Source organism: Microbacterium aurum (assembly GCF_016907815.1).
Classification (GTDB): Bacteria; Actinomycetota; Actinomycetes; order Actinomycetales; family Microbacteriaceae; genus Microbacterium; species Microbacterium aurum.
In genome coordinates this window covers 2820200-2876628 of record NZ_JAFBCQ010000001.1, presented here as the reverse complement: position 1 = coordinate 2876628, position 56429 = coordinate 2820200, and the positions used below count along the sequence as shown (strand labels likewise).

Sequence of the window (56429 nt, the reverse complement as noted above, 5' to 3'; positions counted from 1 at the left end):
GTCACGGCGTGGCGGATCATCGCGGCGCACACGATCGACACGAAGATCGCCGAGCTCATCGACTCGAAGCAGTCCCTCGCCGCGCGGGCACTGGACGGCGAGCAGGTCGACCCGACCTCGAGCGACTCGGTCCAGCTCTCGGCGCTCATGCACCTGCTGCGTCAGGCGCTGGGCGGCAGCTGACGCCGCACCGCCGGCTCCCGCCGCGACACCGGACCGGTCGTCCTTTTGGACGGCCGGTCCGGTGGCATGTGGCGCCTCCGCGGCGATAGTGTCGACTGTGGCAGTGACGCCGGACGACCACCTGAACCGAAGGACCTCTCCATGAAGATCGGCATCCTCACCAGCGGCGGCGACTGCCCCGGACTGAACGCCGTCATCCGCGGTGTCGTGCTGAAGGGCACCACGAAGTACAACATCGAGTTCGTCGGCATCCGCGATGGCTGGCGCGGCGTCGTGGACGGTGACTTCTTCCCGCTCACGCGTCACGAGGTCAAGGGCCTGTCTAAGGTCGGCGGCACGATCCTCGGCACGAGCCGCACCAACCCGTACGAGGGTCCGCGCGGTGGCGCCGAGAACATCGCCAAGACGCTCTACGGTCACCACATCGACGGCATCATCGCGATCGGCGGCGAGGGGACCCTCGCCGCGGCGAACCGCCTGTGGGGCGACGGCATCAACGTCATGGGCGTGCCGAAGACGATCGACAACGACCTGCGCGCGACGGACTACTCCTTCGGCTTCGACACCGCCGTCAACATCGCCACCGAGGCCATGGACCGGCTGCGCACGACCGGCGACTCGCATCAGCGCTGCATGGTCGCCGAGGTCATGGGCCGCCACGTCGGGTGGATCGCACTGCACTCGGGCATCGCCGCCGGCGCGCACGTCATCTGCATCCCGGAGGTGCCGATGTCGCTCGAGGAGATCACGGCGCAGGTGCAGCGTGCGCACGACCGTGGCCGCGCGCCGCTGGTCGTCGTGTCGGAGGGCTTCACCCTCAAGGGCATGGACGAGGCGTACAGCGACAAGGGGCTGGACGCGTTCAACCGTCCGCGCCTGGGCGGCATCGGCGAGGTGCTGGCGCCCGAGATCGAGCGGCTGACCGGCATCGAGACGCGCTCGACCGTGCTCGGCCACATCCAGCGCGGCGGCTCGCCGTCGGCGTTCGACCGCGTGCTGGCGACCCGGCTGGGACTGCACGCCGCCGACGTCGTCGCCGAGGAGGCGTGGGGCCAGATGGTCTCCATGAAGGGCACCGACATCGTGCGGGTCTCCTTCGAGGAGGCCCTCGGCGAGCTCAACTCGGTGCCGCTGTACCGCTACGAAGAGGCCGCAGCCCTCTTCGGCTGACCGATGGCGGATGCCGCGGCATCCGCCCCTCCTCGCGCGTCCGCATCACCGACACAGGAAATCTCACCGAGACAGGATGTGTCATCGATCACACGTCCTGCGTCGGTGATTTCTCCTGTCTCCGTGACGCGGGCCTGGCGCGGTGGGGTGGAGCGCCGGCGCGATCATCGCCCTCTCCCCAGACGGCCTTCTCGTGGATCTGTCCACAGATCGGCCGTTGCAGGGGCCGGATGCCGGGGCGCACGGCCAGTCTGGGGACGTGACATCACCCGAACAGCTCGCTCAGTGGCTCCGCCAGCACGATGCGGTCGCGCACACCACGGCGCTGCGCGCGGCGGGGTTCACGACCCACGCGATCCGCTCGGCGGTCGCCGCCGGTGTCGCGGACTGGGTGCGGCGGTCGTGGCTGGCGCTTCCGGACGCGCCCGCGCCGGTGCGCGCGGCCGTCGCGGCCGGTGGCCGGCTGACGTGTCTCAGCGAGGCGAGCCTCTCGGGCCTGTGGACGCCCGCCCACGAAGAGACACACGTGGCGGTGGATGCGACGGCGTCGCGGGTCTGTCGCCCGGGTCTGCGCCTGCACTGGAGCCGCCCGGTCGTCCCCGTCGGGGCGACCGCCGTGCGCGAGCCGCTCGTGAACACGCTCGCTCATGTCGCCGCGTGCGTCCCGGTCGCCGAAGCGTTGAGCGTGTGGGAGTCCGCGCTGCGCAAGCAGCGCATCTCTGCGGCGGAGGTCGCGCGCGTGCAGTGGCACGGCGCTGCGGCGCGATCCATCGCCGCCCACGCCTCGTTGCTGTCCGACTCCGGCCTCGAGACCGTCTTCGTCGGCCTGATGAGCTCCATCGGCGTCGTCGTGCGGCAGCAGGTCTGGGTCGACGGGCGGCCCATCGACGCCATCATCGGCGACCTCCTGGCGGTGCAGATCGACGGGTTCACGCATCACCAAGCCGCCGATCGGCGGCGGGACCTGCGCGCGGACGCGCGGCTCGTGCTGCGCGGCTACACCGTGCTGCGCTTCGACTACTACCAGATCCTCTTCTGCCCCGACGAGGTCATCGCAACGATCCGGATGGCGATGGCGCAGGGCCTCCACCTCGCGCCGGCGCACCGCTGACCGCGTCCGAACGCCGACGCCTCGGCATCCGGGGTTGCCCTCCCGCGTCCCGCGCATCACCGACACAGGAAATCTCACCGAGACAGGCCATGCCATCGATCACACGTCCTGCCTCGGCGATTTCTCCTGTCTCCGTGACTTGACGTGACGTGACGTGACGTGACGTGACGCAGCGCGGCGCAGGATGCCGCGGGTCAGCCCTCGGCGAGGCCCAGCACGTCCAGCAGCCAGGCGAGTTCGAAGGCGCGCTGGTGCCACGCGTTGTAGCGACCGCTGACGCCGCCGTGTCCGGCGGCCATCTCGCACTTCAGCAGCGCGTCCGCACCGACCTCGCGCAGCCGGGCGACCCACTTGGCGGGTTCGACGTAGTACACCCGCGTGTCGTTGAGCGAGGTGACGGCGAGGATGCGGGGATAGCGCACCCCTTCTCGCACGTTCTCGTACGGCGAGTATGACTTCATGTACGCGTACACCTCGGCATCGTGCAGGGGGTCGCCCCACTCGTCCCACTCGATGACCGTGAGCGGCAGCGACGGGTCGAGGATCGTGGTCAGCGCGTCGACGAACGGCACGTCGGCGAGGATCCCGGCGAACAGCTCCGGGGCGAGGTTCGCGACCGCGCCCATCAGCAGGCCGCCGGCCGATCCGCCCTCGGCGACCAGCAGCGACGGCGTCGTGACGCCCGCATCGACGAGGTGCTGCGCGACCGCGACGAAGTCGGTGAACGTGTTGCGCTTGTGCTGCAGCTTGCCGTCCTCGTACCACTGCCGGCCGAGCTCGCCGCCGCCGCGCACGTGCGCGATCGCGAACACGACGCCCCGGTCGAGCAGCGACAGGCGCGCGACGGAGAACCCGGGCTCGATCGAGTGCTCGTACGACCCGTAGCCGTACAGGTGGACGGGGTGGGCGGCGCCGTCGCCGGGGTCACCGAACGAGCGTTTCCACACCAGCGAGACGGGCACGCGCGTGCCGTCGGATGCCGTGGCCCACTCCCGGCGCTGCGCGTAGTCGGCGGGGTCGTAGCCGCCGAGCACGGGCTGGCGCTTGCGCAGCAGGAACTCGCCGGTCGCGACGACGTAGTCGTACACCGTCCCGGGGGTGATGAACGAGCCGTACCCGAGCCGCACCACCGGCGGCGCCCATTCCGGATTGCCGGAGGCGCCGGCGGTGTACAGGTCCTCGTCGAACGCGAGCTCGTCGACGCGGCCGCTCGCGTAGTCGAGGATGCCCATGCGCGCGAGTCCCTCGCGCCGATACGACACCACCGCCCAGTCGCGGAACGCAGAGACGTCGAGGAGACGCCGGCCGGGCTCGTGCGCCAGCACGACCTCGCGCGCGCCGCCCGGGTCGGCCGCCGCCACCCGCACGAGCTCGAAGTCCAGTGCGCCCTCGTTGTGCAGCACGTAGAGCACGTCCTCGCCCCCGACGACGGCGTGCGTCGCGGAGTACTCCACGCCCTCGCGGCGCGGCCAGATCGAGCGCGGCTCGGCACGCAGGTCGGATGCCGGGACGAGATACTCCTCGGTCGTGATCGAGGACCCCACCTCGATGACCAGGTACTTCTCGCTGCGCGTGAACCCCGCTCCCACCCAGAACCGGTCGTCGGGCTCATGGAACAGGCGCACGTCGGCGTCGGCATCCGTGCCCACCTCGTGCAGCCACACGGTGTCGGGGCGCCACGCCTCGTCGACGGTCGTGTAGACGACGTAGCGGCCGTCGGGGGAGAAGCACGCGCCGGACGAGGTGTTCTCGACGGTGTCGGGGAGGTCTGCGCCGGTGGCGAGGTCGCGGATGCGGAGGGTGTAGCGCTCGTCGCCCTCGACATCGACGCCGTAGAGCAGTCTGCCGCCGTCGGTGGAGACGTCGAAGCTGCCGAGCGAGAAGAACTCGTGGCCGGCGGCCTCGGTGTTGCCGTCCAGCAGCACGACCTCGCCGGCGACCGGTTCGCCGGGGGTGAGGACGGGCGGGGTCCAGTCGTCGGGCGAGGCCAGCGGCGCCCGGCAGTGGATGCCGTACTGCTGGCCCTCGACGGTGCGGCCGTAGTACCACCAGTCGCCCTGGCGCGTCGGCACCGACAGGTCGGTCTCGAGCGTGCGGGAGCGGATCTCGCCGAAAATGCGCTCCCGGAGCCCGGCGAGGTGCGCCGTGCGCTGAGCAGTGTAGGCGTTCTCCGCCTCCAGGTGCGCGACGACGTCGGCATCCTCTTTCGCACGCAGCCACTCGTACCGGTCGACGACCTCGTCGCCGTGGTGGGTGCGGGTGATGGGGCGGGCGGGGGCGACGGGCGGGGCGGGCGTGCTCACGCGTCCACGGTAACCGACGGCTCTGCCCGCCCGGGCGGTTCTGCGAACACCGGCGGATGTGCGAGGATTTTCCTCGTCCGGTTGCCGGAACATGAACCCACGGTGAACTGTTCGTTCGCGCCGCCGATCGCATCGGCTCCCTTCCCTGGAAATCCCGACGAAAGCGAACTGTGGAAACCGCTGCCCTCATCGTCGTGCTGGTCATCGCGCTGGCATTGTTCTTCGACTTCACCAACGGGTTCCACGACACCGCGAACGCGATGGCGACGCCGATCGCGACCGGCGCCCTCAAGCCCAAGGTCGCCGTCCTGCTCGCAGCGAGCCTCAACCTCGTCGGCGCGTTCCTGTCGACGGAGGTCTCCAAGACCATCTCGCACGGCATCATCCGCGAAGAGCAGATCACGCCGTTGGACTTCCTGCCGATCATCTTCGCCGGGCTCATCGGCGCGATCACCTGGAACATGCTGACGTGGCTGCTGGGCCTGCCCTCCAGTTCGTCGCACGCCCTGTTCGGCGGCCTCATCGGTGCGACCCTGGTCGGCGCGAGCCTGCAGGCGATCGACTTCGGCATGGTACTGAGCAAGGTCGTGCTGCCGGCGCTCATCGCCCCGTTCACGGCCGGCGTCATCGCGTTCCTCGTGACCCGCCTGGCGTATGCCGTCACGCGCCGCTACGACAGCAAACCCGACGGACGCGACGGCTTCCGCTGGGGCCAGATCTTCACGTCGAGCCTCGTCGCGCTCGCGCACGGGACCAACGACGCGCAGAAGACGATGGGCGTCATCACGCTCGCGCTGATCATGGCGGGTTGGCAGGACAGCGACCACTCCGACCCGCAGACCTGGGTCATCTTCGCCTGCGCATTCACGATCGCGCTCGGCACCTACATGGGCGGCTGGCGCATCATCCGCACGCTCGGCAAGGGCCTCACCGACGTCAAGCCCGCGCAGGGCTTCTCGGCCGAGACCTCCACCGCGGCGACGATCCTCGCCTCCAGTGCCCTCGGCTTCGCGCTGTCCACGACGCAGGTCGCGTCCGGCTCGGTCATCGGCTCGGGTCTCGGGCGGCGCGGGTCGAAGGTGCGCTGGCGCACCGTCGGGCGCATCGCCGTCGGCTGGGTGCTGACCCTCCCGGCATCCGCGGCCGTGGGAGCCGCCGCTGCCCTGCTGGTCGTGTGGTTCGGAAACTGGGGGATCGCCGTCGACGCCGTGCTGGCGGTGGCGATCATCGTGGGCCTGTTCTGGCGGTCGCGCCGCAACCAGGTGGACTCCTCGAACGCGATGAGCGAGGTCGCCGACTCGGGACTGGCCGTCAAGGTGCCGCGCAAGGCGCCCCCCACGCGCCGGCAGCGCGCGATCCTCCGGGAGGAGGCGCGGCTGAAGGCCGAGGTGAAGGCGAAGGAGAAGGCGGAGCGCAAGGCGAAGGCGAAGACCGACGCGAAACAGGCCGCCGATGACCGCCGCGCCGCCGACAAGCAGCGCGCGGACGCGCAGAAGGCGCAGAAGGCGCAGAAGGCCGCGAAGAAGGAGGACCGGTGATGGACATCACGATCGACTGGTTCGCCTTCGTGCAGGTGTTCGCCGCCGCGCTCGTGGGCGCGCTCCTCGTCGTCGGGTTCTACGCCGTCGGACTGCGTCTGCTCGTCCGTGCCGGCCGTGCGCCGGTCGTGGCCCCGGCGGAGTTCACCGACGCGATCACGGTCATCACCGAGAAGGAAGCGCAGCGGGCCGCGAAGGCCGCGGCGAAGGCCGCGAAGAAGAGCCCGCTGACCGAGGGCCAGAAGCGGCTCGCGCTGGTCGGGGCATACGGGTCGTTCGGCCTGTGCGCGCTCGCGGTGCTCGGTGGCCTTGTCCTCATCGTCGTCGGGCACTGAGCGGCGGCGTCGGCGCCACCATCGGCCGCACGACGAGCGGCCTCGGCCGACCCCGCGACCGGGCGTCGGCGCCCCGGCCTAGGCTGGGGCCATGCAGTTCGGACGGCACGCACCCGCCCAGCGCGTCATCGTGCACATCAGCGACACGCACCTGCTGGCGGGTAACCGCCCGCTGGGCGGCCGGTACGACACCGCGGGCAACCTGACCGCGACCCTCGCCGCCGTCGAGCGCACCGGCATCCGTCCCGACGCCATCGTGTTCACGGGCGATCTGACCGACCTCGGCGAGCCCGACGCCTACGCGGCGCTGCGCGCCGAGGTCGAGCCGTTCACGGCCCGGCTGGGCGCCCCCGTGGTCTGGGTGGCGGGCAACCACGACGAGCGCCCAGCGCTGCGCGAGGGGCTGCTCGACGCCGCGCCGAGTTCAGAACCGGTCACCGGCGTCTGGGATCTCGGCGGCCTGCGCCTCGTGGCGTTGGATTCCACGGTCCCCGGCTGGCATCACGGCGATCTCGACGCCGCGCAGCTGGACTGGCTGCGGGGCGTGCTGGCGACCCCGGCGCCGCTCGGCACCATCCTCGCCCTGCACCACCCGCCGCTGACGAGCCACATCCCGTTCTTCGACATCCTCGAGCTGCAGCATCAGGACGAGCTGGCCGCCGCGATCGCCGGCAGCGACGTGCGGGCGATCCTCGCCGGCCACCTCCACTACTCCACGTCGGGCACCTTCCACGGCATCCCGGTCAGCGTCGCCTCGGCGACCTGCTACACGATGAACCTGCAGCGGCCGCCGCAGGAGGTGAACGGGATGGATGCCGGGCAGTCCTTCCAGCTCGTCCACGTCTACGACGACACCATCACCCACGCCGTCGTGCCGGTGGGGGAGGCCGAGACGGCGGACGTCTTCTCTGCGGAGTGGACCCGTCGCATGGCGGCGCTGAGCCCCGCGGAGCGGCTCGAGGCGTTCTCCCGGAAGCGGTGACGCCGCGGCGAGGTCAAGCCGGCCGGCTGTACGCGGTGCACACCGCGGCGGTGGGGGCGGCGCGTTAGGCTCGGAGCACATCCACCCGAGGCGACGACCCACAAGGACTGCACTCATGGCACTGGACGCGACGACGCGCACCGAGACCGACTCCCTGGGATCGATGGAGATCCCCGCCGACGCCTACTGGGGCATCCACACCGCGCGGGCGCTGGAGAACTTTCCGATCTCGATGCGGCCGATCTCCGTCTACCGCGACCTCGTCAACGGGCTCGCGATGGTCAAGCAGGCCTCGGCGCGCGCGAACCTCGAGATCGGCGTGCTCGATGCCGAGCGCGCCGACCTCATCGACCGTGCCGCGCAGCGCGTCATCGACGGCGAGTTCCACGATCAGTTCGTCGTCGGCGTCGTGCAGGGTGGGGCCGGCACCTCGACGAACATGAACGCGAACGAGGTCATCACCAACATCGCGCTGGAACTCGCCGGCCGCCCCAAGGGCGACTACGCCTACCTCTCGCCCATCGACCATACCAACCGCTCCCAGTCGACCAACGACGTCTACCCGACCGCCGTCAAGGTAGGCCTGAGTCTCGACCTCATGACGCTGCTGGAGGAGCTCGATCTGCTGCGGCAGTCGTTCCTGGCCAAGGCGGTGGAGTTCCACGACGTGCTCAAGATCGGCCGCACGCAGCTGCAGGATGCCGTCCCGATGACCCTCGGGCAGGAGTTCCACGGCTTCGCGACGACGCTCGGATACGACCACCAGCGCCTCACCGAGAACGCCTCGCTGCTGTACGAGATCAACATGGGCGCGACGGCCATCGGCACCGGCATCACGACGCACGCCGGCTACGCCCCGGCGGTGCTGCGCCACCTCCGGGAGATCACGGGCCTCGACCTCGCGACCGCCGACGACCTCGTCGAGGCGACGAGCGACACCGGCTCGTTCATGTCGTTCTCGGCGTCGCTCAAGCGCAACGCCATCAAGCTCTCGAAGATCTGCAACGACCTGCGCCTGCTCTCCAGCGGCCCGCAGGCGGGCCTCGGCGAGATCAACCTGCCCGCGCAGCAGGCGGGGTCCTCGATCATGCCCGGCAAGGTCAACCCCGTCATCCCGGAGGTCGTCAACCAGGTCGCGTTCTCGGTCGCCGGCGCCGACCTCACCGTCACGATGGCCGTCGAGGGCGGCCAGCTGCAGCTGAACGCCTTCGAGCCGATCATCGCGCACTCGATCTTCCAGTCGATCACGTGGATGCGCCGGGCCATGCGAACTCTCCGGGTCAACTGCGTCGACGGGATCACCGCAAACCGCGAGCGGCTCGGCGCGATGGTGGGCTCGTCGGTCGGGGTCGTCACGGCGCTCACCCCGTTCATCGGCTACGCGGCGTCGGCGGCGCTCGCCAAGACGGCGCTGCTGACCCACCGCAACGTCGGCGACCTCGTCGTCGAGGCGGGGCTCATGACTCGGGAAGAGGTCGACAAGCAGCTCTCGCCGGCGCGGCTGTCGGGCCTGGAGACCATCACCCAGGCGATCCCGGTCGTCCAGCCGGCCGAGAGCATCGTCGAGGCCGGCTGAGGGGCGGCTCTGCCCACGCGCGGTGCGGATGATGCGCGCGCGCCGCTCCGTCCGTTAGCGTGTCGTCAGCCGGTATGTGCCGGATCGACACAGGAGGCCCCCATGAGCGACCCCAACAGCCCGACCCCCGCACCCGGAAACCAGCCCCCGGCTCCGCAGCCGGCGTACGGCGAGTACGCACCGCCGGCTCCGCCCGCCGCCGACAGCGCCCCGGCCTACGCCGCACCGGCCTACCAGGCGGCACCGGCCTACAACGCCGGTCCCGCGGCGAACGGCTCGTACCCCGGCAAGACCCTCGGCATCGTGGCGCTCGTGCTGGCCATCGTGCCGGTCGGCCTGCAGCTGGTCGGGCTGATCCTCGGCATCGTGGCGCTCGTGCAGAGCCGCAAGGCCGGACAGAAGAACGGCATGGCGCTCGCTGCGATCATCGTCAGCAGCGTGCTGCTCGTTCTGACGATCATCGGCATCATCCTCGCGGTCGCCCTCTTCAACGCCGCGGGCGGCGCCGACCTCGTCAACCAGGTCAACGCGTGCCTCAACGACCCCACGGGCAACGTGGTCGTCAACGGCATCACGATCACGTGCGAGGAGATCCTGGAGCAGTCCGGCCGCTGACCTTCGCCACCCTCCTCCACCGAGCATCGATGGGGGGAAGGGGGGAGGCGTCAGCCGAGAATGCGGCAGTGGGTCGTGAGCTCGCCGATCCCGTCGATGCCGACCGTCACGGTCGAGCGGTCGCGGAGGAAGATCTGCGGGTCGCGCGAGTAGCCGGCCCCGCCGGGGCTGCCCGTCGAGATGAGGGTGCCCGGCAGCAGCGTCGCGGAGCGCGACAGGTGCGCGATGAGGGTGGACACCGGACGGATCATCTGGCCGGTCGACGCGTCCTGCACGACCTGCCCGTCGACGACGGCCCAGATGTGCAGATCCTGCGGGTCGGGGATCTCGTCGGCGGTGACGATGAACGGGCCGTTGGGCGTGAACCCGTCGAACGACTTGCACCGCGACCACTGCGCCTCGGAGAACTGGATGTCGCGCGCCGTGATGTCGTTGACGACGGTGTAGCCCCACACGTGCGACAGCGCATCGGCCTCGGCGACGTCCTTCGCCGGCCGACCGATGATGACGCCGAGCTCGGCTTCGTAGTCGACCGACTCGCTGAGCGTGCGCGGCCACGTCGTCGTCTGCTCGTGGGCGGACAGCGAGTTCGGCCACAGCACGAAGACGGTGGGCGCGGTGTCGGCCTTCAGGCCCAATTCGCTGGAGTGCGCCGCGTAGTTCAGGCCGATGGCGAGCACCACGGGGGGAGCGGGGACCGCCGGACCGAAGGTGAGACCCTCCAGCGCGATGCCCGGCGCGTCCGCGGATGCCGCGGCCACGCGCGCGCGGGCATCGTCGCCGCCCGCGATCAGCTGCGGCAGGTCGTGCGGTGCGCCGTCGTAGAGGCCCGCAACCGCGACGGCGCCGCGCGGGGTCACCACGACCAGCTGCGGATGCGACGATCCGGGCAGGACGACGTGGGCCAGGCGCATCGTCCCAGGCTACCGTGGCCGTCGGATCCCGGATGCGGCGCAATAGGCTTTCGACCGTGAGCTACCCGTCGCCGCTGGCGCACCGCCCCCAGGTCCCGCCTCAGCCCGTCGCCCCCGCCCCCGTCTCGCCGCCGGTGCTCCCGATGCCCGCACGCGCCGGGCGATCGGTGCCCGTATGGGCCTACGCGATCCTGGCGGTGCTCCTCGTCGCGCTCGCCGCCTACATCCTGACCTTCCTCGGCGTCGTCGCGCCGGTGGTCGGGATGGTGCTGGCGCTGCTGCCGCTGACCGGGGTGCTCCTGGCGGTGCGGATCGCCGACCGTTGGGAGCCGGAGCCGACCGGGCTCGTCGTGTTCGCGCTCGCCTGGGGCGCGGTGGCCGCCGTCGTGATCGCGCTGGCCGTCGACATCGGTCTCGGCTTCCTCGTGCCCGACGACGGCTCCGCCGCCCGGGCGGCGTTCTCGTCGGTGATCCAGGCTCCGCTGGTCGAGGAGTTCGCGAAGGGACTCGGCGTCTTCATCGTCTTCGCCGCCGCACGGCGCACCTTCGACGGCCCTGTCGACGGCATCGTCTACGGCGCGCTCGTCGGCGCGGGCTTCGCCTTCACCGAGAACATCCTCTACTTCTCGACGAGCCTCATCGAGGGCGGCGTGGCCGAGACGACCTTCACGTTCTTCCTCCGCGGCATCCTGTCCCCGTTCGCGCACGTCATGTTCACCGCCGTGACGGGGTATGTGCTGGGCCGGGTGGCGCGTCGCGGCACCCCGACGCGCGCCGCGGTGGGACCGTGGATCGGCGGCATGCTGGGTGCGGCCGTGCTGCACGCGCTGTGGAACGGCTCGGCCATGTTCGCCGACTTCTTCGCGCTGTACGCCACCTTGCAGGTGCCCCTGTTCGCGGGGTTCGTCGGCGGTTTCATCGCCCTCCGCCGCGAGGAGGCGCGGCTGACCCGGGAGCGCCTCGGCGAGTACGCCGCCGCGGGCTGGTTCTCGCCGATGGAGGTCGACATTCTCGCCACCCCCGCGGGGCGACGGCGGGCGCTGCAGTGGGCGGCCGGCCTCCCCGGGGATCGCCGGCGCATCATGCGCGGGTTCATCGCCGAGGCGACGAGTCTCGCGGCGGCGCGCCAGCGCGCCCTCACCGGGCGCGACCCGGCGGCGGCCGCCGACGAGCAGGTGTTCCTGACGCGGGCGGTCGCGGCCCGCGCCGCCCTGCTCGCACCGGCCTCTTGACGCCCGCGGGGGTCGCCGCGACAATGGGGGCAGGCCAACTCAGCGCCCGGGAGACACGCAGGCATCGCCGCGGCACCGGGCGCTGAGTCTTGTCCGGCACGGTCCGGCACCGGCCGGGGCGCGCGCCGCGGGCATCCGTGCTTGGATGGATGCCATGAGTGAAGAGCGCACCAAGCCCGAGTTCGACGCCCCCTCCGGCCCCGCGCCGGCCGACCTCGTCATCCGCGACATCATCGTCGGCGACGGTGACGAGGCGAAGCCCGGTGACACCGTCACCGTGCACTACGCCGGCGTCGAGTACGACTCCGGCGAGGAGTTCGACTCCTCGTGGGGCCGCGGCGAGTCCATTCAGTTCCCGCTGCGCGGTCTCATCCAGGGCTGGCAGGACGGCATCCCGGGGATGAAGGTCGGCGGTCGCCGTGAGCTCGTCATCCCGCCGCACCTGGCTTACGGCCCCGCCGGCGGCCACTTCCTGGGTGGCAAGACCCTCATCTTCATCATCGATCTGCTGAAGGTCGGCTGAACGTTCAGAAGATTTTTATATTCGTGGGAATAGATGGTCTGCGGGGGTGTTTCACCCCTGCAGACCATCTTCCGTTTCGAAGGGCATGACATGACCGACACCACGACCACCACGATCGACATCCCCGGCTACAAGGCCGGCACCTGGGTGCTCGACCCCGCGCACAGCGAGGTGACCTTCTCCGTCCGCCACATGATGATCTCCAAGGTGCGCGGCGTCTTCGGCGTCAAGAGCGCCACCATCGAGGCCGGCGAGAACCCGCTCGACACGAAGGTGACCGCCTCCGTCGACGTCGCCTCGGTCGACACGAAGGACGAGGGCCGCGACGCCCACCTCCGCTCCGCCGACTTCTTCGACGCCGAGCAGTACCCGACGCTCGACTTCGTCTCCACGGGTGTCCGCTACGAAGGCGGCGACTTCCTCGTCGACGGCGACCTGACGATCCGCGGCATCACCAAGCCCGTCACCTTCGAGGTCGAGTTCGGCGGCTTCGGCACCGACCCGTGGGGCAACTACAAGGCGGGCGCGACGGCGAAGACCGTCATCAACCGCGAGGACTTCGGCCTCACCTGGAACGCGGCGCTCGAGACCGGCGGCGTGCTCGTCGGCAAGGACGTCACCATCACGCTGGACCTGCAGGGCTCGATCCAGGCCTGACCTGTGCTCGGGGATCCGCCTGCGGACCCCGACGCACCCTGAACGACGACGGGGCGGATGCTGCGGCATCCGCCCCGTCGCCTCATTACGGCACGGGATGCTCGGCGTCGTAGGCCCGGAAACGCGGGCTCAGGCGCACGAGCACCGCGACGAGCGCGATGATCAGCATCCCGCCTAGGAGCGGCGGGAACCACAGCGCCGTGAACGTCGCGAGCGTCCCGGCGTACAGCGCCCCGAGGCGCGGACCGCCGGTGACGACGACGATGAAGATGCCCTGCAGCCGCCCGCGGATGGCGTCGGGCACGGCGGCCTGCACCATTGTGTTGCGGAAGATCGAGCTCACGTTGTCGGCGGCACCGGCGAGCGCAAGCGCGAGGGCCGCGACGACGATGATGACGACGTTCGGGTGCCCCTCGTCCACTGTCTCGGGGGCGAACGCGCCGAGGGCGCCGGCCAGCAGGGCGAGTCCGAACAGGCCGATCGCGACGCCGTAGACGATGATCGCCCGCTCGATGCCGATTCCCTGGCGCCGCACTCGCCCGAACGGGCCGGAGAAGACGCTGCAGACGAACGCGCCCGCGGCGATCGCCGCCGTCAGCACACCCGTCGTGATGGCGCCGCCGCCGAGGAGCACGGCGCCGATCGCGGGGAACAGCGCGATCGGCTGCCCGAAGGTCATCGCGATGATGTCGAGGATGAACTGCAGCCGGATGTTCGCCGCGCGCCGCAGGAACCGCCATCCGTCGCGGAGCGACTCGAGGCCGGGTCGCACCATGGTGCCCTCGGGACGGATCGCCGGCAGCGACCAGAGGCCGAGGAAGTTCGCGAGCATGAGCGCGACGTCGATCGAGTACGTCCACGCGTAGCCGGTGAGGGCGACGAGCACGCCGGCCAGGGCGGGCCCGCCCATCACCATGATGCCCATCGTGATGCCGTTGAGCGCCGACGCCGCCGGCAGCAGCTCGCGGGGGAGCAGCCGGGGCACGATCGCCTGCCGGGTCGCCGAGACGATGGAGTTGGCGGCGGAGTTGACGACGCTCAGCGCGTACAGCCACGCGACCGTCTCGAGGCCTCCCCACGCCAGGACGGCCAGCAGGAACGTCGAGACCCAGGTGACGGATGCCGCGATCAGCGCGACCCGGCGCCGGTCGAAGGCATCCGCAAGCATCCCGCCGTACAGTCCCGCGATCACCATGGGCACGAGCCCGGCGACGGCGATCATCGACACCGCGAACGTCGACCCGGTCAGCTCGTACATGTGCAGCATGACCGCGACGATGGTCAGCTGCCCGCCGAGCCCGGCGAGCGTCGACCCGACCCACATGCGCGCGAAGGCGGGGCTCGCCGTGAACGGCCGCAGGTCGATGAAGCTGTCGCGGCGCAGGCGGGGCATCGTCCGAGCCTAGGAGACTGGTAGACTCTTCAGGTTGCCGTTGGATCGGCCGCGGATAAAGAGAGCCCACGCATCAGGCGTCGGGCGCCGCGCAACAAGGAGAGAGGGGATCACCTATGGCACTGGAAGCAGACGTCAAGAAGGCGATCATCGAAGAGTACGCGACGCACCCCGGTGACACCGGATCCCCCGAGGTGCAGGTCGCGATGCTGACGCAGCGCATCAAGGACCTCACCGAGCATCTCAAGGAGCACAAGCACGACCACCACTCGCGTCGTGGGCTGTTCCTGCTCGTCGGTCAGCGTCGTCGCCTGCTGGGTTACCTGCAGGACATCGACATCAACCGTTACCGCTCGCTCATCGAGCGTCTCGGTCTGCGCCGCTAAGCATCGCACGAGCGTTCAATCGCGCAGAACATTCTTGAGAAGGCCGCCCACGGTGTGGGCGGCCTTCGTCGTTCGCGCGACGGCTTCGCGAGACGGGACATTCGTGTCGAGACGGCATGCGCCGCACCCCGTCTCGACACAGATCTCCCGTCTCGGCGCGCAGGCCGGCGGATGCCAGGGCTATGCGCGGGCGGCGAGCAGGTCGGCGTGCCAGCGCGCGGCGACGTCGGGGTGGGCGCGCAGCCGGGACTTCAACGCGTTCTCGCCGTAGCGCGCGTGGATCGGGTTCGTGGGATCCTGCGTCACGCCGCGCGCCTGCGCGGCGAGTTCGGCCGGCAGCTCGATGAGCGGCAGCGTCGCGTCCAGGGCGGGGTTGAAGAAGTACGGCACCGAGATCCGATCGTCCGGATGCCGCGGTGAGATCACCCGGTGATTGGTCGCCACGAGGTACCCGCCGGTCGCATACTCGAGCATCTCGCCGATGTTGACGACGAAGGCTCCCGGCACGGGCGGGGCATCCACCCATACCCCGTCACGCTGCACCTGCAGCCCGCCCTTGCCGGGCTCGACCCACAGCAGCGTCAGCACGCCGGAGTCCTTGTGCGCTCCGACCCCCTGCGCGGGCTCGGGGGCGTCGGTGCCGGGGTAGCGGACGATCTTCAGCAGGGTCGACGGCTCGCCGAAGTGCTCCTCGAAGTAGGTCTCCGGCGCGCCGAGGGCGAGCGCCCAGGCGCGCAGGAGCTTCCGGGCGACGCCGGCGAGGTGCTCCTGCCACTGCGCCGTGACCTCGCGCAGCTCGGGGAGAGATTCCGGCCACAGGTTCGGGCCGATGAGGCGGGCGTACTCCGGCGCGTCCGGATCGTCGACCGCCGTGCGCTCGGGCCCGATGTCGATCTGCTCGCGCCAGTCGACCTTTCCCTGCGTCCGCTCGCCGCCGATACGGGTGTACCCGCGGAAGTGCGGGCTGTTGACGTTCTCGATGGCGAGCTTGTCGGCCTCGGGCAGGTCGAAGAACGCGCGCGCGGTGCGGTGCAGGCGTACCTCGAGCTCCGGCGGGATCCCGGTGCCGGTCAGGTAGAAGAAGCCGACGTCGTGGGTCGCGGCGCGCAGCGCCGCGCGAAAGCGCGCGGCGTCGTCCGCGTCGCCGTCCAGGAGTGAGAGGTCGAGGACGGGAAGGTTCAGGTCGCTCATGCGATGAGAGTAGGCGGATGCCGCGGCATCCGCCCCTGTGTTGCGCCGGGTTACCGGGGTCGGCGCGAGCCGGTCGGGTCGGAGCGGTGCCCCTCGCGGCCGGCGAGGGCCGGATCGGCGAACAGCCACGCGGGGCGCGGTTCGATGAGCGGACGGAAGACGGTGCGCACCGGCTTCGTGGCCAGCGCCAGTGCGATGACGACCGAGAGGACCACCACCGCCGGCAGCCACAGCCAGGTCGGTTCGGCGTTGCGGAGAATCCCGGTCTCGCGGAACGGGTACAGCACGAACGAGTGCAGCAGGTAGACGTACATCGTGTACTGGCCGAAATGGGTCCACCAGTACGTGCCGCGGGGGATGAGGGCGAAGAACGCCACGCTCAGCACGAGCGCGATCGCCATGAGCGCGAGTCGCAGCGCCCCCGACCACCACGGTCCGCCGAGCGTGGCGTAGTCCTCGTCGTAGAACAGCCACTCCCGCAGGTTCACGGCGCGCCAGGCGTCCACGAAGTACCAGGCGACGAAGCCGGAGACGGCGAAGAGGGCGACCGCGCCCACCCGCACCCACAGCCGCCGTCGCTGCAGCAGCCGGAACCGGGCGACGATGTCGTGGTGGGCGAGCCACCACCCCAGCGTGAAGAACGGGAGCAGTCCGAGAGTGCGCGACAGCGAGAGCGTCGAGTCGATGTTCGGCCAGTAGCCGACGGCGAGCGAGATGGCGACCGTCCACACGAGCGGCCACCGCAGCAGCGCGAGGTAGGGGAGGACGAGGCGGAAGAGGGCGAGGGCGAGGAGGAACCACAGCGTCCACGACGGCTGGGTGAGGTTGGGGTTCGCCTGGCCCTCCACGAGCCACTTCGTCAGCGTCCAGAGCGTCTCGAAGATGACGTACGGCGCCACGATGTCGGTGAGGACGCGCGCCATCTGCCGTCGGCTCGGGGAGTCGGACTTCGAGAAGTAGCCGGAGATGATCGCCAACGCCGGCATGTGGAACGCGTAGACGAGCAGGTACAGTCCGAGCGCGATGTCGCTGTCGTACGTCAAACGCTGCACCGCGTGGCCGAGGACGACGAGCACGATGCACGCGAAGCGGGCGTTGTCCCACAGCGGCACGCGACGCCGGGGCGCGCGGACGGCGCCGGTCTGCGGGGCGGAGGGCGTCGTCGTCATGTCGCTGGCCACCCTACCCGCCCCCGTCGGCCGGTCGGGAATAGCCTGGACGCAGGCGCGTTGCACCAGATACATTCATTCGCATGTATTGGATGCCGCGGCATCCGCGAAGGGAAGAGGGACCGTGAACGAGACCACCACCGGTGCGGCTGCCCCGCAGATGCAGTTCGGCATCTTCACCGTCAGCGACATCACCCAGGATCCGACGACGGGCCACACCCCCAGCGAGGCCGAGCGCATCCGCGCGACCGTCGAGATCGCGAAGCACGCCGAAGAAGTCGGCCTGGACGTCTTCGCCCTCGGCGAGCACCACAACCCGCCGTTCTGGTCGTCGTCCCCGACGACGACGCTCGCGTACATCGCCGCGCAGACCGAGCGCCTCATCGTCTCGACGGCGACGACGCTCATCACGACCAACGACCCGGTGAAGATCGCCGAGGACTACGCCATGCTGCAGCACCTCTCCGGCGGCCGCATGGACCTCATGCTCGGCCGCGGGAACACCGGCCCGGTCTATCCGTGGTTCGGCAAGGACATCCGCCAGGGCCTGCCGCTGTCGATCGAGAACTACGCGCTGCTGCACAAGCTCTGGCACGAGGACGTCGTGGACTGGGAGGGCACGTTCCGCACGCCGCTGCAAGGCTTCACCGCAACGCCGCGGCCGCTCGACGGGGTGGCGCCGTTCGTCTGGCACGGTTCGATCCGCACGCCCGAGATCGCCGAGCAGGCCGCCTACTACGGCGACGGGTTCTTCGCGAACAACATCTTCTGGCCGGCCGAGCACTACCAGCGCCTCATCGGCCTGTACCGCCAGCGCTGGGAGCACTACGGCCACGGCACGCCCGAGACGGCGATCGTGGGCCTCGGCGGCCAGGCGTTCATGGCGCGCAATTCGCAGGATGCCGTGGCGCAGTTCCGCCCGTACTTCGACAACGCGCCCGTGTACGGCCACGGACCGAGCCTGGAGGACTTCAGCGAGATGACGCCGCTGACCGTGGGGTCGCCCCAGCAGGTCATCGACCGCTACGCCGGCATGCGCGAGCTGTTCGGCGACTACCAGCGGCAGCTGTTCCTCATGGACCACGCGGGGCTTCCGCTGAAGACGGTGCTCGAGCAGCTCGACTTCCTCGGCGGCGAGGTCGTGCCGGTGCTGCGCCGCGAGTTCGCGAAGGACCGTCCGGCCGCCGTGCCGGATGCTCCGACGCACGCGGCTCTCGTGAAGGCCGCCTATGGCGACGGCCCGGCTCGGCAGGCGACGCCGCGGGCGAACCGCGGCGACAACCTCAGCGGCCCGTCGCCCTACCAGGACCAGCCGGCGCCCGCCGGTTCGGCCTTCGGCGCCGCAGCGACGGGCGGTGCACGGTGACCGCCCGGCGCATCGCCGTCGTCTCGGCGGGCCTGTCCAACCCCTCGTCGACGCGCATGCTCGCCGACCGCCTCGCGGCGGCCACGGTGGCCGCCCTGCGACAGGTTCAGGGACCAGACGGCCAGCCCATCCAGGCCACCGTCGACACGGTCGAGCTGCGCGCCCTCGCGCACGACATCACGAACAACCTGCTGACCGGCTTCGCGCCGCCCGCGCTGGAGTCGGCGATCAACACCGTCGTCTCCGCAGACGGCGTCATCGTGGTCACGCCGATTTTCTCGACGAGCTACTCGGGACTGTTCAAGTCATTCATCGACGTGCTCGATCCCGACGCCCTGTCCGGGATGCCGGTGCTCATCGGTGCGAACGCCGGCACGGCGCGGCACTCGCTGGCGATCGACTACGCGATCCGCCCGCTGTTCGCGTACCTGCACGCCGAGCCGGTCTCGACGGGTGTGTTCGCGGCATCCAGCGACTGGGGTGCCGCCGCCGACGACGTCGCGCCGCTGTCGGCCCGCGTCGAGCGCGGCGCACGCGAGTTCGCGGCGGCCATCGCCCGCCGGCCGGCGGCGCAGAACGCCGACCCGCTCAGCCCGGAGAACTATCTCGACAGCTTCACCCGGCTGCTGAACGCGCCGAAGGACGGCCACCTGCTGGGGGGCCTCGCCGGGGAGTAGTCAGCGCGCCGCGAGCCGGCCGGCGCGCACGAGGCTCGCGAAGGCCGCGAAGGGCGCCGCCGCCAGATCGGCGGGGGTGCCCTCGGCCTCCGGGTGCCACTGCACCGCGATGATCGGCAGGCTCTCGTGCTCGACGGCCTCGACGACGCCGTCCGGCGCGACCGCTGTCGCGACGAGCCCGGTCCCGAGCGCGCGGATCGCCTGATGGTGACCCGACGCGACCGGGATCTCGTCGGCATCCATCTCGTCGCGCAGCCGTGAACCGGCGGCGACGGCGACGGGGTGCCACGTCCACTCCAGCTCGCCGCACCCGTCGGTTCCCGGCGTGTGCCGCACCGCGCCCGGGGCGAGGTCTTCGATGAGGGTGCCGCCGAGCGCCACGTTGAGCACCTGCAGTCCGCGGCAGACGCCGAGGACCGGCAGGCCGCGCTCGATCGCGGCGGCGAGGATGCCGAGGTCGAGCTCGTCCTGCGCAGCGTTGACGTCGTAGCAAGGCGCGGACGGGTCGCCGCCGTAGCGAGCCGGGTCGACGTCGCCGCCGCCGGGCAGCACCAGGCCGTCGAAGCCGGAGAGGTCGGTGTCCCGCACCACCACGACGTCCAGGCCCTCGGCGCGCACGAGCGCCGCCACATCGTCGAAGATCGCGTTCGCCAGGCCCACGCGGGCGTCGGCCCCGTCGGCGTCGGAGAGGCGGGCGGGCATGGCGATGCGTGACGTCATGACTCCATTCTGGCGCCGCGCACCGGTCACCCGCGCACGGGCGGCGAGGATGCGGTCGACGACGATCCCGAGCGCCAGCGCCACGACGACCGAGACCACCACGGCGAGCGCGGGGGCGTCGGGCAGGAGCGCCGCGACCGCCGCGCCCACCACCGCCTGGTAGACGCCCCACGCGGTCGCCGCGCCCGCCGCGACCGCCAGGTAGCGCACCGCGCCGACACCCGTCGCGCCGGCGGTGAGATTGACCGCGAGCCGTGCGAAGGGCACGAACCTCGCGGTGAAGACGACCGCCGCGGTGCTGCGGTCCAGGCGCCCGCGCGCCCAGGCGACGGCCCGGCGCACCCTGTCGGTGCGCATCCATCGCCAGCGCTCGACGCCGACACGGCGGCCCACCAGGAAGCACAGGGCGTCGCCGGTGAGCGCCGCCGCCGACGCCACGACGATGACCGCGGCCAGCGGCGGCGCCCCCACCGACACCGACAGGGCCCCGAGGGCGCTCACCGCGACCTCGCCGGGGACGACGACCAGCAGCGCGTCGAGCAGGACGAGGGCGAACAGCGCCGGCAGCAGCCATCCGCTGTGCCCGAGTCCGGCCAGCAGGTCAGCGCTCACCGCTCCGTCCTACCGCGGTCCCGTGAACGGCACGCGAACAGCCGACATGCGCTCGGCGTCGCCCCAGACGACGGCGGGCTTGCCCGAAGGTGACGTGACATCGGGCATCGCGTGAACACTCTCTCCGGCGCCGGGTCGGACGGGCCACGACCGGGCGATGCCCGCCACTGTGGAGACGTGAGAGTCGCGATCGTCGCAGAGACATTCCTGCCCCACATGAACGGAGTCACCGGCTCCGTCCTCCAGGTGTCGTCGTGCCTGCAGCGTGCCGGCCACGACGTGCTCGTCATCGCCCCCGCACCCCGGCGCGGGGGCGACCGCTCCACCCCCGTGGCCACCGAGCGCATCGCGTCGCTCCCGCTGCCGAGCTACCCGGCCGTGCGGCTGGCCGCTCCCCACAGCGCGACCCTCGCGCGGCGACTGCGCGCCTTCGGCCCCGACGTCGTGCACCTGGCCTCGCCCTTCCTCCTCGGCTGGCAGGCGCAGGTCGCGGCCGACGACCTGCGCCTGCCGACCGTCGCGGTCTACCAGACCGACGTCGCCGCCTACGCCCGTCGCTACGGTCTGCCACGGGCGATGGCGCTCGCCGAACGGCACGTCACCCGGCTGCACCGGCGCGCCACCCTCACGCTCGCCCCGTCGGCCGCCTCGCTCGCACAGCTGGAGGATCTCGGGGTGGATCGGGTCTCGCTCTGGGGGCGCGGCGTCGACCTCGAGCGCTTCGCCCCTGCCCGGCGCAGCGAGAGGTGGCGGGCAGACGTGGGCGGCGGCCGGACCATCGTCGGATACGTCGGCCGTCTCGCGCCCGAAAAGCAGGTCGCGGATCTCGCCGCGCTGGCGGGACTCCCCGGCATCCGCCTCGTGATCGTCGGCGACGGTCCCGACCGTGCGATGCTGCAGCGGCGCCTGCCGGATGCCGTGTTCCTCGGGCACCTGACGGGCGACGCCCTCGCCGAGGCGGTCGCCGGATTCGACGTGTTCGTGCACCCTGGCGAGAGCGAGACCTTCGGCCAGACGATCCAGGAGGCGATGGCCAGCGCCGTGCCCGTGGTCGCCACGGGGCGCGGCGGCCCGGTCGACCTCGTGCGCAGCAGCGTCGACGGCTGGCTGTACCGCCCCGGCGACCTCGGCGACCTCCGGGCGCGGGTCGCCGATCTCGTGGGCGACCCCTCGAAGCGGCGCGCCTTCGGCGCGGCGGCCCGCGAGAGCGTCGCACCTCGCGCGTGGGCGACGCTCAGCGACGCGCTCGTCGGGCACTACGCGCGCGCGGCGCGCCTGCGCACCCTCGACGACGCGCGACGCGCGCGGGTGCACCCGCTGCCCTCGCCCCGCCCCGTGCCCGCGGAGACGGCCCCGCGCACGCCGAGCTGGCGGCGCTATGTCGCGCTCGGCGACTCGATCACCGAGGGACTGTGCGACGCCTCGCGCATGCCCGCAGGGGAGTATCGCGGGTGGGCGGACCGGCTGGCGCAGCTGCTCGCGCTATCGGGGCGGGAGGGGCCGTTTCGCTACGCCAACCTCGCGGTGCGCAGCCGCACCGTCGCGCAGCTCATCGACGAGCAGCTGCCCGCGGCGCACCGGCTCCGCCCCGATCTGGTGTCGGTGCTCATCGGCGCGAACGACCTGGTGGGCGCTCGGGCGGACGTCCCGGCGCTCGCCGCCGCGGTCGGCGGCGCGGTGGCGAGCCTGCGTGCGGCGGGGTGCGATGTCCTGCTCGTCACCCCGTTCCTGCCCGATCGCCGCACGGCGGCGATCTTCGCGCAGCGCTTCGCCCGGTTCAACGCCGAGCTCCGGAGGATCGCCGCGCGTACCGGTGCGATCCTCCTCGACCTCGAAGCGCACCCCGACCTGGGGGCGCCGCTGCTGTGGGCAGACGACAGAGTGCATCTGCGCTCGGCGGGCCACCGCTTCGTCGCGTACCGAGCGGCCGATGTGCTCGGGGTGCCGGATGCCGCGGCACTCGCGGGCCTCGACGAGGCGCTGCACGCCGACGACGAGCCCGCGCCGGCGGGTACCTGGTTGCGACGGGATGCGTTGCCGTGGCTGTGGCGGCGGCTGCGGGGTCGGACGGCCGGAGACGGTCGGTCGGCCAAGCACGAGGGCTACATCGTGATCCCCCGTCCCGGCACGCGGGACCGGGCGCAGCAGGGCTGAGCGCGTCGGCGGACGCGCCGGATCAGCCGCGGCCGCCGGCGGCGTGGACGGCGTCCGCCGCCCGCACGAGCGCGAGATGCGACAGCGCCTGCGGCGTGTTGCCGGCCTGCCGGCGCCCTGCCACGTCGTACTCCTCCGAGAACATGCCCACGTCGTTCGCCAGGGCGCAGACCCGGTCGACCATCGCCCGGGCATCGGCGACGCGCCCCGACCGGGCGTACTGCTCCGCCAGCCACAGCGAGCATGCGAGGGACGGGTTCTCGTCACCACCCAGACCGTCCACGCCGGTGTCGGTGCGGTACCGGTGCACGAGGCTGTCGACGACGAGGGTGCGCTCGATCTCGGCGACCGTCGCCAGCATCCGCGGGTCGTCGGGCGCACAGAATCCGACGGCGGGCAGCAGCAGCAGGGAGGCGTCGACCTCGGTCGAGCCGTAGAACTGCGTGAACCATCCGCCGGGGGGCGACGCCGCGCGCGTCGATCTCCGCGCGCGTGCGATCGCGTATCCGCTCCCATTCTTCGACGGGGCCCGCCAGGCCGTGCTCGCGGACCGCGCGGACGCCGCGGTCGAAGGCCGCCCAGACGAGCGCCCGCGAGTGCGTGAACATGTGCGGCTCGCCGCGGATCTCCCAGATGCCGCGGTCGGGTTCGTCGAACCGCGCCGTCGCGTGGCCGAGGAGCGCACGCTCCAGCGGCCACGAGAAGGCCGACTCCGCCAGTCCCGCGTCGTGTGCAGGGCCACGAGCACCTCGCCGATGACATCGGCCTGGTACTGCAGGGCGGCGCCGTTGCCGATCCGCACCGGCGCGCTGCCCCGGTACCCGGGGAGCGACTCCAGCTCGCGCTCCAGCAGGTCGCGCTCGCCGCCGATGCCGTAGACGATCTGCATCTGGCTCGGGTCGCCCGCGATGGCCCGCAGCAGCCACGACCGCCAGTGGCCGGCGGCCTGCAGGATGCCGTGGGCCACGAGGGCCTCGAGCGTCAGCGCTGCGTCGCGCAACCACACGAACCGATAGTCCCAGTTGCGTTCACCGCCGAACTGCTCCGGCAGCGAGGTGGTCGCGGCGGCGATGATGCCGCCCGTGTCGCGATGGGTGAGCGCCCGCAGGATCAGCAGCGACCGCACCACTTCGGCGCGGTGGACCTCGCGCACGTCGATACGGTCGGCCCACTCCGTCCACCACGTGCGGGTGCGGTCGAGGGCGGCCGCGACGTCCAGGCGCCGCGGCGGCTCGCGGTGGGACGGATGCCACGTCAGCACGGTGTCGTGCACCTCCCCGGCGGCGACCGTCACCTGAGCGCGGTGGGAATGGTCCTCGGGCTCGAACTTCGCCCCGCGCAGCACGAGGCTGTCGGGCCCGGCGATCGCGACGAGTTCGGGCTCGGCGCGCGTGCCGCGCTGCCGCACCCAGGGCAGGGCGCGGGCATAGTCCGGCCGCATCCGCAGCCGGTGGGTGAAGGCGACCGAGCCCGACACTCCGACCAGCCGCCGCACGAGGTCGATGCGCTCGACGACCGCGACCGTGTGGGGAGCGATCGTGAGGGCGTCGTGAACCTCCGCGACGCCGCCCGGGGTCGTCCAGCGGGTGACGAGCGTGAAGGTGTCGCCGTCGTAGTGGCGCTCCGCGACGGCATCCGGCTCGTCGGGGCGCAGCTGCCAGCTGCCGTGCGCGTCGTCGCCGAGCAGCGCGCCGAAGACCGACGCGGAGTCGTATCGCGGCAGGCACAGCCAGTCGATCGCGCCGTCGCGGGAGACCAGGGCCGCGGTGCGGCAGTTGCTCAGCAGCGCGTAGTCTGCGATCTCAGAGGGCATCGATGCGATTCTCGCAGGCGCCCCCACGCGGCCCGGCAGGCTCGCGGGTTAGTGTGGCGTTCATGTCGGACGAGACGGTGTTCGTGATCATCGGCGCGAGCGGCGACCTCGCCTCGCGCCTGCTGCTGCCGGCGCTCGGCGAACTGCTGGTCGCCCAGCCCGAACGGCGCGTGCACCTCGTCGGAACCGGTCGCAGCGAGAGTTCCGACGCGCAGTGGCGGAAGACCGTCCGGCGCGCGTTCGGGACGGCGGATGCCGAGAGCGCGCTCACCGGGTCGATCGTCTCGACCCCCTACATCCGCGCCGACGCATCGACCGCGAGCGGCCTGCGGACGATCCTGCACGCGCTGCCGGAGGTGGACGACGGCCGCGTCGTGCTGTACTTCGCCGTGCCGCCGCAGGTCGCGGCATCCGCCTGCCGGGCCCTGAAGCCGAAGGACCTGCCGCCGGGCACGATCCTGGCTCTCGAGAAGCCGTTCGGCGACGAGGAGGCCAGCGCGCGCGAGCTCAACGAGGTGCTGCGCGCGCTCGTGCCCGAGCGTCAGGTGTTCCGGGTCGACCACTTCCTCGGCCGGTCCACGGTGCTGAACCTGCTGGGCGTGCGCTTCGCGAACCGTTTCGTGGAACCGGCGTGGTCGGCCGAGCACATCGCCGCGATCACCGTCCGCTTCGACGAATCGCTGGGGCTCGAGGGACGCGCCGGGTACTACGACCGGGCGGGCGCACTCGTCGACATGATCCAGAGCCACCTGCTGCAGGTGCTCGCGATCCTCACGATGACGCCCCCGGCGACGCTCGGCGACGCCGATGTGCGCGATGCGACGGCCGCCGCGCTGCGGGCCACGCACGTGTGGGAGGACAACGCGGTGCGCTTCTCCCATCGCGCCCGTTACACCGCCGGCACGATCGACGGCCGCGACCTGCCGGACTACGCCGCCGAGCCGGGCGTCGACCCGTCGCGACAGACCGAGACGCTCGCGCAGGCGACGTTCGAGGTGCGCACCGACCGCTGGGCCGGGGTGCCGATCACGCTCCGCTCCGGCAAGGCGATCGGCGACGCCGTGACCGAGATCGTCGTGCGCTTCCGACCGGTCCGCCACCTGCCGGCGGGCTTCACCGGCGCCGAGGAACCCGCCGTGCTCCGCTTCTCGCTCGGCCCCGACCGGCTGTCGCTGTCGATCAACGTCAACGGGGGATCGGATCCCTTCGCCCTGCACCGCGCGACGCTCGAGGCGGAGCTGGGCGTCGGGGCGCAGCGCGCGTACGTCGATGTGCTCGCGGCCCTGCTGGACGGCGACCCCACGCTGTCGGTCCGCGGCGACGCCGCCGAGGAGTGCTGGCGCATCCTGCAGCCCATCCGCGACGCCTGGGCGCGCGGCGACGTGCCACTGGAGGAGTACCCGGCCGGTTCGGCAGGCCCGGCGGATTGGGATCCGGACCGCTAGGTTCAGCCGCTCTTGCGGCGGAACTCGCGCTTGGTGACGGCGCCGTGGGTGCCGTGGATCGCCGAGTCGCCGTCCAGGTGCGCCTCGCCGACGCGCTGCTGCGCGTTCTTCTTCTCGAGCGCCTCCTTGAACTTGCGCTTCATCTCGTCGGATGCCGTGGTGTCGTCGGTGCTCATGATCACCACCATACGCACGCCCCGCGCGTGCTGCATATGGTCGCCTGATAGGCTGGTGCAGGATGCCGTGGATTCTCCGCGGAATCTGGAGCAGGCCGGCAGGAAGCTGGTCGCTTGTGGTGGGTTCCTCTCTCGCAGAGTGACTTTCGACTGGTGACCAGCGCTGACGATCTCCGCGATACTGTCGCGCGTCTGGATCTGCCTGTTCCTGCTCCTTCGCACGATCTCGCGGTCGAAACGCGCCCGCGAGTCTAAACAAAGAAGGAGAGACCTCTTGGAAGGTCCTGAAATCACCGCCGCCGAAGCCGTCCTCGACAACGGCCGCTTCGGCACCCGCACGATCCGGTTCGAGACCGGACGACTCGCGCAGCAGGCACAGGGCGCCGTCGCCGCGTATCTCGACGAGGAGACGATGCTCCTCTCGGCCACCAGCGCCGGCAAGCACCCGCGCGAAGGCTTCGACTTCTTCCCGCTGACCGTCGACGTCGAGGAGCGCTCCTACGCCGCCGGCAAGATCCCCGGCTCGTTCTTCCGCCGCGAGGGCCGTCCCTCCACCGAGGCGATCCTCGTCTGCCGCCTCATCGACCGCCCGCTGCGTCCGTCGTTCGTCGACGGCCTCCGCAACGAGGTCCAGATCGTCGTGACCGTCCTGTCCATCGCCCCCGGCGAGTTCTACGACGCGCTCGCGATCAACGCGGCATCCCTCTCGACGCAGATCTCGGGTCTGCCGTTCTCCGGCCCGATCGCCGGCGTCCGGCTCGCGCTCATCCCCGGTCACGGCGAGCACGCCGACCAGTGGGTCGCCTTCCCGAAGGCCGAGCAGCTCGAGGATGCCGTCTTCGACCTCATCGTCGCGGGCCGCGTGCTCGAGGACGGCGACGTCGCGATCATGATGGTCGAGGCCGAGGCCACCGAGCACAGCTGGAACCTCATCAAGGCCGGCGCCACGAAGCCCTCCGAGGAGATCGTCGCGCAGGGCCTCGAGGCCGCCAAGCCCTTCATCAAGGAGCTCGTCGCGGCGCAGAACGTCGTGGCGAACACGGCCGCCAAGGAGATCCAGCCCTACCCGGTCTTCCCGGCGTACAGCCAGGAGGTCTACGACTTCGTCGCCGGTCGCGCGTACGACCGCCTCGTGCCGGTCTACCAGATCGCCGACAAGGTCGAGCGTCAGAACGCTGACGACGCGATCAAGGACGACGTCAAGGCGCAGCTGCTGGCCGCCGTCGAGGCGGGGGAGCTCCCGGCCGTCGCGACCCTGGAGTTCTCCGCCGCATACAAGTCGGTCACGAAGACCATCGTCCGCGGCCGCATCCTCGCCGAGGGCGTCCGCATCGACGGCCGCGGCCTGGCGGACATCCGTCCGCTCGACGCCGAGGTCCAGGTGATCCCGCGCGTGCACGGCTCGGCGATCTTCCAGCGCGGCGAGACCCAGATCCTGGGTGTCACGACGCTGAACATGCTCAAGATGGAGCAGCAGATCGACTCGCTGTCGCCCGTGACGAGCAAGCGCTACATGCACCACTACAACTTCCCGCCCTACTCGACCGGTGAGACCGGCCGTGTCGGTTCGCCGAAGCGTCGCGAGATCGGGCACGGCTTCCTCGCCGAGCGCGCGCTCGTGCCGGTGCTGCCCAGCCGCGAGGAGTTCCCCTACGCGATCCGCCAGGTCTCCGAGGCGCTCGGCTCCAACGGCTCGACGTCGATGGGCTCGGTCTGCGCCTCGACCCTGTCGCTGCTGAACGCGGGTGTGCCGCTGCGCGCGCCCGTCGCCGGCATCGCCATGGGCCTCGTGTCCGACCAGGTCGACGGCCAGACGCGCTACGCCGCGCTGACCGACATCCTGGGCGCCGAGGATGCCCTCGGTGACATGGACTTCAAGGTCGCCGGCACGAGCGAGTTCGTCACGGCCATCCAGCTCGACACGAAGCTCGACGGCATCCCGTCGTCGGTGCTGTCGGCCGCGCTGACGCAGGCCAAGGAGGCGCGCCTGACGATCCTGAACGTCCTGAACGCCGCCATCGACGGCCCGGACGAGATGGCTCCCACCGCGCCGCGCGTGATCAGCGTGCAGATCCCCGTCGACAAGATCGGCGAGCTGATCGGCCCGAAGGGCAAGACGATCAACGCGATCCAGGACGAGACCGGCGCGCAGATCTCCATCGAGGAGGACGGCACCGTCTACATCGGCGCGACCGACGGCCCGTCGGCCGAGGCCGCCCGCGCCCAGGTCAACGCGATCGCGAACCCGACGAACCCGGAGGTGGGCGAGCAGTTCCTCGGAACCGTCGTCAAGCTGGCCGCGTTCGGCGCGTTCATCTCGCTCCTGCCCGGCAAGGACGGCCTGCTGCACATCAGCGAGGTCCGCAAGCTCGCCGGTGGCAAGCGGGTCGAGAACGTCGAGGACGTGCTCTCGGTCGGCCAGAAGCTGCTCGTGAAGATCACGAAGATCGACGACCGCGGCAAGCTGTCGCTCGAGCCCGTGCTCGAGGAGGCCGCCGACCAGGAGGGGCGCGCCGCCGCGAGCGAGGGCCCGGAGGCTCCCGCCGAAGGCTGAGCCACCGCATTAGGACACGGATGCCCGCTTCCTCCCGTCTCGGAGGGGCGGGCATCCGTTTTCCGCGCGGATTGTCCCCCGAATGGGGGACATCGCAGCGTCCCGAACGGATGCCGTGACCCAAGCGTTATGCAATGTTTACCGCCCGGCCCCCGCAATGACCGGTTGTGTCGGAGGCCTGGCCTACCCTCGGTACTACGCACCGGGGGGTGCGGAGAACGCGGATCCTCCTGTGCGGCTCCGTGAGGGGGTGGACAGATGGGCTTCTTCGGCGTCGGCACGTCGCCCACCCAGGCGAGCCCGCAGACCGGCACGCCGACGGTCTCGGAGCACCCGTCCGCGCCGATTCCGGTCCAGGGTGCCCCGCTGGGCGCAGCGATCCGGGTGCCGCTCGGCGAGACCGGCTTCGAGGTCTTCCCGCTGATCCTCGGCGGCGCCGAGTTCGGCTGGCACGTCGACATGGCGGCGGCCCACGGCATCCTCGACGCCCACCGCGAGCGCGGCGGGAACGCCGTCCACACCTCCGACGGCTACGCCGCCGGTCGCAGTGAGCACATCATCGGCCAGTGGCTCCACCGTCGGGGCACGCGCGACGCGACCGTGCTGGGGGTGCGCGTCGGCACGAACCCCGACCATTCCGGTCTGGGACCTGTCAACCTCATCCGCGCCGTCGAGGCATCGCTCACCCGGTTGCAGACCGACCGGATCGACGTGCTGTACCTCGACGCGACCAGCGACCGGGTCACGGCTCTCGAAGACACCCTCGCGACGGCCGAGTGGCTCATCGAGGCCGGCAAGGTCCGCGCGCTCGGCTCGCTCGGGCACACGGCGGCACAGCTCGTCGAGGCGCGCATCCTGGCCTCCGCCGGGTACCCCCGGCTGACGGCGCTCGATGTGCCCTACAACGTGCTGCGGCAGACGGAGTACGACGGCGATCTGCGGCTGGTCGCCGGCGCTCAGGGCATCGCGGTGACGCCATCGCAGGCGCTGGAGCACGGCTACCTGGCCGGTGCCGTCCGCAGCCGGGCGGGCGTGGCCGACTCGGTGCGTGGCAGCCAGCTGGCGGCGGCGATGAACCGACGCGGCACCCGCATGCTCCGTGCGCTGGACCGCATCGGCGCCGAGCTGTCGATCCCGACGTCCGCCGTCGCGATCGCGTGGCTGCGCGCGCAGCGCACGGTCGTCGCGCCGATCGTGAACGTGTACGCCGTGAGCCATGTCGACGAACTCGTGCAGGGGATCGGCGCCCGCCTCAGCCGGGCGCACCTGGCCGAGATCGCCCGCGCCGCGCAGTAGCGCCGCCGCGCGTCGCGGCAGGTCCGGCGTCGTCGGTCTGACGTATGGTGGAGGAGCCCCCACCCCCGATGGCGAGACGAGTGACCGTGACGCATTATCTGTATCTCGTGCGCCACGGTGAGCACCTCGACGCGGAGCACGGCCTCGAGGACGGGCCACTGTCGCCGCGGGGCAGGAGGCAGGCGGAGCTGCTCGCCGATCGCCTCTCCGGCGTACCGCTGGCGGCCGTCTGGCACTCCCCGCTGGAGCGTGCCGCCGAGACCGCGCGCGCCGTCGCGGAGCGTCTGTCCGCCGTCACCCCGGAGCCCTCGGCGCTGCTGTTCGACTGCATCCCGACGGGAATGACGCACGACACGCCCGCGATCTACGAGCCGTTCTTCGGGTCGTACACCGACGCCGAGGTCGATGCCGGGCGCGCCCAGATGGACGACGCCGTCGCGGAGTTCCTGGTGCGCAAGCCCGACACGCACGAGTTGCTGATCACCCACAATTTCGTCATCGCGTGGTTCGTGCGCGAGGTCCTGGAGGCGCCGCAGTGGCGGTGGCTGACGATCAATCAGGCGCACTGCGGGCTGACCGTCCTCGCTCAGCGGGCCGGCCGGCCGTGGGCGCTCGTCGCCCACAACGATCTGGCGCACCTGCCGATGGAGCTGCGGACCGGTCTGCCGGAGGTCCCGCCGGTCTGATCACCGGTCACATCATCCTTAAGGATGACATTGCGGGCGTGAGGCATGTCCTATGAGTCCGCCGTGTCAGGATGAAGGCACAACGCCCCCTCCGGAGGACACCCATGAACCGTCGCCGTTTCACCGTCGCGCTCGCCGCGGCATCCGCTCTCGTCCTCCCGCTTGCCGCCTGCGCGCCCGGCGACGGGACGACCGCCTCGCCGGAGGAGCTCTCGCCGTTGACCGCCTACCTGTCGGCCGGGTGGGGTGGCGACCTCGACCAGGAGGAGCAGCAGGCGAAGTTCGAGGAGCAGCAGAAGAAGATCGAGGAGCTGCAGGCGCAGTGCATGGCGGAGCAGGGGTTCGAGTACAAGCCGATGGACACCACCGGCGGCATCTCGTACGGCGGCGGTGAGGAGTGGAAGACCGACGACCGCGAGTGGGTCTCGCAGTACGGCTACGGCATGGTGAATTGGCCTGGCCGCGACGCGGCCCCGGTCGAGGAGACCGAGTCCGTGGACCCGAACCAGGACTACGTCGCGAGCCTGTCCGAGTCGGAGCAGGCCGCCTACTACGAGGCGCTGTACGGCCCGAGTCCCACCGAGGAGGAGCTGAACGACGACGGCTCCTACGAGTGGAACTGGGAGACGGCGGGCTGCTCCGGCTGGGCGCAGCACGAGCTGAACGGCGAGGACCCGTGGAGCTCCGGCGAGCACCAGGACCTCACCGACGCCATCAACGACTTCTACACCGAGATGCCGAACCACCCCGACCTCGCCGACCTGAACGCGAAGTGGGCCTCGTGCATGGCGGATGCCGGTGAGCCCGGGTTCGCGACGCAGCAGGAGGCGACGGACTCCATCTCGCAGGAGCTCAACGCGTACTACGAGAACCAGACCGAGTACATCGAGGACGACCCGGCGCTCGACGAACTGGGCGAGCGCGAGATCGCCCTGGCCCTCGTGGACCTGGACTGCCGGGAGAAGGTCGACTACCGCGCGCAGTACCAGAAGGTCACGTATGCGCTCGAGGAGCAGTTCGTCGCCGACCACAAGGCCGAGCTCGACGCGTTCAAGGCGGACGCCGAGGCGGGCCGCTGAGTGGGGCCGAACGACGATCCGGAGTTCGACCGCCTGATCGCCGCTGACGAGGTCGTCGACGGCGACGTCGCCGCGGGTGATGCCGCGGGGGCGTCGCGCGTGAGCGGCTGGCGGCGGGTCTTCACCGGCAACCGGGCGCTGTGGCTGGTCGCCGCCGCTGCCGTGGTGGCGCTCGTGGCGGGCCTGCTGGTGGGCAGATTCGTGCTGTCGCCCGCTGACGCGGCGGCCTCCGGCGAGCCGCCCGAGGCGGGCCTGGTGACGGTGCCCGTGGAGTTCGGTGCGCTCAGCAACGATGTGACGATCCGTGGTGAGGTCGCGTATGCGGATGCCGTCGACGTGACGATCGACACGTCCGGTCTCGGCGGCGCCGCCGTCGTCACCGGCAACGTCCCCGAGGTGGGCGCGATGCTCGACCCGCTGTCGGTCGCGCTGACGGTCTCGGGCCGTCCGGTGATCGTCCTGCCCGGCGAGCTGCCCGCCTACCGCAGCCTCGCGTTCGGCATGAGCGGACCCGACGTCGTGCAGTTCAAGCAGGCCATGGCCGCGGTCGGCATCGACGCCGGCGACCCGGCCTCCGACGTCTTCGACGAGAAGGCGGCCGCCGCGGTCGGGGCGCTGTACGCGCAGGCCGGCTACCCCGCTCCCGTTCCCGCCGAGGGCGCCGCGGAGGGGGTGTCCGCCGCCGAAGACGGTGTCGGGGCCGCGCAGCTGTCGCTCGCGTCGGCGCGGGCGGATCTCTCCCGTGCCGGTGCCGGTGCCTCGGCGGAGCAGGTGCGCGAGGCCGACGTGGCGATCGCACAGGCGCAGCGCGAGCTCGCCGTGGTGCAGGCCAGCAAACCGGCCGACCCCGCCGATGCCGCGGCGATGGCCCGCTGGCAGGCCGACGTCGGCAACGCGCAGGACAATGTCGGGCTCGCGCAGCTGCGCCGGCAGCAGCTGGACACCGCCCCCGACACCGCCTCGGCGCGCGCCGGGGTGCAGGCGGCCGAGCAGCAGCTGGCCGACGCCCAGCGCGCGCTCGCCCGTGCCCGCCAGGACGCTCTGCCCACGCTGCCGGCGGGGGAGGTGCTCTACCTCACCGATCTTCCCCGCCGCGTCGACGCCGTCAACGTGACCCGTGGCCAGACGCTGCAGGGGGCGGCGATGACGGTGTCCGGTGCGACGATCGCGCTGACCGGGTCGATCGCCGAAGCCGACGCGGCGCTGCTGGCCGTCGGCGACCGCGCCGTGTTCGACCTGCCCGACGGCGGGGAGCACGCCGCGACGGTCGAGGCCCTCACCCCCGGCAAGAGCGCCGGGGAGCGCTGGTCGGTCACCCTCACGCCGGAGGCGCTGACGACCGAGCAGGCGCAGCAGGTGCAGGGGCGCAACGTCCGCGTGACCATCCCGGTGGGGTCCACGAGCGGCGAGGTGCTGTACGTGCCCGTCGCCGCGCTCACCGCAGGCCCGGGCGGCGAGTCGCGCGTCGAGGTCGTCGAGGGCGACCCGCGCGACGGCGAACGCGCCCAGACGCGGATGGTCGTCGTGGAGACGGGTCTTGCCGCCGGCGGTCAGGTCGAGGTGACGGCGACGGACGGCGACCTCGGCGAGGGCGACCTCGTGGTGGTCGGACGGTGACGCTGATCGAACTGCGTGACATCACGCGCTCGTTCCCGGGCCCGCCCGAGGTGCAGGCGCTGAAGGCCGTGAACCTGTCCATCGACGAGGGCGACTACGTCTCCATCATCGGACCCAGCGGGTCGGGCAAGTCCACCATGCTCAACATCCTCGGCCTGCTCGACCGGCCCACCGTCGGCGAGTATCGCATCGACGGCGTCGTGACCGGCACGCTCAGCGAGGACGAACGCGCCGCCGTGCGGGCGCGCCGCATCGGGTTCGTGTTCCAGTCGTTCCACCTCATGCCGCGGCGCACCGTCCTCGACAACGTGCTCATGCCGATGCTGTACAGCGGCGTGCCGCGCGCCGAGCGCGAGGAGCGCGCGCGGCAGACGCTGCGCCGCGTCGGCCTGGAGCACCGCGTCGACTTTCTGCCGGCGACGCTCTCCGGTGGCGAACGTCAGCGGGTCGCCGTGGCCCGCGCCGTCGTGAGTGCGCCGAGCGTGCTGCTGGCCGACGAGCCGACCGGCAACCTCGACGGCGCGACCTCTGGTGAGGTCATGAACCTGTTCGACGAGCTGCGCGCCGATGGGCTGACCCTTGTCGTCATCACGCACGATCCGGCGGTGGCCGCCCGCGCGTCGCGCCGCGTGCGGATCGCGGACGGCCGGCTGAGCGAGGTCGCCTGATGGCGCGGCCCTCCCGCCCCTCGTGGCTGCGGCTGCCGCGGCGCCGCGCGGACGCACCGACGGCCGGATCCGCGCTCGTGGAGCCGGTGCCGCACGCCGATCGGTTCCTGTTCCAGGACCTGCTCGTCGAGGCGACCGCCGACATCGGGTCGCGACCGGGGCGCCTCGTGATGACGATCGCCGGCACGGTGCTCGGCATCGGGGCGCTCGTCGCGACGGTGGGCTTCGCTCAGACCGCCGCGCACCAGATCGCGCGCCAGTTCGACGCCGTCAAGGCGACCCAGGTCGTCGTCTCCCCGGCCGAGGCGCAGACGCGCGGCGGATCGGTCGCGACCTCACGGCTGCCGTGGAACGCGGTCGACCGGGCCGAGACCCTGGTCGGCATCGAGTCGGCCGTCCTCCTCGCCGAGCTGTCGCTGGGGGAGGATGCCATCACCGCCGTGCCGATCCACGACCCGTCGGCGGCGGCCACGGCATCCCCGGCCCTCGCTGCGGCGACACCCGAGCTGCTCGACGTGCTGCGCGGGTCGATCGTGACGGGCCGCATGTTCGACGCCGGGCACGAGGACCGTGCCGATCGCGTCGTCGTGCTCGGCACGCGCGCCGCCGACCGCCTGGGCATCAACCGGGTGGACAGTCAGCCGTCGATCTTCATCGGCGACGTCGCGTATGCCGTGATCGGCATTTACGGTGGACTGCAGGCGAAGGGCGATCTGCTCGACGCCGTGGTCATGCCGCTCTCGACGGCCCAGCACGACCGGGCGCTGGCGGCGCCCGGAACACTGCAGGCGCGCATCCTGCCGGGAACCGGCCCGCAACTCGCGGAGCAGCTGCCGCTGGCGCTGCGGCCCGACGACCCGGAAGGGCTGGAGGTCGCGGCCCCCGCGGCGTCGTCGTCGCTCGGCCAGAACGTGCAGGCCGACGTCAACATCGTCTTCCTCGTGCTGGGGGCGATCGTGCTGCTCGCTGGGGCGCTCGGCATCGCGAACGTGACGATGCTGAACGTCATGGAGCGGGTGCCCGAGATCGGCCTGCGGCGCGCGCTCGGCTCCTCCGGTCGTCAGATCGCGGGCCAGTTCATCGTCGAGTCGGTCGTCATCGGCCTGCTCGGCGGGCTCATCGGCTCGGCCCTGGCTGTCGCCGCCGTCGTCGGCATCAGCGTCGCGCAGCAGTGGACGCCCATCGTGGACCCGTGGGTGGCGGCGGGCGGCGTGGTGCTCGGCGCGGTCGTGGGACTCGTCGCGGGAGGGTTCCCCGCGCGCCGTGCCGCCCGCATCGAGCCGGTCACGGCGCTCCGCGGCGGCCACTGAGTCCGACACGTCAGTCGAGTCGCTTGCCGTACCAGCGCGTCGCGTTCGGGTTGTCGTTGTAGGGCGCGATCGCCTCGAACCCGGAGCGGGCATAGAGGCCGCCCGCCGCCGCGAGGGTGTGGTGCGTGTCGAGGACGAGCTCGGCCGCATCCCACTGGCGGGCGCGGCGCTCGAGGTCTTCCAGCAGCAGACGCCCCCAGCCGCGACCGCGGGTCTCGGGCCTCAGATACAGATGCTTGACCTCGTACCTCACGCCCGCGGGACCGTCCTCGATGCGGCGGATGCCGCCGCATCCGACATCGGCGCCGTCGTCGACGGCCACGACGAACACGCCCGCGGGAGGCGTGAAAACGGATGCCGTGGGGAAGACCGGACGGTAGGTCTCGCCCTGCGGGAAGGCTTCGCCGCGCATCTGGAAGTACTCCGCCAGCAGCGCCTGCGAGCGCGGATCATCGACGGGGAGGGGGACGAGGGTGGGCATCTTCCGAGGGTAGCCCGCCGTCTCGGCCCCTCGCCGACCCCGTAATCTGGTGGCATGACGACGAGAGTGGCCCTCGTGGGCGGCACCGGCAAGCTCGGCGGGATCATCGCGGGCGTGATCGATGCCTCCGACGACTTCGAGACGGTCGCCGTGCTCGGCTCCTCGAGCGACCTGGCTGACATCGACGGCGCCGACCTCGTCGTGGATGCCTCGACCCCCGGGGTCTCCGTCGAGGTCGTCCGCGCCGCGATCGAGCGCGGCATCAACGTCCTCGTCGGGACGTCGGGGTGGTCGTCCGAGCGCATCGCCCTGGTGCGCCCCCTGGTGGATGCCGCCGGCACGGGCGCGGTGTTCATCCCGAACTTCTCGCTCGGATCGGTCATCGGCTCGGCCCTGGCCGCCGCCGCCGCGCCGCATTTCCCGTCGATCGAGATCGTCGAGGCGCACCGCGAGACGAAGGTCGACTCGCCGAGCGGCACGGCCGTGCGCACCGCGGAGCTCATCGCCGACGCCCGCGCCCAGGCGGGCCCGGTCTCCTCGCCCCATGTCGATCAGCGCGCCCGCGGCCAGCAGGTCTCGAGCGTGCCGATCCACTCGCTGCGCCGCCCCGGCGTCGTCGCTCGGCAGGAGACGATCCTGTCCGGCCCTGGTGAGTCGCTCACGATCGTCCACGACACCGTCGAGCCGGCTCTGGCCTACGCCCCCGGCATCCGCATCGCCCTGGACGCCGCCCGCGACGCGCGCGGCGTCTTCGTCGGCCTCGACGCGCTCATCGATCTGGGCCTGCGGCCCCGCCAGGCGCCCGCCGCCGAGGCTCCGGTCGACGAGGGCGCCGCCCCGGGCCAGGTCGCCCGCACCACCGGCGCATGAGCGCTCGCATCGGCGTCGCCGTCATGGCGGTGCTGCTGGGGCTGTACATCGTGCTCGTCGCGCAGCGCGCGTGGCTCCTGCTCGTCTCCGGCGAGCCGGTCGGCATCGCGATGGGCGTCGCTCTCGTCGTGCTGCCGGTCATCGCGGCGTGGGCGCTGTGGCGCGAGATCATGTTCGGGCGGGGCGCCGAGCGCCTCGCCACCCGCCTCGAGGCCGAGGGCGGTCTCCCGTCCGAGGAGGTCGACGTGCGGCAGAGCGGGCGGGTCGACCGCGCGCAGGCCGACGCTCTGTTCCCGGCGTACCGCGCCGATGTCGAGGAGCATCCCGGCGACTGGCGCGCCTGGTTCCGGCTCGGTCTCGCCTACGACGGCGCCGGCGACCGCACCCGGGCACGGCAGGCGATCCGCAAGGCCATCGCGCTGGCGCGGTCCGACTCCACGCCCGGCGCCTGAGCCGGCGGCGGATCAGACCGGGACGGCGGCGGCCACGGCATCCTCCACCGTGGGATGCGAGAAGACGAAGCCCGATGCCGACAGTGCCCGCGGCACGACCGGCAGGTCGCCGAGGAGCAGACCGTCCGCGGCGTCGCGTCCGAGCGCGGCGCGCAGCGCCCACGCCGGCACGCGGACGAGGTAGGGACGGTTCATCCGTCGCGCGAGCGCGAAGCCGAGGTCGTTGGCGGTCGCGCGTTCGGGACCGGTGAGGTTGACGGGACCCGTCAGACCGGCGTCGATGACGTGGCGGATCGCGCGGACTTCGTCGTCCAGAGAGATCCACGGCCACACCTGCGTGCCGCGGCCGAGCGGGCCGGAGACCCCCAGCCGCGTGAGCAGCAGCAGGGGCTTGAGCACGCCCTCGGCGTGCACCACCGGAGCCGTCCGCAGGACGGCGACCCGCGCCCGTTCGCCCGCCCCGCGCTGCGCCGCCGCCTCCCACTCGCCGCAGAGGTCGGCCAGGAACGACTCGCCGCGCGGCGCGTCCTCGGTCAGTTCCGTGCCGCGCCCCGAAGGGTAGTAGCCGACGGCGGATGCCGACACGAACGTCGGCGCGTCCTCGCCCAGGCGCCGGACGGCGGCCGCGAGGGCTTGAGTGGGGGCGATCCGCGACCAGACCAGCTCGTGCTGGTACCGCTTCGTCCAGGGGAACCGACCGAGGGTCGCGCCGTTCAGCCCCACGACGGCGCGCGCGCCGGCGAGCACATCGGGGTGCAGCGGCTCCCTGCCGGGATCCCACGCGATCTCGTCGGCTGCCTGCGCCGGCCGCCGGACGAGCCGGCTGACGGCGACGCCGTCGGCGCGCAGCGCCGCCACCAGCGCCCGGCCGATGAGGCCGGAGGCGCCGGCGACGACGATGCGCGCGTCGGGACGATCAGCCAAGCGTGGCCTCGAGGGTGATCTCGATGCCGGCCAGCGCCGCCGAGACGGGGCATCCGGTCTTCGCCTCACCGGCGATGCGGGCGAAGTCCTCCGCCGACAGGCCCGGGACCACGGCGTTGACGTTCAGGTGGGAGCCGGTGATGCCGGTGCCGGGGATGAAGGTCACCGAGGCCGTGGTCTCGATGCTCTCGGGCGGGGTGCCGTTGCCCGTCAGCGCGTGCGAGAGCGCCATGCTGAAGCACGATGAATGGGCGGCGGCCAGCAGTTCTTCGGGCGTCGTGACCGACGTGGACCCCTCGCTGCGGGCCTTCCAGTTCACATCGAACGGCCCCTGATTCGAGCTCTCCAGCGCGATCTGGCCGGAGCCCTCGGCCAGGGAGCCCTTCCAGCTGGTGGTCGCTTCGCTCGTGACGCTCATGACTGTCCTCCCGTGTCCCCGCAGGGACGTCGCTGACGGGCGCCGATCCGCGCCCGTCATGAGCCTAGACGCGGGGGCCGGGGGAGGGAACCGGGTCAGGCCGGGCGGCCCCACAGGCCGACGCGCTGCAGGAGCAGGTACAACTGGCATCCCAGGCACAGCCCGAACACCGCGTTGAGGAACGCCGCGATGAACGCCATGCCCGCCGCGATCGGCAGCGCCCACGGCACGCCGATCAGGTGCAGGAGAAGCCCGACGCCGGTCACGAACAGGCCGACGCCCTGCGCGAAGCGCGGCGGGCGCGGGTCCTCGAGGTCCGTCGGCGGCGCCAGTCGCGGTTGCACGAGTCGGCGGTAGAGCACACCCCACGGCGCCGTGCGCGGTGAGACGACGCCCCAGAGGAAGAGCAGGGCGATCACGAGCAGCAGGAGGAACGCGGGGTCGGCGGCGCGCTGGGCGACCGTGAGGGTCGGCAGCAGCCAGGACCCGGCGACGAACGCGAAATCGGAGTCCGCCAGCGGCTGATAGGCGAACCAGCCGAAGGCGGCGGTCGCGCGCGCCGTCGACGCGCCGATCAGACCGAGGAACACGTCCACGAGCAGCAGCACCGCGGTGACGGATGCCGCGAAGCGCGGTCCGCGGGGATCGATGCCCTTCGGGGAGGCGGGGCGGGCGATGTCAGACACGGGCATCCTCCGCCGCCACACGACCGAGTTCGAGTTCCACGGCGCCGCGACTCGGCGTGCCGCCGAACCGGGTCTGGATGACCCCGGTGCGGTCGAGGATGAGGGTCGTCGGCGTCTGCAGCACGTGGAAGTGCTTGGCGATATCGGGACGATGGGTGAGGTCCACGTCGAGGTGGAGCACCCCGTCGTGCGCGTCGGCGATCGCGCCGAGCGTGCGGTGCACGCCGGGGCAGCGCGCGCACATCTCGGTGCTGAACTGGAGCAGCGTGGCGCGCTCGCCGAGCGCGGTGGCGCCCAGCCGCTCGGGCTCGACGATCTCGGCGGGGTTCTGCCGCCGCGGCCGGTTCTGCTGCCAGCGGAGGATGAAACCGCCGCCGACGGTCACCGCGAGCAGGGCGGCGAGGACGATCGCGGCTTCCGACAGGTTCACAACCCCTCACCCTAGACCGCCACGGCCGTGGGGCGGCCCGATGCCGCCCAGATGACGAACCGTGCGTCACAGAACCGGTGCGCACCGCCGCCGGTAACCTGGCAGTCATGAGCGCGCACCCGGCATCCGGCCACCCCGTTCCCACCCCCTACGAGGACCTTCTCGCCGATGTGGTGCGCAGCGGCGTGCACAAGGACGACCGCACCGGAACCGGCACCACGAGCGTGTTCGGGCGGCAGATCCGCTTCGACCTGTCGCAGGGGTTTCCGCTCATCACGACCAAGCGCGTGCACCTGAAGTCGATCGTCTACGAACTGCTGTGGTTCCTCCGCGGCGAGTCCAACGTCGGCTGGCTGCAGGAGCACGGCGTCACCATCTGGGACGAGTGGGCCGACGAGCGCGGCGAGCTCGGTCCCGTCTACGGCGTGCAGTGGCGGTCGTGGCCGACACCCTCGGGCGGCCAGATCGACCAGATCTCTCAGGTGATCGAGCAGATCCGCACCGACCCCGACTCGCGCAGGCTCATCGTGTCGGCGTGGAACCCGGCCGACATCCCCGACATGGCGCTCGCGCCGTGCCACGCGCTGTTCCAGTTCTACGTCGCGGACGGAAAGCTGTCGTGCCAGCTCTATCAGCGGTCGGCCGACATGTTCCTGGGCGTGCCGTTCAACATCGCGTCGTACGCGCTGCTGACGATGATGATCGCGCAGCAGACGGGCCTCGAGCCCGGCGACTTCGTCTGGACGGGCGGCGACTGCCACGTCTACGACAACCACCTCGAGCAGGTGCGCGAGCAGCTCTCCCGTGAGCCCTACCCGTACCCGACGCTGTCGTTCGCGCGAAAGCCCGACTCGATCTTCGACTACACCTACGACGACATCGTCGTCGAGGACTACCAGCACCACCCGGCGATCCGCGCCGCGGTGGCGGTGTGAGCGCGCCCGGCCCGCGTCTCGGGCTCATCTGGGCGGAGGCCCGCGGCGGCGTCATCGGCAAGGACGGCGGCATGCCCTGGCACGTGCCGGAGGACCTTGCGCACTTCAAGGAGCGCACGACGGGACATCCGGTCATCATGGGCCGGCGCACGTGGTCGTCGTTCCCGGAGCGGTTCCGTCCGCTCCCGGACCGGCGGAACATCGTGGTGACGACGGATGCCGAGTGGGCCGCCGACGGCGCGGAGCGCGCCTCGTCGCTCGACGAGGCCCTCGCGCTCGTGGGCGACGCGCGGGAGGTCTGGGTCATCGGCGGCGCGCGCCTGTTCACCGAGGCCATCGAGCGGGCCGACCTCCTGGAGGTGACGGAGCTCGACCTGGAGGTCGAGGGGGACACGTTCGCCCCCGATCGCTCCGGGTGGGACGTCGCGCGCATCGATCCCGCCGACGGCTGGACCGTCTCACGCACCGGCGTGCCCTACCGCTTCCTGACGCTCATCCGCCCCTGACCCTCATCCTCGGGCGTCTCGCGCGGGCGGGCGACACCCGGCATCCGTCCGCGCCGTCACGGACACAGGAGAAATCGCGCACACAGGATGTGTGATCGTCACCACGTCCTGTTTCGGTGTCTTCTCCTGTCTCGGTGATCGCCTGACACGCCGCATGCATCGCCGGTAGCGTGGCGGAATGGCGAAGACGGCACTCATCACCGGCGCGAGCTCGGGTCTCGGCGCGGAGTTCGCGCGACAGCTCGCATCGAAGGGTGCGGACGTGGTCCTCGTGGCGCGCGACCGGGCGGCGCTGGACGCCGTCGCCGAGCGGCTGCGCGCCGAGTTCGGGGTCGCGACCGAGGTTCTGGTGGCGGACCTCACGACCGACGAGGGCACGGATGCCGCGGCATCCCGACTCTCCGACCCGACGCGGCCGGTCGAGGTGCTGGTCAACAACGCCGGGATAGGGCTCGACCTCGACTTCGCGAAGAACGACATCGCCGTCGAGGAGCGGCACCTCGACCTGCACGTGCGCGCCACGATGCGCCTCACGCACGCGGCGCTGCAGCCGATGCTCGCGCGGGGACACGGGCGGATCATCAACGTGGCATCCGTCGCGGCGTTCCTCCCGCGCGGCACGTACGGCGCGGTCAAGGCGTGGATCGTCTCGTTCAGCCGATGGGCGAACGCCGTGTACCGCCCCCGCGGCGTGAGCGTCACCGCAGTGTGCCCCGGCTTCGTGCACACGAACTTCCACGAGCAGCTCGGGCTGCCGCCGGGTCAGGAGGGCATCCCCTCCTTCATGTGGCTCGACGCGCCCGACGTCGTCCGGGAGGGGCTGCGCGCCGCCGCCCGCGGCACCGCCGTCTCGATCCCGTCGCTGCGCTACCGGGCCATCGTCGCCGTCGTGCGGATGCTCCCGGCACCCCTGGCCGCTCGCCTCGCCCGCACCGGGCGCTGACGCACGGCGAGCGTATCCGAACCGATAACCTGGACGCATGACGCACACGGGCAACCCCTTCGGTCAGGTCCTCGTCGCGCTCGTCACCCCGATGACGGCCGACGGTGAAGTCGACTGGCCCGCCGTCGAGAAGCACATCGACGACGTCATCACCGCCGGCGCCGACGGCATCGTCGTCACCGGCACCACGGGCGAGACCTCCACCCTCACCGACCCGGAGAAGCTGAAGCTCGTCGAGGTCGGCAAGAGCGTGTCCGCCGGCCGCGCGAAGATCATCACGGGCGGTGGCTCCAACGAGACCGCACACGCGATCGAGCTGTACAAGGCCAGCGAGAAGGCCGGCGCTGACGGCATCATGATCGTGACGCCGTACTACAACAAGCCCACGCAGGCCGGCATCCTGACGCACTTCCGCCTCGTCGCCGACGCCACCGATCTGCCGGTGATCCTCTACGACATCCCGGGCCGCACCGGTGTGCCGATCAAGTACGAGACGATCCTGCGTCTCGCCAAGCACCCGAACATCCTCGCGATCAAAGACGCCAAGGGCGACTTCAGCGAGGTCAGCCGGGTGCTCAACCAGACCGACCTGATGTACTTCTCCGGCGACGACGCGAACGCGCTGCCGCACATGGCGATCGGCGCCACCGGGCTCATCGGCGTCACCGCGAACATCGCGCCCGCGCCGTACCGCGTGATGGTGGATGCCGTGAACCGCGGCGACCTGGCCGCAGCGACCGCCGCCCATCAGAGCCTCGAGCCGCTCGTCCGTGCCGTCATGACGCACGTGCCCGGCACGGTCAGTGCGAAGTACATCCTGCACGGCCTCGGCCGGATCTCGAGCCCCCGCGTCCGCCTGCCCCTCGTCGGGCCGGAGGAGTGGGAGGCCGCCATCATCGAGGACGAGCTGGCGCTCGTGAAGGGCGTCGACGGCGCCGACTTCTCGAACTTCCGGCCCGACCGCAACGCCGCCGCGGGCGGCGCACTCCCCAAGGTCCACGGCACGACCCGCTGAGACCGCAGCGCTGAACAGCATGGAAAAGAGCGGATGCCGCGGCATCCGGTGAAAGGGATTCGATGCCCACGAACGTGTACGACCCGCCCGCCCTCGAGAACGGCACCCTCCGGGTGATCCCCCTCGGCGGCCTGGGTGAGATCGGCCGCAACATGACCGTCTTCGAGTTCGACGGCAAGCTCCTGATCGTCGACTGCGGCGTGCTCTTCCCCGAGGAGCACCAGCCGGGCGTCGACCTCATCCTCCCCGACTTCGAACCGATCAAGGGGCGCCTCGACGACGTCGTGGGCCTCGTGCTGACGCACGGCCACGAAGACCACATCGGCGCCGTGCCGTACCTCCTCAAGCTCAAGAGCGACATCCCGCTCATCGGCTCGCAGCTGACGCTCGCGCTCGTCGAGGCGAAGCTCGAGGAGCACCGCATCAAGGCGTACACGCTCACCGTCGCGGAGGGCCAGGAGGAGCAGGTCGGCCCCTTCGACCTCGAGTTCGTCGCGGTGAACCACTCGATCCCGGATGCCCTCGCCGTCGCGATCCACACGGATGCCGGCACGGTGCTCGCCACGGGCGACTTCAAGATGGACCAGCTGCCGCTCGACGGCCGGCTGACCGATCTGCGCGCCTTCGCGAGCCTGGGCGAGGACGGCGTCGACCTCTTCCTCGTCGACTCGACGAACGCGGACGTCCCCGGGTTCACGCCGCTCGAGCGGGCGATCGGTCCCGTTCTGGATCAGGTGATCGCGAAGGCGCCGCGGCGCGTGATCGTCGCGAGCTTCTCGAGCCACGTGCACCGCGTGCAGCAGGTCATCGACGCCGCCGCCGAGAACGGGCGCCGCGTCGCGTTCCTCGGCCGCTCGATGGTGCGCAACATGACGATCGCCGAGGAGCTCGGGTACCTGCACGTGCCGGACGGCGTTCTCATCGACTACAAGAAGGCCAAGGACCTCCCGGACGACCGGATCGTCTACATGTCCACCGGGTCGCAGGGTGAGCCGATGGCCGTGCTGTCGCGCATGGCGAACCTCGATCACGCGATCGAGCCCGGTCCCGGCGACACCGTGATCCTGGCATCCAGCCTCATCCCGGGCAACGAGAACGCCGTCTACCGCGTGATCGACGGACTGACGAAGCTCGGCGCGAACGTCGTGCACAAGGGCAACGCGAAGGTGCACGTCTCCGGCCACGCCGCCGCCGGCGAGCTGCTGTACTGCTACAACATCCTGCAGCCGCGCAACGTCATGCCCGTCCACGGCGAGTACCGGCACCTCATCGCGAACGCGAAGCTCGCTCAGGACACGGGCATCCCCGCCGAGAACACGATCATCGCCGAGAACGGCACCGTCGTCGACCTGCAGGGCGGGGTGGCGAAGGTCGTCGGCCAGCTCGACCTGGGCTTCGTGTACGTCGACGGCTCCACCGTCGGGGAGATCACCGACGCCGACCTCAAGGACCGCCGCATCCTGAGTGAAGAGGGCTTCATCTCGGTGATCGTGGTGGTGGATGCCGCGACCGGCCGCATCATCACGGGACCCGAGATCCACGCCCGCGGTTTCGCGGAGGACGACAGCGTCTTCGACGACGTCGAGCCGAAGATCGCCGCCGCGCTCACCGAAGCGGCACAGTCTGGCGTGCGCGACACGCATGCGCTGTCGCAGGTGGTGCGCCGCACGATCGGCCGCTGGGTCAACCAGCGCCTGCGCCGCCGCCCGATGATCGTCCCCCTCGTCATCGAGGCGTAGGTCCGCGCGCGACCCGGCGAGCACCGGGAGCCGTCTTCGAGGCGTAACACCCGGTCGCTACCATCGACCCATGCCCGCCAGCTTCCGCATCCGCCCCGCCACGCAGGCGGACGGCGCATTCCTGGGCGACATGGTCGTCGAGGCGGCGAACTGGCGTCAGGGCGGCGCTCGACCGCGGCACGAGGTGATCGCGCATCCCGACCACAGCAGGTATGTCGCGGGGTGGATGAGGCCGGGGGATGCCGGGTTCATCGCCGTCGACGCGCAGGATCAGCCGATCGGCGCCGCCTGGTACCGGATGCTGCCGCGCACCGATCCCGGCTTCGGGTACATCGGCACGGGTGTTCCGGAGCTGATCATCGGGGTGCGCCCGATCTGGCGCGCTCACGGCGCCGGCCGGGCGCTGCTGCAGCGCCTGTGCGAGCACGCCAGGGCGCAGGGCTTCGCCCGGATCAGCCTGTCGGTGGAGCGCGGCAACTTCGCGCAGCAGCTGTACCGCAGCGAGGGCTTCGCCGTGACCGAGGCCGGCCACGGCCGCGACACGATGGTCAAGCGCCTGCGCTGACGCAGGCGCGCATCCCGCCGCGTCAATCCGCGGATTCTGCCCCACCCGCGCCTACCGTGGAGTAATGGCACGATCGAGCACGCCCACGAACGCCCGCGCGTCCGCGAAGGGCTCCTCCTCGCGTGCCCAGAAGTCCGGCGCGCGGCGGCCCGATCCGGCGCCCAAGCGCTACGTGGACGACGTCGACAAGCCGCCGGTGATCGTCCGGGCGTGGCTCGGCCTCGCGCACGCCACCGGCGGGATGTTCCGCGCGTTCGGTCCGGAGACCCTCGAGAAGGATCAGCGTCGCGACGGATTCCCGTTCCTGCTGGTGCTGCTCGCCGTCGCCGGGGCGGTCGTGGAATGGTTCCTCATCGGCACCGACGTCGGCACGAACATCAGCGCCTTCACGGTGGGTGCGCTCATCGGCCGGGTCGCCTTCATCATGCCGGTCCTCCTGCTGCTGCTCGCCGGGTGGCTCTTCCGGCATCCGTCCTCGGTCAACGACAACGGGCGGGTCGGCATCGGCTTCGGCCTGTTCGTCCTGTCGATCGCGGGCTTCTGCCACGTCGCGGGCGGTCAACCGCAGCCCAATCAGGGCCTGCCCGCGCTGAGCGAGGCCGGGGGCCTGTTCGGCTGGGCGATTGGCGGGCCGCTCACGGTCCTCACCGACATCGGCGCTTACGTCGTGCTCGGTGTCATCAGCTTCTTCAGCGTCCTCATCATCACCAAGACCCCGCCGAACCGCATCGGCCGCCGACTCGGCGACCTGTACGCCTGGATGTTCGGCGCGGAGCGCCCGCAGGCGACGGATGCCGCGGCCACCGGCCCCACGGTCGCCTTCGGGCCGCTCGACGATCAGGACGCGGAGAAGGAGCCGTCGCTGCCGTGGTGGCGCCGCAACAAGTCGGGTCGCGAGGAGGATGCCGACGGCAACCTCGGCGCGGATGACCTGACCGCCCTGCTCGATCCGCAGGGCGTCGGCGGGTTCGATCAGGCCGCCGTCGCCATGCCTGCGACGCCCCCGGTGCCGCCGCTGCCCGTGCTTCCCGATGCCGCGACCGAGATCATCGACCCCGCCGTCATCGCCAGCGCGAAGAAGGCGGCCCGACGCGCGGACACCGGCATCCGGGAGGACAGCGGCGAGATCGTCCTCGACGACGGCGTGCTGCCCGGCATCTCCGCCCTCGGCGACGACCACGACGGCCGACCGCCGCAGGCCCCGTACCGGCTGCCCTCGGTCGCCGCCCTCGCGCAGGGCACGCCGCCCAAGGCGCGCTCGGAGGCCAACGACCGCGTCGTCGCGGCGATCATGGGCGTGTTCGACCAGTTCGGCGTCGACGCGAAGGTGACGGGTTTCTCCCGCGGCCCGACGGTCACCCAGTACGAGATCGCCCTCGGCCACGGCGTCAAGGTCGAGCGCATCACGGCGCTCACCAACAACATCGCCTACGCCGTCGCCTCCAACGAGGTGCGCATCCTCGCGCCGATCCCGGGCAAGAGCGCGATCGGCGTCGAGATCCCCAACACCGATCGCGAGATCGTCACCCTCGGCGACGTGCTGCGCTCGCAGGCGGCGACGAGCCAGACCCACCCGATGACGATCGGCGTCGGCAAGGACGTCGGCGGCGGCTATGTCGTCGCGAATCTCGCGAAGATGCCCCACCTGCTGGTCGCCGGTTCCACCGGCTCGGGCAAGTCGAGCTTCGTGAACTCGATGATCACGTCGCTGCTCATGCGCGCCAAGCCTTCCGAGGTGCGGATGGTGCTCATCGACCCCAAGCGTGTGGAGCTCACGAGCTACGCCGGCGTGCCGCACCTGATCACCCCCATCATCACGAACCCGAAGAAGGCGGCCGAGGCGCTGCAGTGGGTCGTGAAGGAGATGGACATGCGGTACGACGACCTCGCGTCGTTCGGGTTCCGCCACATCGATGACTTCAACAAGGCCGTCGTCGCGGGGGAGATCAACCTCCCCGTCGGCAGCGAGCGGGTGCTGAAGCCGTACCCCTACCTCCTCGTCGTCGTCGACGAGCTCGCCGACCTCATGATGGTCGCCCCGCGCGATGTGGAGGACTCGATCGTCCGCATCACGCAGCTGGCGCGCGCGAGCGGCATCCACCTCGTTCTCGCCACGCAGCGTCCGTCGGTCGACGTCGTCACGGGTCTCATCAAGGCCAACGTGCCCTCGCGTCTCGCGTTCGCGGTCACGAGCGTCACCGACTCGCGCGTCATCCTCGATCAGCCCGGCGCCGACCGGCTCATCGGCCAGGGCGACGGACTGTTCCTGCCGATGGGCGCCTCGAAGGCGCTGCGCGTGCAGGGCGCGTGGGTCGCCGAGAGCGAGATCGAGAAGGTCGTCCACCACGTCAAGAACCAGGCCCGCCCCGAGTATCGGGCCGACGTCGCGGCGGTGGCGGAGAAGAAGGAGATCGACGCAGACATCGGCGACGACCTCGAGCTGCTGCTGGCGGCGGCGGAGCAGATCATCTCGACGCAGTTCGGCTCCACGTCGATGCTGCAGCGCAAGCTCCGGGTGGGCTTCGCCAAGGCCGGGCGCCTCATGGACCTGCTCGAGTCCCGCGAGATCGTCGGGCCGTCCGAGGGGTCGAAGGCCCGTGACGTGCTCGTGACGCCCGACCAGCTGCCCGAGGTGCTCGCGCGCCTCCGGGGCGACGACCCGCCGGCCGCGGCGCCGTCTTCCGGCGCCTCGGGTGCCGACCCATACGGGCCGGACGCGGTCGACACGCAGTTCGACGGCCTCGAGGTCGTCGACGGCGACGAGGGCTCCGAGGACGCCTGGGGGCTCACCGGCCGCGACTGAGGTCACGCGGCGGGGCGGCCAGTAGGCTCGGCACGTGACGATCCCCCGGCAGCTTCCGAACGCGATCACGATCGTGCGCATCCTGTGCGCGCCGGTCTTCCTGTGGATGCTGCTCGCGGATGCCGGTGACGACGGCCCCCTGCGCTGGTGGGCCGCCGCGCTGTTCATCGTGGCGATCGCGACCGACGGCATCGACGGCTACCTGGCCCGCAAGCACGACATCGTCACCGACCTCGGCAAGCTGCTGGACCCCATCGCCGACAAGGTCCTCACCGGGTTCGCGTTCATCGGCCTGTCGATCCTCGGCGAGCTGCCGGTGTGGGTCGTGGCGGTCGTGCTCGTGCGCGAGATCGGCATCACGGTGCACCGGCTCGTCGTCGCGTCGAACCACGTCGTCGCGGCCGCCTGGATGGGGAAGCTCAAAACGGTCGCGCAGGCCGTCGCGCTGTCGCTCGCGCTGCTGCCGCTGTGGACGGTGGTGGGGGAGTGGATCCACGTCGTGAACACCGTGACGATGTGGATCGCCGTCGTCCTCACGATCGCGAGCGGCATCGACTACGTGGTCACCGAGGTGCGCGGCTCGCGCGCGTCACGCCCGTCGCGCGGGCCCCGACCGTCGCAGCCGAAGGATGCCGGGGGGAGCCCGTCATGAGTCCGTTCCACCCACCGTCCGAGCTCCCCGACGAGCTCGAGAACACCCTCGTCTCGGTCGGGCGCCGCACCGACGCCGAACGACTCGTGGACCGGCTCGGCGAGCTCGGCTGGACGGTCGCGGTCGCCGAATCGCTCACCGGCGGGCTGGTCGCGGCATCCATCGTCGCGGTCTCCGGAGCCTCCCGCGTGCTGCGCGGCGGCGTCGTCGCCTACGCGACCGACGTCAAGGCGAGCCTGCTGGGGGTCGATGAGACGCTGCTGAGCGCCCACGGCCCGGTGCACCCGCGCGTCGCGCGGCAGATGGCCGAGGGCGTGCGCCGGGTGCTCGGCCACGAGGGCGTCCCCGTCGACATCGGCATCGCCACGACGGGGATCGCCGGTCCCGTCTCGGCGGACGGGCAGCCGGTGGGAACCGTGCACCTGGCCGTCTCGACGCCGCTGGGGTCACGGGTCGAGTCGCTGCAGCTGGAGGGCGACCGCGACGGCATCCGCGCCGAGTCCGCGGCGCGCGCCCTGCGGCTGGCGCTCGACGCGCTGTGAGCGCCCGCAGATGACGGCGGGAATATCCGATGTGTCGGCTCCGTTACGTATGAGCGATTCCCAACCATTCCCCAGCACGAGGGGTCTATCGTGGCCAGCAAGTCCTGTACTGTTGTCCACCCGGGACAAGGTTTTCGACCGAGGAATCACTGAAGGAGGGGGCCCGACATGATCCTGGTTCGTCAAGAGATCGGCGAAGTCCTGCGCGACTTCCGTCTGCAGAAGGGCCGCACCCTCCGTCAGGTCGCGGGCCGCGCGAGTGTCGCCCTCGGCTACCTCAGCGAGGTCGAGCGCGGTCAGAAGGAGGCGTCCAGCGAGATCCTCGCGTCCGTCGCCGAAGCGCTCGATGTCCCGATCTCCACCATCATGCGTGAGGTCGGCGACCGCATCTCGGTGCTCGAGGGCCTGCAGGTCTTCCCCGATGTCGTGCCCGACGACCTCGCGGCGCTCGGCGACGAGATCATCCAGCCCGAGCTCTCGCTGCGCTGACGTGCGGCGCAGCGAGTTCACGCGCGCCGTCACCGCCGAGTTCGGCGGCCGCGGCGCGGCGCTCGTGGCAGACCTGGCCCTCGGTCCGCTGGACTATCGCACCGCCGCGCAGGCACTGGAGGACGGCGTGCCGCCCCGGGAGATCTGGCTCGCTCTGTGCGAGGAGGCCGATGTGCCCGAGTCGCGTCGGCACGGCGTGGGGCTCATCCAGACGCGCAGACGCTGAATCGCGGATGCCGGCCCGCGGCGTGTCGTCGCATCTTTGTTCGACTCGGGCATAGGCTCCTCCACAAGAGGTGAAACGGGCGTCTTGTCCACAGATGCGGGTTCGCCGCCGGCCGATGTCGGAGGTCCTCCCTAACGTGAACAGGGTCATCACGACACCTCCGCCTTGTCGCAGCATCCGTCCCGTCGGGAGGGAGCGCGACAGCCTACAGGCGACGGAACCGCGACCATAAGGAGCACGTCATGCCCTCACCCGCCGACCGCGAGAAGGCCCTCGAATCGGCCCTCGCCCAGATCGACCGCCAGTTCGGAAAGGGCTCGGTCATGCGACTGGGCGGCGACGACCGCGCTCCCGTCGAAGTGATTCCGACCGGCTCCATCGCCCTCGACGTCGCGCTCGGCGTCGGCGGCTTGCCCCGGGGCCGTATCGTCGAGATCTACGGTCCGGAGTCCTCCGGTAAGACGACGCTGACCCTCCACGCGATCGCCAACGTGCAGCGCGCGGGCGGCATCGCCGCGTTCGTGGATGCCGAGCACGCGCTCGACCCCGACTACGCGCAGAAGCTGGGCGTCGACATCGACCAGCTGCTGGTCTCGCAGCCCGACACCGGCGAGCAGGCGCTCGAGATCGCCGACATGCTCGTGCGCTCGGGGGCGATCGACCTCGTCGTCATCGACTCCGTCGCGGCCCTCGTGCCGAAGGCCGAGATCGAGGGCGAGATGGGCGACTCCCACGTCGGTCTGCAAGCCCGCCTCATGTCGCAGGCGCTGCGCAAGCTCACCGGTGGGCTCAACCAGACCAACACCACGATGATCTTCATCAACCAGCTGCGCGAGAAGATCGGCGTCTTCTTCGGGTCGCCCGAGACCACCGCGGGCGGCAAAGCGCTGAAGTTCTACGCCTCGGTGCGACTGGACATCCGCCGCATCGAGACGCTGAAGGACGGCACCGAGGCGGTCGGAAACCGCACCCGCGTCAAGGTCGTCAAGAACAAGATGGCGCCGCCGTTCAAGCAGGCCGAATTCGACATCCTGTACGGCGTCGGCATCTCGCGCGAGGGCTCGCTGATCGACTTCGGTGTCGAGCACGGCATCGTCAAGAAGTCCGGCGCCTGGTACACCTACGACGGCGAGCAGCTGGGGCAGGGCAAGGAGAACGCGCGGAACTTCCTGCTGAAGAACGCCGACATCGCCGCCGAGATCGAGACGAAGATCCTGCAGAAGCTCGGGATCGGACAGCCCAAGGTGACCGAGGCGGCCCCCGTCGCCGAGCTCGCCGAGCGGCGCCCAGCGTAATGCCCGGCGAGGAACACCTCGCCCCCGTGACTCCGCTGTTCGGCGGGCGGGCGCATGCCGCGCCCGCCGAACCGGCGGAGGCTCTCGGCGACACCTGGCACACGACGTGGACCGAGCCGGTCGCGGACCAGCCGCTCGCCCCCGACGAGGTCGACGCCGCGGCCGATGCCGAGTCCGCCCTCGTGAAGCGGCTGCGCACGCGATCGTTGTCCGAGCGCGAGGCGCGCGCGTTCCTGCGGGAACGCGAGCTCAGCGTCGACGCCGTCGAGGGCATCATCGAGGGGATGCGCCGCCACGGCTACGTCGACGACGCCCGCCTCGCCGAGCAGCTCATCGACGCGGGGACGACGCGGAAGGGGCAGGGGCGGCGGGCGATCAGTCAGGCGCTCGCGCAGCGCGGCATCCCGCGGGACATCGTGGACGCCGCGCTGGAAGCTCTTCCCGACGATGATGCGGACCGCGCGTTGGAGTACGCGCGCCAGAAGGCGCGGACCATGCGCGACCTCGACCGCGACGTTGCCCTGCGGCGGCTCTCCGGTCAGCTGGCGCGGCGTGGCTACGGCGCGCAGGCGCTCGATGCGGCGCGCCGTGCGCTCGACGAACTCTCCCGCCCGGCGCGGTCCGGCGTGCGGTTCGAGTGAGCTGCCGCCCCGGGGCCGGCTCGTAGAATAGGCGCATCATGACCTCTCCGTCCGCCGCACCCACGCTGATCGCGCCCTCGCGCGCCGCCGTCACCGCCGACGGCCGTGCCCGCACCTACGAGGTGCGCACGTTCGGCTGCCAGATGAACGTCCACGACTCCGAGCGCCTCGCCGGGTCCCTGGAGAGTGCCGGATACGTCCGGGCGGATGCCGGCGTCGAGGCCGACGTCGTCGTCATCAACACGTGCGCCGTGCGCGATAACGCCGCCGGCAAACTCTATGGCACGCTCGGCCACCTCAAGAGCCGCAAGGACAAGCACGAAGGCATGCAGATCGCCGTCGGCGGCTGCATGGCGCAGATGGACAAGGAGGCCGTGCAGCAGAAGGCCCCGTGGGTCGACGTCGTCTTCGGCACCCACAACATGGGGTCGCTGCCGGGCCTTCTCGAGCGCGCACGGCACAACGGCGATGCGGAGCTGGAGATCCTCGAATCCCTCGAAGTGTTCCCCAGCACCCTTCCCACCAAGCGCGACTCCGTCTACAGCGGCTGGGTGTCGATCTCGGTCGGCTGCAACAACACCTGCACGTTCTGCATCGTCCCGCACCTGCGCGGCAAGGAGAAGGACCGGCGGCCGGGTGACATCCTGAACGAGATCCGCCTGCTCGTCGACGACGGGGCCATCGAGGTGACCCTCCTCGGTCAGAACGTCAACAGTTACGGGGTCGAGTTCGGCGACCGTCAGGCCTTCGGCAAGCTGCTGCGCGCCGCGGGGGAGATCCCGGGCCTCGAGCGCATCCGCTTCACGAGCCCCCACCCCGCCGCCTTCACCGACGACGTCATCGACGCGATGGCTGAGACACCTGCCGTCATGCCGCAGCTGCACATGCCGTTGCAGTCCGGCTCCGACCGCATCCTCAAGGCGATGCGCCGCTCGTACCGCAGCGAGCGGTTCCTCGGCATCCTCGACCGGGTGCGCGCACGCATCCCGCACGCGGCGATCTCCACCGACATCATCGTGGGATTCCCCGGCGAGACCGACGAGGACTTCGAGGACACTCTGCGCGTCGTCGAGCAGGCCCGGTTCGCGAGCGCCTTCACCTTCCAGTACTCGATCCGCGAGGGCACGCCGGCGGCAACCATGCCCGACCAGGTGCCGAAGGCCGTCGTGCAGGAGCGCTACGAGCGGCTGGTCGCCCTGCAGGACCGCATCAGCCTGGAGGAGAACCAGAAGCAGGTCGGTCGACGCATCGACGTGCTCGTCTCCACCGGGGAGGGGAAGAAGGATGCCGAGACGCACCGCCTCACCGGGCGCGCCGAAGACAACCGCCTCGTGCACTTCGAACTGCCCGCCGGCAGCGCCGTGCCGCGCCCCGGCGACATCGTCTCGGTGGCGGTGAGCCACGCCGCGCCGTTCCACCTGCTGGCCGACAGTCCCGACGGGGCGCCGCTGCAGATCCGCCGTACCCGCGCCGGTGACGCCTGGGATCGCACGCAGGCCGAATCCTGCGGAGTGCCGACCCCGGCCGTCTCGCTGACGGCGGACGGCCGTCGCGCGGTCGGCCTCGGCATTCCGACGCTGCGCCCGGCGTGAACTCAGCCCGGCTGTGGGCCGTCGTCGGCGCCACCGGCACCGGCAAGACCGACCTGTCGCTGCGTCTGGCCGCCGCCCTCGCAGAGCGCGGCCGGCCCGCCGAGATCGTGAACGCCGACGCGATGCAGCTGTACCGCGGCATGGACATCGGGACGGCGAAGCTTCCCGTCGCCGAGCGCCGCGGCATCCCGCACCACCTGTTCAACGTGCTCGAGGTGACCGACGAGGCGGCCGTCGCCTGGTATCAGGATGCCGCCCGCACCGCGATCGGTGAGATCCACGCGCGCGGCGGCGACGCGATCCTCGTCGGAGGCTCCGGACTGTACGTGTCGAGCGTCGTCTACGACTTCCGCTTCCCGCCGCACGACGACGCGGTGCGTGCCGAGCTGGAGGCCGACCTCGCCCGCGAGGGCGCCGACGCGCTGTACGCGCGCCTGCAGCGGCTCGACCCGGTCACGGCGGCGCGGATCGATCCCCGCAACGGGCGTCGCGTCGTGCGGGCGCTCGAGGTCGTCGCGCAGGGCGCCGACACGCACGGCGCCGCGCTGCCCGACGAGCCCACACTGTGGCATCCGGCGACGACGCTCATCGGCGTCGAGGTGGAGCGCGCCTCACTCGTCGAACGCCTCGACCGGCGGGTCGAGGACATGTGGCGGGCCGGCCTTCTCGACGAGGTGACGCGGCTGCGCGAGCGCGGACTGGAGCGCGGCGTGACGGCGAGCCGGGCCATCGGGTACGCGCAGGCGCTCGCTGAGCTTCGCGGCGACCTCAGCCGTGACGAGGCGATCGCGCAGACACAGGCGCTGACGCGCCGCTACGCGCGTCGCCAGGTGTCGTGGTTCCGGCGTTACCCGGGCATCCGGTGGGTGGGGCCGGGGGTGGATGCCGGGGCGATGGCAGACTCGGTGGGATGAGTTCGTCGGCGCGGTGATGGCCACGCTTCGAGCCGTTCGAGGTCTGGAACACCGGCAAGCGCCTCATCGCGGACTGAGCCGGACCCGCGGAACTAGACTGGGCGGATGCCGCAGACCATCGCGTTCACCAAGGGCCATGGCACGGGCAACGACTTCGTCATCGTCCCCGACGACGACGGCGCGATCGACCTGAGCGATGCGCAGGTCGCGGCGCTGTGCGACCGCCGGTTCGGGATCGGCGGCGATGGCATCCTGCGCGTCGTGCGCTCGGGCGCCCTGCCGGAAGGCGCCGCCACCCCCGATGCGGAGTGGTTCATGGACTACCGCAATGCCGACGGGTCGGCCGCCGAGATGTGCGGCAACGGCATCCGGGTCTACGCGAAGTATCTCGTCGAGACCGGTCGCGCGACGATCGACGACGAGCCGCTGCGGATCGGCACCCGCGCCGGCACGAAGACGCTCACCCGCAGCGAGCTCGGGTTCGAAGTCGACCTCGGCCTGTTCGCGGTCGCGCCGGACGAGGTCGTCGTCCGCGCCCGCGGCCTCGATGTCGCCCGCCCCGGGCAGGGGATCGACGTCGGCAACCCCCACGTCGTGGTGGCGCTCTCCAGCGTCGCCGAACTCGATGACCTCGACCTCACGGTGCAGCCGCAGCTGCATCCGCTGCCCGCCGCCGGCGCCAACATCGAGTTCGTCGTCCCGGCGGAGCCTCTCGTACAGGCGGGCGTCGGCACGATCCGCATGCGCGTCTTCGAGCGCGGCGTGGGGGAGACCCTGTCCTGTGGCACGGGGGTCGCGGCATCCGCCCTCGCCGTGCGGCACTGGGCGGGCGCCGGCGCGCCGGATCGCTGGAGCGTCGAGGTGCCGGGCGGAACGCTGGGCGTCCGCGTCGCCAGGGGTGCGGACGGCGATCACGTGCTGCTGTCGGGCCCCGCGGCACTCGTGTTCTCCGGCGAGGTCGCGCTCGCCTGACCGCGCTCGTCTGACCGCGCCGCCGCGGCGCGCGACCGGACGCGGGTTTCGGCGCGCTATGCGGGTGTCGGGTCGGCGGGCGCGTCGTGGCGACGCACCTTGAGCACGCGGAATCCGCGGCCGGTGGCGGCGCGGGCGACCGAATAGCCGTCGTCGAACGTCGCGGCGAGCCACCGCTGCAGCGAGTCGGAGCCGAGATTGCGCTGCACCACGAGCCACGCGTCGCCGCGCTCGTCCAGGCGAGGGATCCACCGCTCGAGCAGGCCGTGCAGTTCCTGCTTGCCGACGCGGATGGGTGGATTGGAGCGGATGCTGCGCAGCCGCACGCTGTCGGGAACATCGTCGGGCAGCACGGCGTTGATGTTGTCGACGCCCCATTCGGCGGCGTTGCGGCGCACGAGGTCCAGCGCTCGCTCGTTCACATCCACGGCCCACACCGTCGCGTGCGGCGACTGCACGGCGAGGCTCAGCGCGATGGGGCCCCATCCGCAGCCGAGATCCAGCAGATGACCGCCCGGCGGCGGCGGAGGCGTGTTCGCGAGCAGCACGGCAGTGCCGGTGTCGACGTGATCGGGGCTGAACACCCCGCCCGCGGTCGTGACCTCACCGCTGCGGCCACCGAGGGTCACCCGGATGCGACGGAGGTTCTCGGCGCTGGACGGGGAGGCGCTGAAGTAGTGGTCGCTCCCCATGGATGCGAGCGTACCGGAGCCGCCGGGTCGCGTGTTCGCGGCCCCGCCGCCACCGGCCACAGCGGATAGACTGCAAGGCTGACCGGAAGGATTTCATGACAGACACCACCGACACCGACATGCGTGACGCCGACGACACGCCCGTCGACCCGGTCGACCGGGTGCTCGCGCGCGCCGAGGCGCGGTCGGGCGTGCA

At 71.4% G+C, this 56429-nt stretch carries 55 protein-coding genes and 1 pseudogene (2 of these 56 running past the window's edge); 42 read left to right on the top strand and 14 right to left on the bottom strand.

Annotation, left to right across the window (positions count from 1 at the left end):
- The 3 genes from JOD60_RS14170 to JOD60_RS14160 all read left to right on the top strand — a co-directional run.
- Nucleotides 1-183: the end of a DEAD/DEAH box helicase gene (locus tag JOD60_RS14170; RefSeq protein WP_076691275.1), read on the top strand. It extends 1980 nt beyond the left edge of the window; 183 of the gene's 2163 nt are visible here — the last part of the coding sequence; its start codon lies off the left edge, out of view; the stop codon is at nucleotides 181-183.
- Between the two features lie 141 nt (nucleotides 184-324).
- Nucleotides 325-1353, top strand: coding sequence for a 6-phosphofructokinase (locus JOD60_RS14165; protein WP_076691274.1), 1029 nt, complete (start codon nucleotides 325-327; stop codon nucleotides 1351-1353).
- Nucleotides 1354-1612: 259 nt separating this feature from the next.
- Nucleotides 1613-2464 (top strand): DUF559 domain-containing protein, encoded by an 852-nt coding sequence (locus JOD60_RS14160; protein ID WP_076691273.1) that lies wholly within the window; start codon nucleotides 1613-1615, stop codon nucleotides 2462-2464.
- 194 nt (nucleotides 2465-2658) lie between these two features.
- On the opposite strand, the gene JOD60_RS14155 is transcribed toward JOD60_RS14160, so the two are convergent.
- Entirely contained in the window at nucleotides 2659-4860 is a 2202-nt protein-coding gene (locus tag JOD60_RS14155) for a S9 family peptidase (protein WP_084202025.1), read from the bottom strand.
- Nucleotides 4861-4937: 77 nt separating this feature from the next.
- On the opposite strand from JOD60_RS14155, the gene JOD60_RS14150 reads away from it, so the two are divergent.
- The 5 genes from JOD60_RS14150 to JOD60_RS14130 all read left to right on the top strand — a co-directional run bounded on the left by JOD60_RS14150 (nucleotide 4938) and on the right by JOD60_RS14130 (nucleotide 9813).
- Nucleotides 4938-6305, top strand: a complete 1368-nt coding sequence (locus JOD60_RS14150) for an inorganic phosphate transporter (RefSeq protein WP_076691271.1) — start codon at nucleotides 4938-4940, stop codon at nucleotides 6303-6305.
- Nucleotides 6305-6640 (top strand): peptidase, encoded by a 336-nt coding sequence (locus JOD60_RS14145; RefSeq protein ID WP_076691270.1) that lies wholly within the window; start codon nucleotides 6305-6307, stop codon nucleotides 6638-6640. The genes JOD60_RS14150 and JOD60_RS14145 overlap by 1 nt, the downstream gene beginning before the upstream one ends.
- 91 nt (nucleotides 6641-6731) lie before the next feature.
- Complete coding sequence (locus JOD60_RS14140) at nucleotides 6732-7622, top strand: phosphodiesterase (RefSeq protein WP_076691269.1); 891 nt, start codon at nucleotides 6732-6734, stop codon at nucleotides 7620-7622.
- 115 nt (nucleotides 7623-7737) lie between these two features.
- Nucleotides 7738-9198 carry an aspartate ammonia-lyase gene (locus JOD60_RS14135; RefSeq protein ID WP_076691268.1) on the top strand — a complete coding sequence of 487 codons (1461 nt, stop codon included), beginning with the start codon at nucleotides 7738-7740 and terminating at the stop codon, nucleotides 9196-9198.
- Nucleotides 9199-9300: 102 nt separating this feature from the next.
- Nucleotides 9301-9813, top strand: a complete 513-nt coding sequence (locus tag JOD60_RS14130; RefSeq protein ID WP_076691267.1) for a DUF4190 domain-containing protein — start codon at nucleotides 9301-9303, stop codon at nucleotides 9811-9813.
- A 50-nt stretch (nucleotides 9814-9863) separates the two neighbouring features.
- Here JOD60_RS14130 and JOD60_RS14125 read toward each other — a convergent pair whose 3' ends face one another.
- Nucleotides 9864-10727 (bottom strand): fumarylacetoacetate hydrolase family protein, encoded by an 864-nt coding sequence (locus JOD60_RS14125; RefSeq protein WP_076691266.1) that lies wholly within the window; start codon nucleotides 10725-10727, stop codon nucleotides 9864-9866.
- A 56-nt stretch (nucleotides 10728-10783) separates the two neighbouring features.
- Between JOD60_RS14125 and JOD60_RS14120 the strand changes: the two genes are divergently transcribed.
- From JOD60_RS14120 to JOD60_RS14110, 3 genes are all read left to right on the top strand, one after another.
- Nucleotides 10784-11959 carry a PrsW family intramembrane metalloprotease gene (locus JOD60_RS14120; RefSeq protein ID WP_076691265.1) on the top strand — a complete coding sequence of 392 codons (1176 nt, stop codon included), beginning with the start codon at nucleotides 10784-10786 and terminating at the stop codon, nucleotides 11957-11959.
- 154 nt (nucleotides 11960-12113) lie between these two features.
- A complete protein-coding gene (locus tag JOD60_RS14115; RefSeq protein WP_076691264.1) occupies nucleotides 12114-12482 on the top strand; it encodes an FKBP-type peptidyl-prolyl cis-trans isomerase in 369 nt (122 codons plus the stop codon).
- A 90-nt stretch (nucleotides 12483-12572) separates the two neighbouring features.
- The gene (locus JOD60_RS14110) at nucleotides 12573-13139 is read left to right on the top strand and encodes a YceI family protein (RefSeq protein ID WP_076691263.1); all 567 of its coding nucleotides are present in this window, start codon (nucleotides 12573-12575) and stop codon (nucleotides 13137-13139) included.
- Nucleotides 13140-13224: 85 nt separating this feature from the next.
- On the opposite strand, the gene JOD60_RS14105 is transcribed toward JOD60_RS14110, so the two are convergent.
- Nucleotides 13225-14532, bottom strand: a complete 1308-nt coding sequence (locus tag JOD60_RS14105; RefSeq protein WP_076691262.1) for an MFS transporter — start codon at nucleotides 14530-14532, stop codon at nucleotides 13225-13227.
- Nucleotides 14533-14648: 116 nt separating this feature from the next.
- On the opposite strand from JOD60_RS14105, the gene rpsO reads away from it, so the two are divergent.
- Entirely contained in the window at nucleotides 14649-14918 is a 270-nt protein-coding gene (rpsO, locus tag JOD60_RS14100; protein WP_005048780.1) for a 30S ribosomal protein S15, read from the top strand.
- A 180-nt stretch (nucleotides 14919-15098) separates the two neighbouring features.
- On the opposite strand, the gene JOD60_RS14095 is transcribed toward rpsO, so the two are convergent.
- Together JOD60_RS14095 and JOD60_RS14090 are read right to left on the bottom strand one after the other, a co-directional pair.
- Nucleotides 15099-16109, bottom strand: coding sequence for an isopenicillin N synthase family dioxygenase (locus JOD60_RS14095; RefSeq protein WP_076691261.1), 1011 nt, complete (start codon nucleotides 16107-16109; stop codon nucleotides 15099-15101).
- 50 nt (nucleotides 16110-16159) lie between these two features.
- On the bottom strand, nucleotides 16160-17278 hold the full coding sequence (locus JOD60_RS14090; protein ID WP_076691260.1) for an acyltransferase family protein: 1119 nt from the start codon (nucleotides 17276-17278) through the stop codon (nucleotides 16160-16162).
- A 160-nt stretch (nucleotides 17279-17438) separates the two neighbouring features.
- Between JOD60_RS14090 and JOD60_RS14085 the strand changes: the two genes are divergently transcribed.
- Nucleotides 17439-18644: an LLM class flavin-dependent oxidoreductase gene (locus JOD60_RS14085; protein WP_076692233.1), complete on the top strand. Its 1206-nt coding sequence runs from the start codon at nucleotides 17439-17441 to the stop codon at nucleotides 18642-18644.
- The gene (locus tag JOD60_RS14080; RefSeq protein ID WP_076691259.1) at nucleotides 18641-19321 is read left to right on the top strand and encodes a CE1759 family FMN reductase; all 681 of its coding nucleotides are present in this window, start codon (nucleotides 18641-18643) and stop codon (nucleotides 19319-19321) included. The genes JOD60_RS14085 and JOD60_RS14080 overlap by 4 nt, the downstream gene beginning before the upstream one ends.
- On the opposite strand, the gene JOD60_RS14075 is transcribed toward JOD60_RS14080, so the two are convergent.
- Complete coding sequence (locus tag JOD60_RS14075) at nucleotides 19322-20653, bottom strand: gamma-glutamyl-gamma-aminobutyrate hydrolase family protein (RefSeq protein WP_157127957.1); 1332 nt, start codon at nucleotides 20651-20653, stop codon at nucleotides 19322-19324. It abuts the gene before it with no gap.
- Between the two features lie 216 nt (nucleotides 20654-20869).
- Here JOD60_RS14075 and JOD60_RS14070 point away from each other — a divergent pair, with 216 nt between their 5' ends.
- Nucleotides 20870-22807, top strand: coding sequence for a GDSL-type esterase/lipase family protein (locus JOD60_RS14070; protein WP_232321624.1), 1938 nt, complete (start codon nucleotides 20870-20872; stop codon nucleotides 22805-22807).
- Between the two features lie 22 nt (nucleotides 22808-22829).
- Here JOD60_RS14070 and JOD60_RS14065 read toward each other — a convergent pair.
- A pseudogene (locus JOD60_RS14065) lies at nucleotides 22830-24620 on the bottom strand (glycoside hydrolase family 15 protein).
- 62 nt (nucleotides 24621-24682) lie between these two features.
- On the opposite strand from JOD60_RS14065, the gene JOD60_RS14060 reads away from it, so the two are divergent.
- On the top strand, nucleotides 24683-26065 hold the full coding sequence (locus JOD60_RS14060) for a glucose-6-phosphate dehydrogenase (RefSeq protein ID WP_076692231.1): 1383 nt from the start codon (nucleotides 24683-24685) through the stop codon (nucleotides 26063-26065).
- 2 nt (nucleotides 26066-26067) lie between these two features.
- Here JOD60_RS14060 and JOD60_RS14055 read toward each other — a convergent pair whose 3' ends face one another.
- A complete protein-coding gene (locus JOD60_RS14055) occupies nucleotides 26068-26241 on the bottom strand; it encodes a DUF5302 domain-containing protein (protein ID WP_198159054.1) in 174 nt (57 codons plus the stop codon).
- A 274-nt stretch (nucleotides 26242-26515) separates the two neighbouring features.
- Between JOD60_RS14055 and JOD60_RS14050 the strand changes: the two genes are divergently transcribed.
- From JOD60_RS14050 to JOD60_RS14020, 7 genes are all read left to right on the top strand, one after another.
- Complete coding sequence (locus JOD60_RS14050; protein ID WP_076691256.1) at nucleotides 26516-28795, top strand: polyribonucleotide nucleotidyltransferase; 2280 nt, start codon at nucleotides 26516-26518, stop codon at nucleotides 28793-28795.
- Between the two features lie 258 nt (nucleotides 28796-29053).
- Nucleotides 29054-30091 (top strand): aldo/keto reductase, encoded by a 1038-nt coding sequence (locus JOD60_RS14045; protein ID WP_076691255.1) that lies wholly within the window; start codon nucleotides 29054-29056, stop codon nucleotides 30089-30091.
- A gap of 86 nt (nucleotides 30092-30177) precedes the next feature.
- Nucleotides 30178-30777, top strand: coding sequence for a histidine phosphatase family protein (locus tag JOD60_RS14040; protein WP_076692230.1), 600 nt, complete (start codon nucleotides 30178-30180; stop codon nucleotides 30775-30777).
- A 104-nt stretch (nucleotides 30778-30881) separates the two neighbouring features.
- A complete protein-coding gene (locus JOD60_RS14035; protein ID WP_076691254.1) occupies nucleotides 30882-31856 on the top strand; it encodes a hypothetical protein in 975 nt (324 codons plus the stop codon).
- Nucleotides 31857-33473 (top strand): efflux RND transporter periplasmic adaptor subunit, encoded by a 1617-nt coding sequence (locus tag JOD60_RS14030; protein WP_232321623.1) that lies wholly within the window; start codon nucleotides 31857-31859, stop codon nucleotides 33471-33473.
- Entirely contained in the window at nucleotides 33470-34141 is a 672-nt protein-coding gene (locus tag JOD60_RS14025) for an ABC transporter ATP-binding protein (RefSeq protein WP_076691253.1), read from the top strand. Before JOD60_RS14030 ends, JOD60_RS14025 begins: the two co-directional genes overlap by 4 nt.
- A complete protein-coding gene (locus JOD60_RS14020; protein ID WP_084202024.1) occupies nucleotides 34141-35451 on the top strand; it encodes an ABC transporter permease in 1311 nt (436 codons plus the stop codon). Before JOD60_RS14025 ends, JOD60_RS14020 begins: the two co-directional genes overlap by 1 nt.
- 10 nt (nucleotides 35452-35461) lie before the next feature.
- Here the strand turns inward: JOD60_RS14020 and JOD60_RS14015 are convergent, their stop codons facing one another.
- Nucleotides 35462-35932, bottom strand: a complete 471-nt coding sequence (locus tag JOD60_RS14015; RefSeq protein ID WP_076691252.1) for a GNAT family N-acetyltransferase — start codon at nucleotides 35930-35932, stop codon at nucleotides 35462-35464.
- A gap of 54 nt (nucleotides 35933-35986) precedes the next feature.
- Here JOD60_RS14015 and dapB point away from each other — a divergent pair, with 54 nt between their 5' ends.
- Both dapB and JOD60_RS14005 read left to right on the top strand, forming a co-directional pair.
- Nucleotides 35987-36802 (top strand): 4-hydroxy-tetrahydrodipicolinate reductase, encoded by an 816-nt coding sequence (gene dapB, locus JOD60_RS14010; protein WP_076691251.1) that lies wholly within the window; start codon nucleotides 35987-35989, stop codon nucleotides 36800-36802.
- A complete protein-coding gene (locus tag JOD60_RS14005; protein ID WP_076691250.1) occupies nucleotides 36799-37254 on the top strand; it encodes a tetratricopeptide repeat protein in 456 nt (151 codons plus the stop codon). Before dapB ends, JOD60_RS14005 begins: the two co-directional genes overlap by 4 nt.
- 12 nt (nucleotides 37255-37266) lie before the next feature.
- Here the strand turns inward: JOD60_RS14005 and JOD60_RS14000 are convergent, their stop codons facing one another.
- The 4 genes from JOD60_RS14000 to JOD60_RS13985 all read right to left on the bottom strand — a co-directional run bounded on the left by JOD60_RS14000 (nucleotide 37267) and on the right by JOD60_RS13985 (nucleotide 39712).
- Entirely contained in the window at nucleotides 37267-38178 is a 912-nt protein-coding gene (locus JOD60_RS14000) for a TIGR01777 family oxidoreductase (RefSeq protein ID WP_076691249.1), read from the bottom strand.
- Entirely contained in the window at nucleotides 38171-38596 is a 426-nt protein-coding gene (locus JOD60_RS13995) for an OsmC family peroxiredoxin (RefSeq protein WP_076691248.1), read from the bottom strand. Before JOD60_RS13995 ends, JOD60_RS14000 begins: the two co-directional genes overlap by 8 nt.
- A gap of 95 nt (nucleotides 38597-38691) precedes the next feature.
- A complete protein-coding gene (locus tag JOD60_RS13990; RefSeq protein ID WP_076691247.1) occupies nucleotides 38692-39288 on the bottom strand; it encodes a DUF4395 domain-containing protein in 597 nt (198 codons plus the stop codon).
- Complete coding sequence (locus JOD60_RS13985; protein ID WP_076691246.1) at nucleotides 39275-39712, bottom strand: TlpA family protein disulfide reductase; 438 nt, start codon at nucleotides 39710-39712, stop codon at nucleotides 39275-39277. The genes JOD60_RS13990 and JOD60_RS13985 overlap by 14 nt, the downstream gene beginning before the upstream one ends.
- A gap of 107 nt (nucleotides 39713-39819) precedes the next feature.
- On the opposite strand from JOD60_RS13985, the gene JOD60_RS13980 reads away from it, so the two are divergent.
- From JOD60_RS13980 to dapF, 16 genes are all read left to right on the top strand, one after another.
- Nucleotides 39820-40647 (top strand): thymidylate synthase, encoded by an 828-nt coding sequence (locus JOD60_RS13980; RefSeq protein WP_076692227.1) that lies wholly within the window; start codon nucleotides 39820-39822, stop codon nucleotides 40645-40647.
- Complete coding sequence (locus tag JOD60_RS13975) at nucleotides 40644-41153, top strand: dihydrofolate reductase (protein WP_076691245.1); 510 nt, start codon at nucleotides 40644-40646, stop codon at nucleotides 41151-41153. The genes JOD60_RS13980 and JOD60_RS13975 overlap by 4 nt, the downstream gene beginning before the upstream one ends.
- A gap of 178 nt (nucleotides 41154-41331) precedes the next feature.
- On the top strand, nucleotides 41332-42096 hold the full coding sequence (locus tag JOD60_RS13970) for an SDR family NAD(P)-dependent oxidoreductase (RefSeq protein ID WP_076691244.1): 765 nt from the start codon (nucleotides 41332-41334) through the stop codon (nucleotides 42094-42096).
- Between the two features lie 37 nt (nucleotides 42097-42133).
- The gene (gene dapA, locus JOD60_RS13965) at nucleotides 42134-43111 is read left to right on the top strand and encodes a 4-hydroxy-tetrahydrodipicolinate synthase (RefSeq protein WP_076691243.1); all 978 of its coding nucleotides are present in this window, start codon (nucleotides 42134-42136) and stop codon (nucleotides 43109-43111) included.
- A 62-nt stretch (nucleotides 43112-43173) separates the two neighbouring features.
- The gene (locus tag JOD60_RS13960) at nucleotides 43174-44850 is read left to right on the top strand and encodes a ribonuclease J (protein ID WP_076691242.1); all 1677 of its coding nucleotides are present in this window, start codon (nucleotides 43174-43176) and stop codon (nucleotides 44848-44850) included.
- A 70-nt stretch (nucleotides 44851-44920) separates the two neighbouring features.
- On the top strand, nucleotides 44921-45415 hold the full coding sequence (locus JOD60_RS13955; RefSeq protein WP_076691241.1) for a GNAT family N-acetyltransferase: 495 nt from the start codon (nucleotides 44921-44923) through the stop codon (nucleotides 45413-45415).
- Nucleotides 45416-45479: 64 nt separating this feature from the next.
- The gene (locus JOD60_RS13950; protein WP_076691240.1) at nucleotides 45480-48218 is read left to right on the top strand and encodes a DNA translocase FtsK; all 2739 of its coding nucleotides are present in this window, start codon (nucleotides 45480-45482) and stop codon (nucleotides 48216-48218) included.
- Between the two features lie 34 nt (nucleotides 48219-48252).
- On the top strand, nucleotides 48253-48870 hold the full coding sequence (gene pgsA / locus JOD60_RS13945) for a CDP-diacylglycerol--glycerol-3-phosphate 3-phosphatidyltransferase (RefSeq protein WP_076691239.1): 618 nt from the start codon (nucleotides 48253-48255) through the stop codon (nucleotides 48868-48870).
- Complete coding sequence (locus JOD60_RS13940; protein ID WP_076691238.1) at nucleotides 48867-49412, top strand: CinA family protein; 546 nt, start codon at nucleotides 48867-48869, stop codon at nucleotides 49410-49412. Before pgsA ends, JOD60_RS13940 begins: the two co-directional genes overlap by 4 nt.
- Nucleotides 49413-49580: 168 nt before the next feature.
- The gene (locus tag JOD60_RS13935) at nucleotides 49581-49901 is read left to right on the top strand and encodes a helix-turn-helix domain-containing protein (RefSeq protein ID WP_076691237.1); all 321 of its coding nucleotides are present in this window, start codon (nucleotides 49581-49583) and stop codon (nucleotides 49899-49901) included.
- Nucleotide 49902: 1 nt separating this feature from the next.
- Nucleotides 49903-50127 carry a DUF3046 domain-containing protein gene (locus JOD60_RS13930; protein ID WP_076691236.1) on the top strand — a complete coding sequence of 75 codons (225 nt, stop codon included), beginning with the start codon at nucleotides 49903-49905 and terminating at the stop codon, nucleotides 50125-50127.
- 242 nt (nucleotides 50128-50369) lie between these two features.
- Nucleotides 50370-51422 carry a recombinase RecA gene (gene recA, locus JOD60_RS13925; RefSeq protein ID WP_076691235.1) on the top strand — a complete coding sequence of 351 codons (1053 nt, stop codon included), beginning with the start codon at nucleotides 50370-50372 and terminating at the stop codon, nucleotides 51420-51422.
- Between the two features lie 26 nt (nucleotides 51423-51448).
- Nucleotides 51449-52063: a regulatory protein RecX gene (locus tag JOD60_RS13920; RefSeq protein WP_232321621.1), complete on the top strand. Its 615-nt coding sequence runs from the start codon at nucleotides 51449-51451 to the stop codon at nucleotides 52061-52063.
- Nucleotides 52064-52101: 38 nt separating this feature from the next.
- On the top strand, nucleotides 52102-53655 hold the full coding sequence (miaB, locus tag JOD60_RS13915) for a tRNA (N6-isopentenyl adenosine(37)-C2)-methylthiotransferase MiaB (RefSeq protein ID WP_076691233.1): 1554 nt from the start codon (nucleotides 52102-52104) through the stop codon (nucleotides 53653-53655).
- Complete coding sequence (gene miaA / locus JOD60_RS13910; RefSeq protein ID WP_076691232.1) at nucleotides 53652-54569, top strand: tRNA (adenosine(37)-N6)-dimethylallyltransferase MiaA; 918 nt, start codon at nucleotides 53652-53654, stop codon at nucleotides 54567-54569. Before miaB ends, miaA begins: the two co-directional genes overlap by 4 nt.
- A 105-nt stretch (nucleotides 54570-54674) precedes the next feature.
- Nucleotides 54675-55541: a diaminopimelate epimerase gene (dapF, locus tag JOD60_RS13905; RefSeq protein ID WP_076691231.1), complete on the top strand. Its 867-nt coding sequence runs from the start codon at nucleotides 54675-54677 to the stop codon at nucleotides 55539-55541.
- Between the two features lie 56 nt (nucleotides 55542-55597).
- Here dapF and JOD60_RS13900 read toward each other — a convergent pair whose 3' ends face one another.
- Nucleotides 55598-56233, bottom strand: coding sequence for a class I SAM-dependent methyltransferase (locus tag JOD60_RS13900; protein ID WP_076691230.1), 636 nt, complete (start codon nucleotides 56231-56233; stop codon nucleotides 55598-55600).
- A gap of 95 nt (nucleotides 56234-56328) precedes the next feature.
- Between JOD60_RS13900 and hflX the strand changes: the two genes are divergently transcribed.
- Nucleotides 56329-56429 carry the start of a GTPase HflX gene (gene hflX, locus JOD60_RS13895; protein ID WP_076691229.1) on the top strand. It continues 1423 nt past the right edge of the window, so the window shows 101 of its 1524 coding nt (coding positions 1-101); its start codon is at nucleotides 56329-56331; its stop codon lies beyond the right edge, outside the window.

Bases quoted from the DNA above. Each gene is read 5' to 3' on its own strand.
- JOD60_RS14165 (WP_076691274.1), top strand. From the start codon at position 325: ATGAAGATCGGCATCCTCACCAGCGGCGGCGACTGCCCCGGACTGAAC.
- JOD60_RS14155 (WP_084202025.1), bottom strand. From the start codon at position 4,860: ATGTTCCGGCAACCGGACGAGGAAAATCCTCGCACATCCGCCGGTGTT.
- JOD60_RS14145 (WP_076691270.1), top strand. From the start codon at position 6,305: ATGGACATCACGATCGACTGGTTCGCCTTCGTGCAGGTGTTCGCCGCC.
- JOD60_RS14140 (WP_076691269.1), top strand. From the start codon at position 6,732: ATGCAGTTCGGACGGCACGCACCCGCCCAGCGCGTCATCGTGCACATC.
- JOD60_RS14135 (WP_076691268.1), top strand. From the start codon at position 7,738: ATGGCACTGGACGCGACGACGCGCACCGAGACCGACTCCCTGGGATCG.
- JOD60_RS14130 (WP_076691267.1), top strand. From the start codon at position 9,301: ATGAGCGACCCCAACAGCCCGACCCCCGCACCCGGAAACCAGCCCCCG.
- JOD60_RS14125 (WP_076691266.1), bottom strand. From the start codon at position 10,727: ATGCGCCTGGCCCACGTCGTCCTGCCCGGATCGTCGCATCCGCAGCTG.
- JOD60_RS14115 (WP_076691264.1), top strand. From the start codon at position 12,114: ATGAGTGAAGAGCGCACCAAGCCCGAGTTCGACGCCCCCTCCGGCCCC.
- JOD60_RS14110 (WP_076691263.1), top strand. From the start codon at position 12,573: ATGACCGACACCACGACCACCACGATCGACATCCCCGGCTACAAGGCC.
- JOD60_RS14105 (WP_076691262.1), bottom strand. From the start codon at position 14,532: ATGCCCCGCCTGCGCCGCGACAGCTTCATCGACCTGCGGCCGTTCACG.
- rpsO (WP_005048780.1), top strand. From the start codon at position 14,649: ATGGCACTGGAAGCAGACGTCAAGAAGGCGATCATCGAAGAGTACGCG.
- JOD60_RS14095 (WP_076691261.1), bottom strand. From the start codon at position 16,109: ATGAGCGACCTGAACCTTCCCGTCCTCGACCTCTCACTCCTGGACGGC.
- JOD60_RS14090 (WP_076691260.1), bottom strand. From the start codon at position 17,278: ATGACGACGACGCCCTCCGCCCCGCAGACCGGCGCCGTCCGCGCGCCC.
- JOD60_RS14085 (WP_076692233.1), top strand. From the start codon at position 17,439: ATGCAGTTCGGCATCTTCACCGTCAGCGACATCACCCAGGATCCGACG.
- JOD60_RS14070 (WP_232321624.1), top strand. From the start codon at position 20,870: ATGAACGGAGTCACCGGCTCCGTCCTCCAGGTGTCGTCGTGCCTGCAG.
- JOD60_RS14060 (WP_076692231.1), top strand. From the start codon at position 24,683: ATGTCGGACGAGACGGTGTTCGTGATCATCGGCGCGAGCGGCGACCTC.
- JOD60_RS14055 (WP_198159054.1), bottom strand. From the start codon at position 26,241: ATGAGCACCGACGACACCACGGCATCCGACGAGATGAAGCGCAAGTTC.
- JOD60_RS14045 (WP_076691255.1), top strand. From the start codon at position 29,054: ATGGGCTTCTTCGGCGTCGGCACGTCGCCCACCCAGGCGAGCCCGCAG.
- JOD60_RS14035 (WP_076691254.1), top strand. From the start codon at position 30,882: ATGAACCGTCGCCGTTTCACCGTCGCGCTCGCCGCGGCATCCGCTCTC.
- JOD60_RS14020 (WP_084202024.1), top strand. From the start codon at position 34,141: ATGGCGCGGCCCTCCCGCCCCTCGTGGCTGCGGCTGCCGCGGCGCCGC.
- JOD60_RS14015 (WP_076691252.1), bottom strand. From the start codon at position 35,932: ATGCCCACCCTCGTCCCCCTCCCCGTCGATGATCCGCGCTCGCAGGCG.
- dapB (WP_076691251.1), top strand. From the start codon at position 35,987: ATGACGACGAGAGTGGCCCTCGTGGGCGGCACCGGCAAGCTCGGCGGG.
- JOD60_RS14005 (WP_076691250.1), top strand. From the start codon at position 36,799: ATGAGCGCTCGCATCGGCGTCGCCGTCATGGCGGTGCTGCTGGGGCTG.
- JOD60_RS13995 (WP_076691248.1), bottom strand. From the start codon at position 38,596: ATGAGCGTCACGAGCGAAGCGACCACCAGCTGGAAGGGCTCCCTGGCC.
- JOD60_RS13990 (WP_076691247.1), bottom strand. From the start codon at position 39,288: ATGCCCGTGTCTGACATCGCCCGCCCCGCCTCCCCGAAGGGCATCGAT.
- JOD60_RS13980 (WP_076692227.1), top strand. From the start codon at position 39,820: ATGAGCGCGCACCCGGCATCCGGCCACCCCGTTCCCACCCCCTACGAG.
- JOD60_RS13970 (WP_076691244.1), top strand. From the start codon at position 41,332: ATGGCGAAGACGGCACTCATCACCGGCGCGAGCTCGGGTCTCGGCGCG.
- dapA (WP_076691243.1), top strand. From the start codon at position 42,134: ATGACGCACACGGGCAACCCCTTCGGTCAGGTCCTCGTCGCGCTCGTC.
- JOD60_RS13960 (WP_076691242.1), top strand. From the start codon at position 43,174: ATGCCCACGAACGTGTACGACCCGCCCGCCCTCGAGAACGGCACCCTC.
- JOD60_RS13955 (WP_076691241.1), top strand. From the start codon at position 44,921: ATGCCCGCCAGCTTCCGCATCCGCCCCGCCACGCAGGCGGACGGCGCA.
- JOD60_RS13950 (WP_076691240.1), top strand. From the start codon at position 45,480: ATGGCACGATCGAGCACGCCCACGAACGCCCGCGCGTCCGCGAAGGGC.
- JOD60_RS13940 (WP_076691238.1), top strand. From the start codon at position 48,867: ATGAGTCCGTTCCACCCACCGTCCGAGCTCCCCGACGAGCTCGAGAAC.
- JOD60_RS13935 (WP_076691237.1), top strand. From the start codon at position 49,581: ATGATCCTGGTTCGTCAAGAGATCGGCGAAGTCCTGCGCGACTTCCGT.
- recA (WP_076691235.1), top strand. From the start codon at position 50,370: ATGCCCTCACCCGCCGACCGCGAGAAGGCCCTCGAATCGGCCCTCGCC.
- miaB (WP_076691233.1), top strand. From the start codon at position 52,102: ATGACCTCTCCGTCCGCCGCACCCACGCTGATCGCGCCCTCGCGCGCC.
- dapF (WP_076691231.1), top strand. From the start codon at position 54,675: ATGCCGCAGACCATCGCGTTCACCAAGGGCCATGGCACGGGCAACGAC.
- JOD60_RS13900 (WP_076691230.1), bottom strand. From the start codon at position 56,233: ATGGGGAGCGACCACTACTTCAGCGCCTCCCCGTCCAGCGCCGAGAAC.